The sequence below is a fragment of the Paenibacillus sp. GCM10027626 genome (assembly GCF_042676285.1).
Taxonomy (GTDB): domain Bacteria; phylum Bacillota; class Bacilli; order Paenibacillales; family Paenibacillaceae; genus Paenibacillus_Z.
Genome location: NZ_JBHTHC010000022.1, coordinates 93,636 through 140,753, shown reverse-complemented (window position 1 = coordinate 140,753; position 47,118 = coordinate 93,636). Strand labels below are relative to the sequence as shown.

Sequence of the window (47,118 nt, the reverse complement as noted above, 5' to 3'; positions counted from 1 at the left end):
AGCCGTTGTGCAGGGCTAGATACCTTGCATAAGGCACCTGACTGTGCTGAATACCTAACCGAGAAGTTCTATCCGTCACACCAAAGACGTTCAACATGGACGGAACTGAACCCCGGAGTTTGTTCGGATACAGAAGCGAGCGTACGAGCCTATTCTGTGATCATGAAACAAATTCCTAAGGTAACGGTAACTGAACCTGCTTCACGCTAATGAGGCGAATAAGGGGAATCCCCCGCCTCTAAGCAAAGTGTAGGCGGGGGAGGATGTCAAGGGTTGGGAATTTTGATGGCAAGTCTTTGGATCAGGGAAATAGCAGCGGGGTGCTGGAAGACATTAAAGGAACCGTCAAAATTGCAGTAGATGAAGGTGATAAGCGTCAACAGCCGGAAGGGCAAACGTCCAAAGCCTTGAAAGCGCCAGTGGAAGCAGGCCGCATTACAACCAAGGATGGCCAAAACTTATCCATTACGTTACGAGGAAAAGGATACAACAATTTTGCACAGCTGTCGTTCCAAAAAGGCGAGACGTTCACCCTTGCGGTGACCAGCAAAGAAGAAGGAGAACTCGAGATAGGACTCCTCTCGATCTCAACGGAACAAGAGTACGGCGAATTTGTCAAGACAGGAACAGGTAAAGTGAGTATCACGATTCCCGAAGACGGGGAATACCGTATCTATGTTCGTAATCATGCTACGGATACCGCTGATTTTCAACTTCGGCTCAGCAAGGCGATCGAGGGGCCTATCGCATAGTGCGGTAACAGGCAAAGAATTAAATTCCGATGTTGATGATGAAATAGGTGAGGGGGACATGTGGAACCGGTTGGGATTTAAAAAACGATCATCGTGTTTATACTTTCAAACTGAATGATGCTCTTCCCTTTGAATGGATTTTTTCATTTTATCTATAGTCTCATTTGTAGACCATGAAGCACTTGCAATCATTCGAAAATTTATCTTTGCGGCTTTATCCCCATCCAAGTCGTTCGTTTTTGCAGAAGCTGTGGCATCGTGAACAACTGCCACTTCAAATCCTTGTTCTATTAGTTCACGCATATGAGATTCAACGCACAGGTTCCCAGACATACCTGCAAGAATGACGCGGGAAATTCCCTGTTTTCTCAACTGCAAAGCCAAGTCATTGGCTTCGGGTCCGAAGATTTTATGCGGACTTGTGATGACGGTTTGACCATCCTCAATATATGGCTTAAATCTATCCAGAAAGTCGGCACCAGAACCTTTAAAGCCTTCAAGCGACAATGGACTTTTTCGTTGATACATCTTGAGATCGTGCATCACATGCTCTAAAACTCCCCCAAACATCCATTTCTGGTCATAGGGATAATACCAATGTGGGGACACAAACACTTTAAACGTATTTTCCTTTGCGGTTTTTAATAATAATTCTAAGTTCTCAATCGTATGATTTTCAGCAACGCTTTCTTTAACTAAATTCCATGCTACACCTGTTGGGCTTAAAAAGTCATTTTGCGGATCTGTGATGACTAAAGCGGTATTGTTTCGATCCACCTTCATTCCCGGAGCAGGAAGTGGTGTGGTTTGTGCTGCTAATACATTTCGATGAAAATCATTGTAAAATTGAGGTGCCATTTGTTGCTCCGGGTTTATGTGGTGAGATGTTCCTACGTAATGTGTGTAGGGTTGTCGAGGGGTAATCGGATAAAATGTTAAAGGTTGGCGAAATAAGCAAGGATTAAAAAAAGGACTTCCATAACCTCCGTGCCCAAAACCTCCGAAATTTCCGTGAAAGCACATATTTGTTATCCTCCGTCTATGATGATATACACTGATCATGTAGTGTATGGGCATCGGTCATAAAAAGTTCTAGGTGGGGATGTTTTGCACCCCACTATTTTTTTTAACTTCTATTTAGATCCATGAAAAAAGTTTCCTGTTAAATCCGCAACACATTCAAAATCTAAGAAAACATGAGCATTTGAGGGAGTTTAGCGAGTGGTACAACGCATCCTTCTTGTGATCGGAATTATTCTACTAAATATGCTTCAGGAGCGCCTTATTCATGCGTGGCAGCAGTATGAGGGTTATATCTTCATCAAGTTAATTTCAATTAAACGTTTCTTGCCGAGAATGAGCATCTGATCCATGATTTCCCCGATTTCTTCATATTCACCGTCGATTAGATGATCCAATATAGTCCGGCTGATCTTGCTCGCGGAGAAATGCGGAATATGCGGCGTCTTCTTATAGGCAACAATTGAGAATCGCAGCATCTTGTCCTGCAGGGTATCAAACATCTGAAGCACAACAGAATTGTGCGAAGCGGCAATCAGGCAACGATTAAACTGATGAAAATGCTGAAGATAGCTGAGATAATCGCCCCGTTCCTTTGCCTCGATTTGTCCTTCCAGATGCGCCTGCATCGCGGCGAGATCCGGCTTCTCCCCCATCTCGATGATTGCCCTCAGCCCCATCCGCTGAAAAGCATGCTGAACCTCCATCATATCGAGTATTTCCTTTAAAGATACTTCTTTTACAAAGATCCCCCGATTCTGAATCGCGCTCACATAACCCTGTGACTCCAACTGCGACATCGCGGACCGCACCGGCGTTCGGCTCATACCTAGCTGTTCGGCGAGTTCTACTTCAGAGAGCATCGTGCCAGGCATGAATTCTCCCTGCAAAATCTGTTCTCTTATATAGGTATATGCCTTCTGAATAAGTGACATGGGAAGCATCCTTTCCTGTTCTGTCCCTATTTTAGACTACTTATTTGGCGTCTACAATACCTCAACAATTTTTTAACACAATAATGGACAATCGCTAACGATCCGATAATAAAACTCACGTATTATACAACCTGTATACAGGTTATTGTCCATTATAGGGAGGAAAGAGAAAAATGAAAAAAGCTTTACTAATCATGACCTTGTTTGTAGTTGCACTCACGATGCTAGCCGGTTGTTCAAGCAACAAAGAAGGCGCGCCGAAAAAATTCGTCATCGCGTACCTGCCAGGTGAAAACAGTGACACGGCGATTAAGCTGAACAAAGACTTTGAAACAAAATTGTCCGAGAAGCTTGGCATTCGCGTTGAATCGTATAAAGCTACAAGCTACAACGCTGCAATCGAAGCGATGAAAAATGGTAAAGCCGATTATGCTCTCTTTGGTCCATTCTCTTATATCGTAGCGGTTGACCGCGCGAACGTTGAGCCAGTTGCAGAGATTTCCATTCCTGCGATGGCGAACCAACCAGCTTCTGTCATTCTTGTAAAAAAAGATTCCCCAATTCAGACGCTGGCTGAATTGAAAGGTAAAACATTCGGCTTCGTTGATCCGGTATCAACAACAGGCCATCTACTGCCGAAATCTATCCTTGCTGACGAGCTGGGCCTTACTCCTGAGGAACTTGAAAAAGGATTCTTCAAAGATGTCCAATTCGCAGGCGGACACGACAAAGCGGTTCTCGGCTTGCTTCGCGGACAATATGACGCAATTGGCACATCAGCCATGATGCCAGCTATGTTGGAAGTAAAAGGCATTATCGAGAAAGATTCCTACCGTATTATCGGACAATCGCAGGCGCTTCCAGGCACAGCGATCGGTATCCGTAAAGACCTTCCGGAAGATTTTAAAGCATCGGTGAAAGAGTTCTTACTCTCTTATGACAACCCGGAATACCTCGAGGGTATCGTAGGTTCGAAAGACGCGAAGTTCATTGAAGCCAAAGACAGCGACTTCGACGGTCTGCGTGATATTGCAAAAAAATTGAACCTTAGCCCTGATGATCTGTTGAAATAATCCCGCACAGTATTAATGAAGGAGGCTTGTCTTCGTGCAAACTGCAGCTGCGGTAAAGCAAAAAAAGCTTAAGAGAAATGTTTCGCTTGCTTTTTTTGCAGCCGCTGTCGTTTTCTCACTCTGGTATATCAATTTCAGTATCACGGAGTTTATTGGCGGTATTCCGATTTTCCTACACTTCTTGTTTACCGACTTCCTGCCGCCTAAAGGATCGGACTTACCGACATACTTTGGACCTGTTCTGGATACACTCGCTTACGGTGTAGTGGCAACCGTGCTGGCATCGGTCATCGGACTGGTGTTTGGCTTCCTGATGGCTCGTCAAACTACCCCTCATCCTGTTATTCGAACGATTATACGCGGCTTCATCTCCTTGCTCCGCAATATTCCGTTCCTTTTATGGGCATCGATTCTCGTCGTTATTTTCGGAGTCGGCAGCATGCCGGGCATCTTCTCCCTGATCCTGTTCGGCAGCGGCTTCCTTGCCCGTGTCTATGCGGAAGCGATTGAGGAGATCGACAGCCATGCGACCGAAGCTCTTGATGCAATGGGGGCAGGCTACCTGCAAAAAATCAAGCATGCCATTATTCCGCAATTTGTTCCCGGGTACATCTCCTGGACGCTGTTTATGTTTGAGCTCAGCATCCGGGCCTCCGCGATCCTCGGCCTTGTTGGTGCCGGAGGCATCGGTTCCCAGATCAAATTGACGATGGATTTGTTCCAATACAACCGGACCTCAACCGTGATTTGTATTCTGATCGTCATGATTCTGGTCATTGAGTTTATGACGAAACGGATAAGGGAGCGATTAATTTGAGTAAAATCCGGATTGGCCATAAATCGACACAACGCCAGCAGCGCTGGTTCATCGGCATCATGGCGCTACTCTTCATACCTTGCTTCTTCTATTTAAAGTTTGACCTGAATCAATTCACAGAAGGACTTCATCAGATTCCGCATATTGCGGATATGATGATGCAAATGTCCTTTACGCAATTCCCGGAGTTAATGGATGGCTTGCTTACTTCACTCATTATTGCTTTCTTAACCGTAGTCATTAGTGTCGTCATTTCGTTCTTCCTTGCTTTTGTGATTGCAACTAACACAGCGCCTGTTCCGATCCTTGCCAAACTCATTCGTGCACTCATCGTTATTATCCGGACGATTCCTGTTACGATCTGGGTATTGCTGGCGGTAGCGAGCATTGGCTTCGGTTCAATGGCCGGCGTGCTTGGACTGATATTCCCGACCGTTGCTTATTTGACCCGCGTCTTCTCGGACCAGATCGACGAAGCCGGCAAAGACATCATCGAAGCAGTCAAGGCTGTCGGCGGCGGCTGGTGGAACCTCATGTTCAATGGCGTAACACCCCAGCTCATGACCGCATTCCTTGCTAGTGTTGCTTTCAACTTTGAAATTACCGTTGCTGAAACGGTCATACTCGGGATCGTCGGTGCGGGCGGAATTGGCGTTTTGCTGCAGGAATACATCAGCTTCTATGACTTCAAGCCACTGTCGCTTGGTATTCTCATCGTCTTCTTTACGCTATTCCTGCTAGAGATGACAACCAATATCATTCGCTTGCGCCTGTCTGGACGCAATCACAAATAAATCAAGGGAGGCCTTTTCATATGAAACCTATGCTTCAAATTCGTGGCCTGAAGAAACAATACGGCACTAGCACAGTGGCCTTGAACGGTATTGATCTTGAGGTTCACCCGAATGAATTCATCGCCGTCATTGGACCAAGCGGCGCGGGCAAATCAACACTGCTACGTTGTATCAACCGCCTGATTGATCCAACTGAAGGCTCTATTGCATTCCTTAATCAAGAGATTGTAGGAGCGAACAAAAAACAGCTTCGTCAAATCCGATCGCAGATCGGCATGATCTTCCAGCATTACAATCTGGTAGACCGGTTAAGTGTACTTGAAAATGTGCTGCATGGACGTCTCGGCCAAATGAGCGCCTTTAATGGCGTGTTCAGCCGCTACTCAGAAAGCGACAAGCTGCAAGCCATTGCGCTCTTGCAAAAGCTTGGCCTTGAGGAGCAGGTATACAAACGGGCCGATGAGCTGTCCGGCGGGCAAAAGCAGCGGGTCGGCATCTGCCGCGCGCTTGCTCAGAAGCCTTCGCTTATTCTCGCAGATGAGCCGATCGCTTCCCTTGACCCGAACTCCTCGAAAATCGTTATGGAATCCCTTTATGCCAACTGCAAGGAACAGGGTATTGCCTGTCTCGTGAACCTGCACCAGGTTGATGTTGCGAAGCAGTATGCTACCCGCATTGTCGGTATTAAGAGCGGCAGGGTGGTTTTCGACGGCAAGGCGGAAGAGCTGACCGACCGTATGACACAGCACATCTATGAAGGCAAAGAACATCAAATGTTCCAAAGTGGCTCAGCCATTGAGCAAGCTGTTTAATCTAATCCTAATTTGAAAGGTGAGACAATTAAATGACAACTCAACAATTCCAACGTATTATCCCTATGGAGAACGTCTTGAACTTCCGCGATATGGGCGGCTACAAAACAGCAGACGGACGTGTAGTAAAGCCAGGTCTGATCTACCGTTCTGCAGATCTGTCGACAATGACAGAGAAGGATATTGCGTTAGTACAAGAGCTGAAGATTACGGTGATCTTCGATTACCGCGATGATCATGAAGCGATGAAGCAGCCTGACCCGGTTATCCCTTCGGTTCAGAACATCCGTGTACCGGCGATCAACGAGCCTGGTTTGACGAATGTCGACTACGAGAAGGACCTCATGAAACATATGACGCTGGATGCGATGATGGGAATGTATGGCAAAATGCCAATTAACAATCCTTCGTTCAAACGTCTGATGCAGCTGTTCCAAGAGCAGGAAGGCGCGGCATTCCTGCACCATTGCATGGGCGGCCGCGACCGTACGGGTGTAGGCGGTGCTTTGATTCTGCTGACGCTTGGCGTAGAGCGCGAGACGATTATCGAAGATTACCTGATCTCGAACGAAACGCTCACTCCGATGTATGATCAAATGAGGGATCGCCTTAAAGCCTATATCCCGGAAGACCAAATGGATACGTACATGAATATGCTTCAGTTGCGCAGAGAGTTCCTCGAAGCGGTATTCGGGGCTATCGAATCAACATACGGCACAATCGACGCCTACCTCGAGCAGGAATTCGGCCTCGACGCCGAAAGCCGCACGAAAGTACAGAACTATTACCTCGTTTAAAACATAAGAAAGGTGTCTGCTTCTGGCAGGCGCCTTCTTCCTTACTCCTCAACTAGCCCCGCCTCACGGAACTCTTTTAGGTAGTCGCAGAGCCATTCCTCGCCGAAGTCGAGTACCCCGAATTGGGTCTTATCAGTGTGGAACGTTCAAGGAAAGAGGTGTAAAACGTAACTAAGAAATAAGTATTAAACCATTTACTTTATAAAGAAAATGATGTAATATTGGGTCAACAAATAAACTTAAGTCACACCACGAAATCAAAACGAAGCTCACAAGCAAGACCGGTAATCAGGAAGGAGGGGAATGGAACAAGCTGTATGCCTAACGATATTTTTTCCGCATTGGCAGATCCAACGCGCCGCCGCATTCTGGAGATGCTTGCCGACAATGAAGAGTTCTCCGCATCTCAGATCCACAATCAATTCGAAGTCAGCCCGCAAGCGATCTCCCAGCATTTGAAGATTTTACTTGAGGCGAAATTGATCCTTGTGGAAAAAAGGGCGCAGCAACGCATTTATCGGATCAACACGGTTACAATGGTCGAATTCGAGGATTGGTCCAGGAACATGAGACGTCGATGGAGCCAACGCTTGGATACATTCGAGGCCGTAATGAAATCAGAAATTGCGAACGCTGCCAAAACCCCAAACGATTCGGAGGAATCCCGATGAACCAAAAATCGAACACGCAAGAACTCGTGATCATTCGAATATTAGACATCCCTATCGCGTGGGTCTGGAAAGGATGGACGGATCCTAAGCTGGTAGCACTCTGGTGGGGTCCTGCTCACTACACCTCACCGCGATGCGAAATTGATCTTCGTGTTGGCGGCAAGTATTTATTCTGCATGCAGGCGCCGTTAGATCAAGGAGGCCAAGTTTACTACAACACTGGCATTTATACGAAAATTGTGCCCGAGGAACGTCTTGATTTTACGCAGAGCCTGTCCGACGAGGATGGTAACCCGATCGACCCGGCAGACGTGGGTATGCCATCTGATTTTCCGAAAGAGGTTAAATTCATCATGGAATTTAAAGCCCTAAGCGACACCAAGACGGAACTGACGATCACCGAATACAACTGGACGATGGGCCAAATGTCCAAATACGCCGTCATGGGCATGAACCAGTCGCTCGACAAGTTCGCCTCAGTCATCGGGCCGCTTCAGCGTTAAAAAACGAAAGAAATTAAAAAGTCTAACTAACGTTAGATAATTGAGGAGAGGAAATGTTCATGCAAAACAAAATTACTCCCTTCTTGTGGTTCAATGATAACGCGGAGGAAGCCATCAATTTCTATAGCTCGGTGTTCAAAAATGGAAGAACGTTGAATGTCACCCGTTATGGAGATGGAGCGCCGTTTCCAAAAGGGACGTTGATGTCGGCAACTTTCGAGCTGGAGGGACAACGGTTCATGGCGTTAAACGCCGGTCCACACTTCAAATTCAACGAGGCTGTTTCGTTCTTCGTGAACTGCACGACTCAGGAGGAAGTCGATGAGCTGTGGGATAAGCTCACCGTTGATGGAGGAGAACCCGGCCGGTGCGGATGGCTGAAGGACAAATTTGGCTTATCGTGGCAGATCGTTCCCACGATCCTCAGCGAGTTGCTGGCAGACAAGGATGCCCGAAAAGCAAAAAACGTCACGGAAGCCATGATGCAAATGGATAAAATCGATATCCGGGCATTGAAGCAAGCTTACGAGAAATAAGCGGGCGGCTCGACCGTTGGGCGAATCGCAGCAAGCTACAGAGTAAAATCATCTATCTATTCACATTGAGAAGGTCGTCCAGCCCAAGTCAATTTTGCCCCCACAGACCGCAATTTGGAACGGAGGAAAGTTATGCTTTGGAATTTTTGGAACGCTTGGAAAATAAGGAAAGGCATCAAAAAGCCAATTATTTTCATCGAGAATGCTGGTGGATGCATATGCACAAAAAGCATTTTCAATGGAAAAACTCCAATTAAATGGTGTTTTAGAGTGGAATCTGTAGCCCCTGAGGATAATGGTTGGCGCTTCATCGGTAAATCTGATAGCGAATCATATATAAATATAGCCGAGAATAATGTTTTTTTAGATTTCAATACGCTTGCTAACATCGATCCCTCTATTCTTATGTTATATAATATGCCAGTTGGAACGGATTTATATGTTGTAAAGGATAAAGGAAAGATACGTTTTTTCAAAACGGGAACAAAAGAGGAGATAGAAATTGATTACAGTAGTTTGTAAACATGGTTTCTACAAGTAGGGGGCGAACAGTTTTATTTACGGGATACGTTCTCACGGATACAATCGTTCAACCCCGGCTACCGATACATACACCACTAAAAGAAAAGTGGTCAGCCAGTAAAAATGGCTGACCTCATAATACGACGGGTACAATAGCTCAATAAATACATGACGGCAGCCGGCCAGACTGATCCGCTGCTGTTTCTCAACCGAGGGACGGGCAGGATAGTTCGAATCAATTCGCAAATACTTTGGATATGAGATATTTGCGAATTTCGCAAATAAGAAGTTATACGCAATTCTCGAAAGGCGGAAAGATATGAAGAAAGATGAAATAACCTTAAAGTCGATAGTCCATCAAACATTTGTTGGGGAATTCTATCCTTACAATGTTGAACAGAAAAATGATGAAGAGATCGACTCATATATCAATAATATAGTAGGTAGTTTAAGTTCAATAAACAATTTGGAAGTCGAAGCAGACTTTAATCACTATGGAAGTGGTTATGCGTCATATGTACCTATCTTCTGCTACAAAAAAGATGGTTCAACAACAGAAATTGTTAAAGGGAACAAGACAATCAATGGTATTTTGCTGTATGTGTGTAGACACGCACCTGTCGCTGCATATGGAAGAAGTCAAGTTACACGAGATTCACATGGAGGAAGTCGTGAGTTTTTAACATCCAAGTTAATAGGAACAGTACCTTCTGGAGATTGGATGGAAATAGAGAACAGGATAAAGGAATATTTGAATAATTATCATTTTGAGATTCTAAGTAAAGATTTTCTTGAAGAACCTCTCGATTTTAATATTTTAATTCCTACAAATTTTAATGAAAACGAAAGTTATACGATATTTGATTGTTTCTTTTTCTGGGAGGATTAATCAATTGAATGCTAAACAAGAAGTCGAGAACTGCGTATAATTCACGCATGGGGAAATATCAGTAAAGTTTGTGCCAGTGGACTTACGCTAACGGGACACGATAGTTGAATTACTGACAATCAGGCTGCCGATTACTTCGGTGGCCTTCTGTGCATGTTATGAAGGCTTGGTCATAGCCTTGAATCGGGTAAAAGGTTGGCTGTTATGCCCCGCGGCGGCCTGTTACGCTAACGGGCAGTTTATCGCAACATTTCAAGGGATTTCACAGAGGCTAGTGAAAGGAGCTTGCCTCTTTATCTATATTGGAGTATTTGCGTGATGTAAAGTATGCTTGACATCAAATGAAAAGTAAAGTATCCTTTACGTAAAGTTAGTTTTACATAGAGGTGGGGTTGGATGGAACATCGCATTAAAGATTTAAGAGCAGCTTTAGGGCTAACACAGGAACAGTTGTCCGAACGAGTTGGTGTTTCGAGACAGACGATCATATCCATTGAGAATGGTCGATATAATCCATCCTTAGAATTGGCATATAAAATTGCGAAAGTGTTTGATCGTTACATTGAAGATGTATTTATTTTTGACAAGGGGAGTGAATAATCATGAGTTTGGATCAGGTTGGAGTCTTACTGATAATACTGCTCTGCGTTTTTGGGGGATTGCTCGGGTTATGGTGGGGTCGTAAGCAAGCAGCGCGTCAGAGGGGACTTGATGAAAGATTTCATATCATTTCAAGTAAATCTCAAGCAGCTGCATGGAAAATTACGCTGGTAGCAATCTATATCCTATTCATCATGATGGTACGCGGTGTGAAATTGTCTGCAGCTCCTGTCCTGGGGATTGTATTGCTCGTTCATATGGCAGGATGGGCGTTCTCGAGCGTGTATTACAATATTAAGCTATAGGGAACATTGGCATGTTAGATTGACAATCGCTAAAATATAGGTGGTTTTGTCTTAAAATCGAAGAGGTTATGAAAGGCAGGGGTATGGTGTAGATTTTACAGGTAAAGTGATCGTTGTAACGGGTGCAGCAAAGGGAATTGGAGAAGTAGCCGCGGCTGCATATGCGACAAGGGGAGTGAGGGTGACTGAGATGATAAGCTATTGCAAGGAGAAAGGACTACAAACATATGTAATGGATTCCTACATTTAGACTTTGCAGACAATACCTCTGATGCTGTATATCTGGGAAGAAACGAGACAGTTCAGCAGCATGCCTAGGTGATTTAGAGATGGTGTAGGCAATTAAACAATGAGCTATGTATAACAAGTCGTTGAAAGCAACGATTCCGAGGATGGCCGTAAAACTTGCAATTTGATTACATGATAGGAAAATATCAAGCAGTTCCAGCGATTTCGGATCAGATTCATCATCAGGGCTACGAATATTACTTAATTCATCACGATGGCTCATCCGCATGAGGAATGCGCGGCAATCGGTAAGCCTCCCAGTAACGGGGGGCTTTTTTTTTCGAGAAATGTTAGTTAGCCCACTGAAAAATGAGTGCTTATTTACATGAAGATGATGTGAACTGAAGTTTAAAATATGCAAAAATTAGGTTGATTACCCGCATTTTTTTTCTTCATGTTATACCCTATAATGAGTGACAGATGGAATGGGATATTGCAAATTTCATCTAGCATTTGAACTTTATTTATTGCACAAGGGGGAGAACAGAGAAGAATGACGGTTATCAATGTAAACGCTTCAAGAATAAACAACGAGGAGCAAACAAAAGATGAACTCAAAAAACAAAAAGCTTAATGCCTTTCGATTCCTTATTGCGGTCATGCTTATATCATTGCTAGCCGGATGCGGCGGAGGGAATGCGGAGGAGGCCGGCGGAACCGTTCCGAATAGCGAGTCGGAAAAACCGCAGCAATCGTCGGGTTCCGCTCCTAGGACGCTGAAAGTGGCTTATTTCATAGGCGGGTACGGGGACGCCTGGTTCCTGGAATTAAAGAAAGAATTCGAGAAGGCGCATAAAGACGTAACCGTTGAACTGGAAGGTGATTCGGGCATCATGGACAAGTTGGACCCGCGCTTCGAATCGGGCAGTAATTTACCAGACGTGGCCTTCCTCATTCACTCGGACAAATGGCAGATTTGGGCGGGCAAAGGTTTGTTGGCCGATTTGTCCGACATCTACAACGGGGACAGTCTTGACGGGGGCAAGTTTAAGGATACGATGAACGAAGAAGCTCGAAAATTCGCGGCGGGCAAAGATAAAATATACGGGCTTCCTTGGTCGGACGGCCTTCTTGGCATGGTGTACAACGCGGGAATGTTCGAGGAGAACGGCTGGGAGGTACCGAAGACGTGGATGGATTTCGCCCAACTTGCGGACAAAATGAAGGCAAAAGGCATCGCGCCGATCGTTTATCCTGGTAAAATTCCCGGAGGGTATATGGACTTCTTGGTGAAGCCGATGATTGTGCAGGCTGGGGGCTTTGATTACTTGAACGAGCTTCTGAAGATGGAGTCGCCTGAGCCACTTAACAATCCGGCGAAGAAGCAGGCGCTAGAGCAATACGAAGCATTGTTCAAAAACGGTTGGGTGCTGAAAGGCTCCGAGGCGGTCAATCATACGGAAGCACAAATGCTGTTCCTGTCCGGCAAGGCAGCCATGATTCCGAATGGCCATTGGCTGGAGAACGAAATGAAATCGTCGATTCCAAGCGGCTTCCGAATGAAAATGATGCCTGTTCCGCTTGTCGACAACGCCAAAGAAACGAATATTGCTTTCAGTATGGTAGGCGGCGATATTACGGTCATTCCGACTAAAGCGAAGGAAATGGAACTCGCTAAAGAATTTATCCGGTTTGCCGCGACGAAGCAAATGAACAAGAAATTTACAGAGTCTACCGGTGCCCTTCGTCCGTTCAAGTACGACATGGACGGAGTGAAGGTAAGCGAGTTCACCCAAAGTGTCGTGGACATCATGCAAAGCTCGACGCCGTTTACGTTCAACTCCGATAGCCCGATGTACATGAAATTTGGGGGGATTTACCCTTCAGGCGAATTCAACGGAAACATTTCGACCGGAACAAAAACCGCGGAACAGCAGTTCAATGATGATTATGCATTCGCCAAAGAAAAGTGGAACGAATACACCGAAGAGTTGGGATTGAAATGAGCATAAACGGGCATAGCAAACGCTGCCTCCAGTTCCGAAGCAGGAACTGGATGTAGCCTTATTTGGAGGATCGATTGCATGAAGCGGAAACAGAAGCTGTTCATCTTTACGATGCTGGCCTATCCGGTATTGCACTTCCTTGTCTTTACCGTGTACGTCAATTATCAAACGATCGTATATTCCTTCCAACGCTGGAACGTCTATACAGGGAAAATCGACTGGGTAAATTACGCCAATTACGAAAAAATATTCAACCTGATCGGTGAGGATCCGGTTTACCGATACGCGGTGCAAAATACACTGCTGTGGATTCCGCTGAACGTCCTAGTCCTGTTGCCGCTTTCCGTCGCGGTCGGTTACGTATTGTCGCAAAAAATACGATTCCATTCGTTTTACCGCGCCGTGTTCTTCTTGCCAACGATTATCTCGATCGTCATCATGACCATGGTGTTTTCGTTCGCGACGAGTCCCTTCATCGGAATCGTCAATCCGCTGCTCGGATGGATTGGATTGGAGGACTGGCAGCGCTCCTGGTTAGGGGAGCCGGGGACGGCGCTTCCGACCGTATTTTTCTTCTGCGTATGGGCAGGAATCGGGTTTTACGCCACGATGATCATGGGAGCGATTGCGCGGATTCCGCAAGATATTTTCGAGGTGGGAAAACTGGAGGGGCTCTCGAAGAAAAAGGAGCTCGTTCAAGTGATCGTTCCGATGATATGGCCGAACATATCAGCGCTTATCTTGATCGGCACAAGCTCGGCTTTTACGATCTTCCTGCAATCGAAGCTGTTGACCGGCGGGGGACCGAATTCGACGACCAATACGGTAGCGCTGCAAATTACGGTATTGATTCAGAAGGGCGATTACGGGCTTGCCTCAGCCCTTGGCATCATGTTAATCCTCGTCGGCTTCGGGATTACCTATGCAGTCAAATATGCGCTTGATCGCAAAACAGTCGTCGAATATTGACACAGGAGGTGATCATCATGAAAACGTTCCCGCAAAAAGGCAGCGCTCTGCTGCTTCAAATTGGACTTTTCGCCTACGCCGCGACCATTCTGTATCCGTTTTTGTGGATGGCGATCAACGCCTTCAAATCTAACCCGGAGTTTTACGCGAATGTATGGTCCTGGCCGGAAAAGCTGCTCTGGTCCAATTACGCCAAGGCGTGGCAGGAAAGCGGTCTCGGCACCTATTTTTTCAACAGTTTGTACATTACGGCCGGCGGCACGTTTTTGGCCGTCTTGTTCTCGGCGATGTCCTCCTACACGGTGGCCAAATACAAGTTTGCCGGAAAAGGAGTCATTTTCTTCTTCGCCGTCAGCTCGTTTCTCATCCCGCAGGTCGGATCGCTCGCCGCGCTTTATAAGCTGATGATCGACCTGCATCTGTTCAACAGCCATATTGGGCTGCTGATCTTGTATTCGGGCGGCCTGAGCATGAACTTCATTATTTTATACGGTTTTTATAGAGGTATTTCTTGGGAATACGCGGAAGCGGCGTTCATCGACGGAGCGAGCCATTGGCAAATTTTCTTTCGCATCATGCTGCCGCTTAGCGGGCCCAGCATTGCCGCCGTCAGCCTGGTGACGATGGTTTCCATCTGGAACGATTATTTTCTTCCGTTCATGTTCTTGCAAGACGATAAGCTGTATACGATTTCCGTCGGCTTGTACGACATGATGCTGAAGCAGCAGTATGCGGCGGATTGGACAACGCTGTTCGCGGCACTGACGCTTTCCGTCATCCCTATTCTGCTCGTTTTCGTTTTATTTCAAAATAAGCTCGTTTCCGGCTTTACGACCGGCGGCTTGAAAGGATAAAGCTGCAACGGTAGATGAGCGCACATACGAAAAAGGAGATGATTCCTTTGAAAAAGTTCAAGATTGCTGCAATGTCGATTGGCTGTACGCTAGCCCTAATAACCTTCTCGCTTGGTTTCAGTATGAAAACAACTTCGGCTGGTACCACAACGGTCTCGCCGTTTCCGATCGGCATCTTTTACCCTCCGGAACCGGCAGAAACTAGCGATGCCGCTTACGCTGACATCGCAAACATGAACGCGACATTCGTCGTCGGCACCAACAACGTCGTTTCGCATGCCTCGAACGAGCGGGCGTTACAGTATGCTGCGGCCCACGGGCTGAAGCTTCTCGTTCACGACTTTGGCTTGGAGTTGAAGAGCGAGCTAGCGGTGCAAACTACCGTCGGTGACGGGTGGAAGGCACGATCGGATCGCAGCATCGGGCAGACGTTCGCGTCGCCCGCGTCGGGAACAGGGTGGTATATCGACCACGTCGCGCTCAAGGTGGATAAATCGACGTTGTCGAGCAACGTTAAACTGAAGCTTTGCGTATACGATAGTCCGAGCAAAGTGAATACGGTCGGCTGCGACGCGGTAACGGGACCGGTCGACAACGACCTCGTGGAATTCCAGATCGCGCCGAACTTGAATCCGACTTATGCGTCGTATACCAATATTGACGCGAATAAAACGTATTATATGGAGCTGCAAACGAACAGTTCAAAAGAAGGCGCTTTCATTTCCGTCAGTCCGAACGATTCGTATCCGGGCGGTCAGGCTTATTTGAACGGAGTACCGCAGGCTAAAGACCTTTATTTCGAAATTCGTTTTTCCCAATTGGCCTCTGCATACGTCCAGGGGGGCAGAACGTCCGACGCTTACCTTGATACGCTTGTCGGTTTTTATAAATCTCACCCCGCGTTGCTCGGCTACAACCTGAAGGACGAACCGACGGTCGATATGATGGTGCGCTTGCAGGAGGCCCAGGAACGGTTTAAAGCGAACGATCCCACGCATATGGTTTTTGCGAACTTGTTACCGAGCTCCGCAGAAGGCCTTTTCGGTTTTCGACCGATGTCCGGCGAATATGTCACGCCTCTAAAGCCGCTCGGTCAAACTTTCCGTACCGGACCGAATATGTCTTCCATTAACACGATTCAAATGTATTTTGACAGATCTCAAATGACAAACGGCGAAGCGCTTACGTTGACCTTATGGGATTCTCCGGCCAAAACGGCCAAGATCGCCGAATCCACGATTTCTTCAGCCTCGACAAGTTGGCCGCAGTTTTCATTGAGCGCAGCGGTTAACCCGAATACATCTTATTATATGGAGTTGACGCATAACGGTGGAGGCGATCAATCCGTAGGATGGGTCGTTCGCACCAATACAGGAGAGAAGTGGGAGAAGGACGGGACCGCTTATGTCGGGGGCACGTCGATCGATGCGGACTTCTGGTTCACGATTAACCAGAATATTATACCGCAATCTTACGAGGATTACGTATACAGATGGGTAAGCAAGCATCCGGATGTGCTCGTGTACGATCATTATCCATTTCTTGAATCAGGGGCGACCCGGAACGACTATTATGAAAATCTTGAAATCATCCGTCGGCAATCGTTGCTTGGCAAGATCGACTTCTGGTCGTATATTCAATCGGTCGGCATTACAGGCACATATCGTGTACCAAGCAAGGAAGAAATGCGCTATCAGATTTATACCAACCTTGCCTATGGCGCCAAAGGTTATATTTATTTTACGTATTGGACGCCGCAGAACGCCGTATGGAACGAACCCTTCCACGATGGTATCATTCTGCCGGACGGCACGAAGAACATCTCATACACATGGGCTCGGGAAATCAATGGCGAGGTACTGAAGCTAGGACCTGCATTAACTTCGTTGACTTCGCAGGCGGTTTACCATACGGGGACGATTCCGAATGGATCTACAGCGCTTCCTGCGAGCTTTTTCTGGCAACCGATGGACAATACGCAGCCGGCTGTAATCGGTTATTTTGTGAGCGGAAGCGGGCGCAAGTACGTCATGGTCGTGAACAGGGACACGGTGAATTCGCGTACATTGACGTTCGCCTTGACGCCAAAGCCATTAGCCGTAACCGAAATATCCAAGACAACGGGGGGAGAAGACGCAACCGACTACGACAGCGCGACCGGGCAGTTGTCCGCCTCCTTTGCGCCCGGGGAAGGAAAGCTGTTCACTCTGCCCGAAGGGTATTGACGGCGATATAAGACGATGAAGATCAGGGAAGAGGATAAAACATGGTCTGCCCAATGGATATGGGCGCAGAAGAAAGAAGTAAGCGATTCGACTGCGAGCCGTATCGTATATTTCCGGCGTGAGTTCCATCTCCCGCCTACCCGAACGTGCCGATTGGTTGTCAATGTTTCCGCGAACAGCCGTTATCGTCTTTACATCAATGGGGAATCGGTTGCCTTCGGTCCTTGCCGGGGAGACCGGTGGACACAATATTACGAGACGGTTGACCTCTCGTCCAAGTTGAAGGAGGGCCGGAACGTACTGGCGGCCAAAGTGCTTCATTACGGGGAAGACGACACGAAGCCGTTCGCTGTTATCAGCGCTCCGGCGGGGGCGTTCCTGCTTCAAGGGAACCTTTACGTGGAAGATAATTTGCTGGAGGAGCTATCGACGGACGTCTCATGGCGATGCCTGCGGGATGAGTCTGTTGTATTACAGCCGCAAACGCTCACGGTTACGGGAGGATTGGAGCGGGTGGACGGCGGACTTCTTCCGCATGGGTGGGAACGAGCCGACTATGACGATACGCGCTGGTCTCCGGCGGAGGCGATCGGGGAATCACCTAATCCGGGTGCATACGGCATCGTCGGCGCCTGGCCCCTCACTCCGCGGCCGATTCCGCTCATGTTCGAGCGTTCTCGAAGCTTTACTCGTATGGTACGCAGTGAGGGAATACAGGAGGACCGGCATTTGCGGGATTTCGCAAGCAGCGGAGCCCGGCTTGTGTTGCCCGCCCGAAGTAAAGTTTCGCTCGAGTTGGATGCGGGAGAGTTGATTAACGGCTTTTTGAGAATAGCAACGGAAGGAGGAAGGGGAAGCGAGATTCGCTTTCTCTGCTCGGAAAGCTATGTAGACAGTGAAGGCCGGAAAGGCAACCGTGACGATCATGTAGGGAAAATGCTGCGCGGGGGAACCGAATCGTACCGAGTTGGCGGAGCGGATACGTTCGGGAGCGAGGAATACGAGACATTCCAGTTCCGTACGTTCCGGTTCGTACGTCTGGACATAGAGGTCGCGGAGGTGCCTTTGACGCTGCGCAGTTTCGATTACCGCGAAACCGGATACCCGCTGGAAACTAAGGCTTCCTTTACCTGTTCCGACGAGACGTTCGATCACATGTGGGATATCAGCATTCGAACGCTTCAGCGGTGCATGTACGAAACTTATATCGACTGCCCGTATTACGAGCAGCTTCAATATATTATGGATACACGATTGCAGGCATTGTTCACCTATTGTGTCGGCGGGGACGATCGTTTAGCGCGCAAAGCGATTGACGATTTCCACAAGTCTATGCTGCCGAACGGCATACTGCAAAGTCGCTTTCCTTCGAACGAGACACAGATCATCCCGGGGTTCGCGCTGCACTGGGTCATGATGGTTCACGATCATTACGCTTTCTGGGGCGACACTTTGCTTGTACGGCAATACCGCCCGACCATCGACGCGGTACTGGATTGGTTCGAACGCTTGGTGACGGACGACGGGCTCGTAGGTCCTGCCCCGAATCGCTACTGGTCTTACGTCGATTGGGTCCACGAATGGGAAGGTTCGCACGGCGTTCCTGCACCGGGCAAGCCATTGCCGCTGACCGTATATAATTTCATGTATGCAGATGCGCTGCATCAAGCTGCCATTCTGAACGAAAAAACCGGACGAATTGATACGGGCACGGAATACCGGAAGCGGGCGAGTCGTACGATCGATGCGGTCAAACGCCATAGTTGGTCGGAGGAGAGAGCACTGTTTCAAGACGCGCCTGCGTTGGAGCAATACAGCCAGCATGCCCAGCTATGGGCGATACTCGCAAATGCCGTCGAAGGCGAGGAGGCTATAAGTTTAGCGGAGAGTATGCTGGCGGACGATTCGTTAGCGAAAGTGTCCTATGCCATGGCCTTTTTCCTATTTAGGGCGGTGTCCGCCGCAGGGATATACGACCGTACTTTCGGCGTGTGGGAATTATGGCGTGAGCAGATCAGACTTGGTCTAACAACTTGGTTGGAGGACCCGGTTATGCAGCGTAGCGATTGCCATGGTTGGGGGGCAGCGCCCTTATACGAATGCACCAGCGAATGGCTTGGCGTGAAGCCGGGAGCGCCCGGCTATGCCCGAATCGTGATCCAACCGCGAATCGGACCTTTAACTTGGGCGAAGGGAGGTGCTTCGACTCCCCATGGAGTCGTGAACGTAGCGTGGGATCTCGACGCGCGAACCGGAAAATTCCGGTTGCTTGCGAGCGGACTGCGCGGAATTCCGACGGAACTCAGGTTGCCTGACGGGACAACGCGACTGTTCGAGGGGACGGAAGAAATTAATGTCGTCGTGGAGCTTAAAGGGAGAGGATAGAGGGTAAGGCTGAAAAAAACTCCCATGAGGTCCGGTTTTTTCAGCCCTTCTTCTTAAACTTTTTACGGAATTGCAAGGGCGAAATCCCTTCTTTGTTTGAGAAACAACGGGAAAAATAGGCGGTTTGCTGAAAACCGACTTCTTCGGCGATCTGCATGATGGATAGCTCCGTCTTCATCAACAGTAGCTTCGCCTGTTCCAAGCGATATTGCATCAAATATTCGACCGGGGTGAAGCCGAGCACTTTCCGCATGCTGCGCGCAATGTAATTGGGGTGAAAGTTCAGTGCCTCTCCAAGCATGGCATTCGTTATCGGATGTTTATAGTTCTGCTTCAGAAACGCTTCCGCTTGTTCTGCCAGACGGACGGCCTGAGTATCGTTCACGGACTTCTGATCGCGGTGCAAATCCCTGATTAACTCGTCTAAAATGGATTGATGCTTCCACAATACCAGGGATGGGGGCTCCAGTTCCGATTGAATAAGGTGCTTGAGAGCATCGAACGTTTTTCCCGGAGAAGGGATCATGCCATATTTAGGCACCGCGATGCTATACACTCGATGAAGGGGAAACTTCGTTCGAGCCGATTGTAGTTGGACGAGCATATCTTTATCGGGCGGCCGCTGATCGTCCGGAATTTCCCACCATTCGCCGGCAGGCATGAAGTGCAGCCAATAGTGGTGGGTTTCCTCTCCGCAAGGTCCAGCGGAGTAATGGTGCAGATCCGGGCGAAGGATAAGCATTTGTCCGGGACCAACCCGCCAGCTTCGTCGCTCTTCCGCGATCCGGAGTTCGCCTTTCATCACGAGCAGCATATCGAAAACGCCGATTGCATAGCGATCGGGGTGCTCGTCTCCCGGATAATACTTATTTACTCCGCCTATCACGTAAAATGGCATAGGAGGAGCAATCATGTACAGCATCGACCCACGCTCCATAAATACTCTCCTTATAGAGGGTTGAATAATACAAAAATATGGATAATATTTAACTATGTTTTATGCAATTTTAGCAGATATGATAAGAGATTGGTAGGGTGAAATATTACAAATACCCAATCATCCAAGTCGCGGCAGGTACGATGTAGGACGCCAAATCCTGACTTCCTGATCAAGCGCGACGCACAGCTCGAACGTTGCTTCCAGTGCGACCGTAAGCTCGGCAGGAGTCGTCAAAGCGGTGGGTGAGTGTCACTGTAACTGCGATGACTACACCACTGAATCATAGGACGATGCTGGTAGACGCCACTTCCGAGCATGTGGATGTAGCGTATCCGACCGATCTAAATTGGTGGCTAAATAAAGCGCGAGGGCTCGCCTATCAGATGGAATGGGTGGGAGTGGGAGATTACGGAGCAGTGGGGCAAAGGGACAAAGTTTGCTTTAGTCGTTACTTCCGCGCTGCGCAATTTGATCGGGCCGCATCATTTGGAGGACGACGAATCGGTGCATTTTTTGACGCCAAGCCACTTTTTCGACCATTCGCGCTGGACCGACCGCTATGTGCTGAAGCCGCTGGCGATCGGCCAGCCGGAGCTGGTTTACAGGAGAGAGAGAACGAATGATGAAGGATCACACTAACAGGATGACGATTGAGCATGAAGGCATGCATATAGGCTTTGCGCATACGGAAAAAGGATGGATGCAGGTAACCTTAAACTCTTCCAAGGAGCTGCGGGAGCGGGTTCCCGGTATTCCTTTTCCGAATTTCGAGTTGGCCGTCGCAGGCCGTCCGTACGGTAACAATCCGGCGCTGATCAGCGGACTGACCGCCCTGCCTTCGGAGATGAGACTGGTGTCCCATTCCGCCGATGCCGAAGGGCTGCAGCTTCTGTACCGGCACGAACAGCTGCGGCTGAAGGTGCAGGTCAATATGCGGTTCATTCCGGGGGCGGCCGCGATCGGCCAGACAACGGTCGTCACCAATGAAGGGGATTCGCCGGTCGTGCTGACCCATCTATCCTCGATGTGCATGCAAGGCGTCGCCACGGACGGGCTTTTGCCCTGGTATGACAAACGCAAAATCCGCGTTCATTACTGCCGTCAGACTTGGAATGGGGAGGGCCAATGGCGCTCCGGAGATCTGGAGGAGCTGGGCTTGTACCCGACATCGGTCCACCCGAGCACGTCGGCTGTCCACTTCTCTTCCGTCGGCAGTTGGAGCACGGGCAAGCTGCTGCCGTTGATCGTACTGGAAGACTTTGAGACGGGCAAAGTATGGTATTGTCAGCTGGACACGTCCGCAAACTGGCATCTCGAGATCGGCTACCGCGGCTCTTGGAGCGACGACAGCGGCGGCTTGTTCATTCATGCGGATGGAGCCGACGAGCGGTTCGGCAGTTGGAGCAAGCAACTGCTGCCAGGCGAAAGCTACGAATCGATTCCGGCGGCTTTCGGCTGCTGCGACGGTGACTTCGCCGACGCGGTTAGGGAGCTGACGGCGTACCGCCGTTACTTGACGAAGGGACTGTACGGGGACTTGCCTGCCACGTCCGTCATCTACAACGATTATATGAACACGTTGTGGGGTGATCCGTCGAAAGAGAAGCTGATGCCGCTTGTCGATGCGGCCGCGGCTGCGGGCTGCGAATATTTCTGCATCGACGCCGGGTGGTTCGGCGAGATCGACTCGTCATGGGGCAGCGGTCTCGGCGATTGGCAGCCGAGCCGCAACCGGTTCGGTGAGGAAGGACTGGAGTCTTTCCTCGCATATATCGCGGACAAAGGCATGAAGCCCGGCCTGTGGCTGGAGATGGAAGTGTGCGGAGACGACGCGGCTCTAGCCGCGAAGCCGGACGACTGGTTCATCCGCCGTTACGGCATCCGCGTAGGCGGGGGGCTTCGATCTTTTCTCCATTTCGGCCATCCGGACGTGCGATCTTACATGCATGGCGTGATCGACCGCCTCGTGGGAATGGGCGTCCGTTACTTCAAGAACGATTACAATCTGTGCATCGGGCCGGGCGACGACACCGGAGGCAAAGCGGCCGCGGAGGGCCTGCGACAGGCGCTGTCGGATTTCTACCGATTTATCGACGAGGTGAGGGCGCACCACCCGCAGGTGATGCTGGAAAATTGCGGCTCCGGCGGCATGAGGGCGGACTACGAGGCGTTGGCTCATTTTCATCTGCAAAGCTCCAGCGACCAGGAGGATTACCGCAAATATCCGTCTATCATTGGAGGCAGTCTGGCGGCGGTTCTGCCGGAGCAGCTCGGCATTTGGGCTTATCCGTATCCGCTGCTCTTTACGGACCTGCCGAATCCGGAGGGCATCAAGGAAACGGTCCGACTGACGGCGATGGCCGATGGGGAGCAGACGATCTTTAATATGGTGAACGGCATGTGCGGCAATCTGTATCTGTCCGGCCACCTCCATCTTGCCGATGAGACGAACCGCGTGCTGATCGCGGAGGCAGTCGAACTGTACAAGCGGGAGCGCTCGTTCATCTCGCAAGCCTATCCCTTCTGGCCGCTCGGCTTTACGAGGATCAAAGACGTGCTGAATTGGGCTGCCGTCGGGCTGGCGTCACGCGACCATTCGCGGCTGCTGCTGTCCGTCTGGAGACTCGGGGACGGCGACGAATATCGGACGATTCCGCTGGCAGGCTCGAGCGGCCGGGGCGGAATAGGCGTACTTCAGGCGGAGATCGTGCAGCTGTATCCTCGCGAAGGTTATTCGGTCGATTACCATTACAGCCCGAACACGGGACAGCTGACCATTCGAATGCCCAAGGCTTATCAGGCGCGTCTTTTCGAGATTCGCTTCGCAGCGAATACCACGGATGCCGATACGGACCGACTGCAGCGGGGGAACACGGAATGAACGGTCCATATGAATGATCATTTATAGGACTCCTAATAGGCAGTTATCGGCAACATGCAACAAGTCAATACAAAATAGAGAGAGATCTGTTGCAAAAAACTTAATAAGTTGAACGAAACAAGGAGTAGTTCGCCGCGGCGGCTGGTCCTTATTTTGTTATTAAGCTAACGGGCAGTTTTTCTTCAACACTTCATGCTAAGATATGGATTAAAGGATGATAGTTGTACAAACCATGTGGATGAGGTGATTCGATTTGAAAATTGCAGATGCGATGAATACTTATAATCTCGCATTAAAAATAATATTAGACGCAGGATTCTCTATTAAAATCAATGATAATGATGACGATTCGTTTGACTGGGAAGCAATAAGAGGGAATGATACTTTTATCGCCTCGGATCCATTAAGGTTATTGGGATTAATTTTTATCGGGAAAGAATACGGTGAAAAATGGAATGAACAGACAACACCTAATCATTATGATTTGATTTTGGATTATCATTACAAAGATTGATCGGTTTGCGGACGGCACCTCGGTCTAATACTATTCCGGTGGTATACCAAAATATGGTACAACGTAATGGGACTATATTTGAAGGTCGTGAGTTTAGAATGATAGATTTTCTAAAGAAAAAGGGAATAGAGGCATTTCAAGAAATATTGGAGATAGCGGAACATCCAAATTTAGTATTCTCTAACGATAAGGAACAATACTATGCTGAGGCTCGTTATAACCTTTACACCATCTAAAAGCTGAACAAACTGATTAAAAAGAACAGTATCTCGTTGAACGAATTACAGCAAGTTTTTGGCTTTATTAAAACCTCTTGGTCTAGATATTTGTGCAAGCATTATCAAGGGAAGTCGTTTGTCTTTTATTTTTGGGGTGATTATCAAATTCCTGCAATCAGAGTTTCCATAGTGTCTCATTACGAGGGGATAGAACTACCTTTCGGATGTGTATTGAACAAGGTTAATGACATGAGCGAGGTTCTTTCTCTATATTTACCTAAAGCCGAGTTTGACGAATAACAATCATTAAGTCAGATGGAGCAGATGTAGTCAGTAATTCAGAGTCAGACAACGTTTTTACGCTTACAGTTTACTCCAAGAAGGTATTCTGTTGAAATGGAAGGTTTAGGGAAACTGATACATGAAGGATAAAGACAAGTGAAAAATATCCCATTTGTACTATGCTGTATTAAGATTTGGAGGGGGACGTACATGAGAACTGAAAAAGAAATGTTTGAATTAATACTAGGGGTTGCTCAAAAGGATGAACGAATCCGAGCGGTTTATATGAACGGCTCGCGTACCAACCCCAATGCTCCCAAGGATATTTTTCAGGATTATGATATTGTTTACGTAGTTACCGAAACTTCTTCTTTTATAAAAGATGAGACATGGATCAATGTATTTGGTGATTTGCTTATGATGCAAGAGCCTGATAAAAACAACCAATCCATGGGTATAGATATGGATTTTACTCGGTCTTACGGATATTTAATGTTATTTACAGATGGAAATCGGATAGACCTTCACATCGAAACTAAAGAATCTATGCTTGAAGGATATGTTAGCGATAAGTTGACAGTTTCTCTATTAGATAAGGATAACTGCCTGCCAATCATTCCTGCTCCCACAGATATCGACTATCATGTTAAACAGCCTACAGAGCAATCATATTTAGGTTGTTGCAATAATTTTTGGTGGTGCCTGCAAAATGTTGCTAAAGGGATTTGGCGTGATGAATTACCGTATGCGAAACAAATGTTTGAACACGTCATCAGACCTCAATTGGATGAGATGATTTCATGGTGGGTGGGCACCAAAAATGATTTTCAAGTTTCTACAGGGAAAATGGGGAAGTATATGAAGAAGTATCTTCCCGAATCCTTTTGGGAAATGTATAAGGAAACTTATGCGGATAGCGACTATGATAACATGTGGAACTCCATATTCGCAGCTTGCGAAATGTTTAGGGTTCTTGCCAAGGATGTCGCCGAGTATTTTAAGTATAATTACAATGCCAAAGATGATGCCAATATGACTGAGTATCTGAAGCATGTTAGGGAATTGCCTGCAAATGCAGAAGGGATTTATTGAATGTTATTGAGCAAATGGTATTCCTTCAAAGGCCTGGTTATTTTATGAGGTGTTGACTATTATGCTCTACAGGGCTAGACAGGCTTCTAATTAGCCCACCCTATCCAGTGTCGAATGAATCACTTTTTGTTGCCGCGGCGAAGTTTACTAATCTTTGGCCAGGCTTGCGAGGGCCCTCCACTGGCCGAAAGGAAGATGGAGGGCAATTGTTTGGAGGGAGGTTATTTAGACATCTCGCGCAGCCAGACGAGCATCTCACCGCCTTCGCGGTTGTCCCAATAGGCATAAGGTATGGCGCGGACCAGCGCAGGCTCGGCTGCCGGACGGGAATCGCCGGAGCCGTACAAGCGGCCGTCCCAGCCATCCTCGGCAAGCCGCATTGCTGTACCGTCGAGGACGACGATGCCGCCGAGCAGTTCGGGCTCGAAACGGGCCTCGAGCACGGCGTCTGCGGGCAGGGCGAGCTGCTGCAGCCGGGGGCCGTTGTCCGCGTGCTCGAGGCAGTACACGAGCGGTCCACGCTGCAGCGCCACACGGCCGATATTGGCCGTGACGCGTGGGTGGCTATATATGCGCTCGACCGGCATCGACAGGGCGAGCTCCACCACGTCGCCCGGATGCCATACGCGATCGATTGCGAGATAGCCGCGGTGAATCGATAATCCGGGCGGTATCGAGTCGGTATCGCCACCAACACCATCGCCGCCGATTGCCCTGATCCGGTCCTCCCGGCCGTCCGCGCCTGTCACTTGGGCGGTCGCTGCGCCGTTGATGCTGAGCGACGCCATCTTGCACCATTCGGGAATGCGCAGCTTAAGGGCGAAAGCGGCGGGCTGGTCCGGACGAATCGTGAGGGCAATCCGTCCGGACCATGGATATTCGTGCTCTTGCTCGATTGTTACCTTGCGCTCAGCCAGCCGAATGTCGGCATGTCCTTGTGCATACAGATGTACAGCGATCCCTTCATCGCCGGAGGAGTACACATAAGTGCCGAACGAGGCGAGCAGACGAGCGATATTCGGGGGACAGCAGGCACAGCCGAACCACGGTTTGCGGTGATGGGCGCCGGTGCTGGCCAGCGGGTTCTCATAGAAGAAGCGCTCGCCATCGAGCGATACTCCGCTTATGACGCCGTTGTAGAGCGCGCGCTCCATCATGTCGGCGTATTTACCGTCGCAATTCAACTGCAGCATACGGTGGTTCCACATGACGAAGCCGATCGCCGCGCACGTTTCCGCGTAAGCGGTCTCGTTCGGCAAATCGTAGTCGGTCGTGAAGCCTTCGTTATGCCGCGAAGAGCCTATCCCGCCGGTCAAATACAGTTGCTTCGCGCACAAATTGTTCCATATCGCGTCACATGCGCGGAGCAGCGATTCGTCCCCGATCTCGCCGGCCAAATCGGTCATAGCGCAGTATAAATACATCGCCCGCACGGCGTGGCCGACGACTTCCGATTGTTCCCGTACAGGGATGTGGGCCTGGGCATAAGCGTAACTGTCGGCGAATAACGGATGAGGCGCTTCGCCCCTTGCCAGACGCTCCTCCTCGAAGTAGTTCGGCTCCTGTCCCCGCTCGTCGACAAAATATTGCGCAAGTCTCAAGTACCGCTCCTCATTCGTCGCTCGATACAGCTTCACGAGCGCTAACTCGATCTCCTCGTGCCCGCAGTACCCGCGCCGCTGCCCAACGCCTCGTCCGAACACTTCGCCGATATAATCGGCGTACCGGCACATCGCGTCGAGCAGCTTGCGCTTGCCGGTCGATTCATAATGGGCGACCGCCGCCTCGAACAGATGTCCCGCGCTGTACAACTCGTGGTTCATGCCAAGATTGCGCCATCTGTTCTGCGGTTCCACGACCGTGAAATAAGTATTCAAGTAGCCGTCCGGCTGCTGCGCGGAAACGATCAGATCGATCACGGTTTCAAGCAGGTTCTCCAGCTCCTGATCAGGATGTTGAGACAAGCTGTAGCTTGCTGCTTCCACCCACTTGGCTACGTCGGAATCCCAAAACTCATGCGGTCTCGGTTCTTTGCCGGGCGTCCAGTCCAGCCGAAAGGCATCGATGCGTCCCGTATCTTTGCATTGCTCGTACTCGAATGGCAGTGTGCGTTCCCGGTTTGTACGGATGCGAGGCAACCAGAACACGTCTTCGATCACCACGTCCGTTAAAGGGACGGGACACCATTTTCGCTTAACCGTTTCAGCCATTTTGTCCATTGAACACACTCCTTGGTTGATCTAAAATAAATGCAACAATATAAACTGAGACCGATCTTCTCATTATTACTATACTTTTGTTTTCAAAGAGAAAAAATATGGCATATCAACTTGATATACCACATTTTAAACCTTTAGGAGGGTTTTAAATGACGGTTTTTCAGATGAGCGCGCCCCCACTTCCGTATTTTCTTGCCTGCGGGGAGGCTGTGTATGAAATAGGCGGGATGCATCCGGCGCGCCGCGCCATTGGCGTGTTTGATTTGCTGCTTGTGACTGAAGGTTGTCTTTTTATGGGGGAAGAAGGGACGACTTGGGAAGTTGGGTCAGGGCAAGCGCTGCTGCTTCGTCCGGACGCCTATCATTATTCTGCGGCAGGCTGTTCGACGCGCACACATTTTTATTGGCTGCATTTCGTCGCGGACGGGCCATGGGGCGAGTGGGAGAACGAGCAAACCGGGATGAACGTGGCAGGCCGATGCGGCCCGACTGCATACGATCCGTTCGCGATTGTTATTCCGCGTCACGCGCAGCTGTATCGGCCGGCGAAGACATATGAAGAGATGCGAAAGCTGCTGGCGCTGAACCATCAGTCCGGATCGCGGGCGCGGTGGCGGCAGCAGACGATTGTGCAGGACGTCATGCAGTCGCTTGAGCCGATACAAGCATCGGAGAAAGGCAGGCACGTTTCACTTGTTGCGGACAAGGCGGCGACCTTCCTGCGAAAGCACTATAAGGAAAATATAGACAGTAAACGGTTGGCTGAAGTTTTGAACTATCATTACGTCTACATCTCGAGATGTATGAAACAAAAGTATGGAGGTCCCCCTCTCGACTATTTGACCCGGTACCGCGTTGAACAGGCTAAATTGCTGCTCGTCAATTCGGACCTGTCCATCGCAAGAGTGGCGGAGGAAGTCGGTTTCCAGAACGTATCGTACTTCTGCAAACGGTTCATGGAAACCGAAGGCGTGACGCCCCGTGTTTACCGCCAGAGGTTTCATGTGTTGGAGTGACGGAGCGGAGGGACTATCCCCTTTTTTATAAGACCTCCTTACTTTCCAAGCGATACCGTGTCGGGTAAGCTCCAGTTATCTTCTTGAACAGTGCATTGAAATAGCTTTGGTTAACGTAGCCGACTTGCGTGGCAATTTCATTCAAGCCGAGAGAAGTATGGCGTAATAACTCCTTGGCAGCTTCAATCCGCTTCATATTGAGCAAATTAGAGAAGGTTTCGTTTTTTTCCTTGATGATCAGTTGCCCAAGGTACGCGGCATTGACATGGAAGGAAGCTGCAATCGTTTTGAGCGATATATTATCCGAATAGTTCGATTCCAAATAATCGAGCACTCGTTTGACCAACGGGTTCATACTGTCCTCTTCCGAACAGATTTTTTCAATCGCTTTCAGGGCGATCGATTTGAGCCAATCGCGCATTTCGTCGAGATGTTTGACTTTGAGCAGATGGATGAACATATTATCCTGACCGTCCAGAAGCGTGGCTGTCTCGATTCTCAATTGGTTCAGGGCGCTCAATATCCGGTACAGCATCTCGATGGACAGATTTTGAACGTACAGAGGAGGAATCCCTTTCATTTGGCCGACCATACGGAACGTGTCGTCAATAAAAGCGGCAGCCTGCTCTTTATCTTTCAAGGATAGGCTCGTTTGAAACGCATCAAATTCGATTTTAGTCTTTTCGTTTTTCACATTCGGCTCCCCAGTAATCTGATCGTAGCAAACGATCGAATTCGGAGGGATGATCAAACTGTATTCCATCAATTGTCTGGCATTGGAATAGCTTTGGTGTACGTGTTCGCTGTCAGATTCATGGCTGCCGACGGTTACGAACACATCGCGTTTCAGAAACTTGCCCGCTGCTGAAATGCACTCCTGCAGCATGTCATGTACGGATTGATCGGTGCAGCACGCGTCGTCCCCATAAAATATAACAACGATCAGGCCGTTCGGATCATTCAACGTAATGACGTTGGTGCGGGCGGTTAGTAGTTCGTTGCAAATATTTTCACAAGCAAAATTCATTAAATTTTTATATACCGGTTCATGATCTTCCTCGAATATCAACTTGATCAAGCCAACGACATAGTGTTGGCTGTTCAAGTCGATTTGTAGCAGATCGGCCCGCTCCTTCAGTTGGACATGACTGATATTGCCCATCAGCCACCGGTATAAAATGTTATTTTTTAGAATGAGAGACGCGTTTCTGAGATGGATTTGCTGATTCGTCTCATGTTCAATTTTTTCAATAATGTTGAGTAAGGTAGACGATAATTCATCCCTGACGATGGGCTTGAGCAAGTAGTTTTCAATTCCAAGCAAGGCCGCTTCCTTGACGTAGGTAAAATCGCTATAACCGCTTAAAATGATCGTTCTGACCGAAAGTCCTCTCCGTTTGAGTTGCCGGATCAATTCCAGCCCGTCCATTTCCGGCATATGAATATCGGTAATCAATATCGATATTCTGGAGCCTTCGATCATACGAAGCGCTTCGGCCCCATTGCCGGCTTGACCGGCAATTTCAATACCGTAATCCTCCCACTGGATGATGTTGTGCAACCCTTTTAATATCCTCGGTTCATCATCGACGATGAGTGCTTTGTACATATTCGGCCATTTCCCCTTTCGACCTGGCGGGCAATCGGATCACGATCCTGGTTCCCTCGTTCTCGCTGCTGACAATATCGATGCCATACGGCAGGCCGAAAGCGAGCCGTATGCGTTGATGTACATTGGCAATGCCGATACTGCGGTGATTGCTGTTGAATTGCAAAACATTGAGCTCGTTTTTGATTTTCTCCAACTCGATCGGATTCATCCCGTTTCCGTTGTCGATGACCTCGATGAAAATATCGTCCGCATGATGGATCCCGGTTTTTGATAGGTACCCGTGCAGCATGATTCGGTTGTCTTCCCCGTTGTGACGAAATCCGTGGATGACGCAGTTCTCCACGATCGGTTGCAGAAGATACTTTGGAATACCGAATTCGTATATGTCCGGATCGATCCGGAACCCGATCGTCAAGTTGTCCTCATACCGGATGTTGTACAGGTCCAAATACAAGCTGCAATAGTGAAGCTCTTCCCGAATCGTAATGAACATCCCCTCTTTAATGCTGCTGCGGAACAACTGCGCCAAAATTTCGATCATCTGGCTGACCTGTTCATTGCCGGCTGCGAGCGCTTCCATATGAATCGCTTCAAGGGTGTTGTACAGGAAATGCGGATCAATTTGCGATTGCAGGGCGTATAATTCGGCCTCCTTCTGCTTCAGCTCAGAAATGTACACTTTATTGATGTAATCGACAATCTGATTGCACATCTCATTGAAGTTGACAGCAATCATACCGATTTCGTCATTCGTCCTGCCGACCGAAACGCGCGAGGTGAAATCGCCCGTCTGCACGTTCTGGATCGCTTTGTTGATGAGGCGGATTCTGGACGAGAAGAACCGGATGCTGACAAAACCGAGAACGATCGCAACAAGTGCGCTGCCGGCCGCGAGCGCGATGACCGTATTTTTGGTCGACCGGGTTTTCGAGGAAATATCGGAATGGGGCAATATGCCAACCACATAAAAGCCGAGGCTGTCGCTGGCGGAAGTCGTCACCATGCTGCTGCGGTCCAAATTCGCTTTCTGGTTCGTGGCCTTGACCTGGTCGAAGAATGGATAGGGCTTGCCGTAATACATGTTCCGCGTGTCGCATATCACTTGCCCGTCCCGGGTCAGCACCAGGATATCGATGTTATAGTTGCGGTCGATCTGATCCTGGAATAGTCTTATCATTCGGTCGGTGTTGAAATTGACGGATAGAACGGCAATGCTTTTGTCGAAAATATTGTTTTTCATATCGCCTCTCAAATTAGCGGCTATGGTGAAAATGGCCTTCCGGTTGTTCGTGTTGTAGGTTTGGGAATACGCGGCAGTCAAGGCAAGGCCGTGGAACTGATCATCCATGGCGTTAAATAATCCGATGTTCGTATTCAAATATTCGTCGTTGTTCAAAGTGAAGTCGCTGGATCGGACGTACAGGCTGCCGTTTACTTTTTTGTAAATCACAGCGTCCATAATGTCTCTGTCCTGGTAGACGGCTGCACTCAAGTAATATTTGATCATATCCGCTTTAGACAAATCGTCGCTGTTGTAGGAAACGGTGTCCTGCGACAAAAACTCCATCATGTCGCGACTTTGGTACGGGTTCAGATACAGTTGCTGGACAAGCAGCTTCACCGTATTTTCTTTCTGGTCGAAGTAGCTGCGAATTCGTTGCACCGCCTGATTGGCGCTGTCGACCGCATCCCGCTCGGCGGAACGGTCTACGCTGCGGATAATGGTTGAACTTAGAAAGCCGATTGTCACCAGAAGTATGAGCGTATAGGAGAGTAGAAGACGGTTGAAAAATTTTTGCTTCAAGAACCGGTTGTACAAGACCGATAACATGACATTCTCCTCACTTCAGCATCGGAAAACTATAATAATTATAAAAATCTAAAGTTTTGAGAATCGATTTGAGAACGCTGTCATTATAATATTGATTCAGTAAGGGTCGTAAGGTACCCCAATCATAAACTGGAGGAGTTTAAATTGTCAAACTTGGGAATGTGGCTCGCCGCCAACCGAACCGCTGCCTATCCTGCAAAGCGGCGCCTGTCTTCCGGGCAAAAAACGTTGATCGCAATGGCGGTTCCCTGCGTGATCGCTCTTGTCTTGTTTTCCTACTTGCCGCTGCTTGGCTGGTCGATTGCCTTCTTCCATTACAAGCCCGGATTGCGATTGTTCGAGACTGGATTTGCAGGCTTCAAATACTTCAGAATGGCTTTCAACGATCCCGAAATATTGCCAGTACTGCGAAATACGCTGATGATGAGCTTTATGGGGTTGCTCGTTTCGCCTTTGGCGGTCATATTCGCGATATTCCTGCAGGAATTGAGAAGCAAGAAGCTGCAGAAATTCATCCAAACGACGACGACATTGCCCAATTTTATCAGTTGGGTGCTTGTCTACGCGATCTGTTATTTCATGCTTTCGTCCGGTGACGGGTTGGTCAATAAGCTCCTTCTCCAGCTGCATATCATCGAAAGACCTTTGAACCCGCTCGCTAACCCGGATATCGTATGGATCTTTCAAACGGCAATTTCGGTTTGGAAAGGCCTCGGTTTTGCAGCGATTGTATATATTGCCGCGATCGTCGGAATCGATCAGGATCAATATGATGCGGCGGCTGTGGACGGTGCGGGACGGTTCGGGAAAATTCGGCACATTACGGTGCCGGGGTTAATACCAACATTTATTACGCTCCTGCTGCTCAATATCGGTTCGCTACTGAATAACGGGTTTGAACAGTACTACTTGTTCAACAACGGACTTGTGCAAAGCAATATCCAAGTGCTCGATCTGTACGTATACCGCATCGGCATTACGCAGAACAATTTCCCGATGTCGACGGCGATCGGCATGACCAAAACGCTGGTAAGCATCGCACTGCTGATGACAGCGAACACGTTGTCCAGAAAATTGCGCGACCAGTCGATTTTCTAACATAGGAGACCTCGAATGAGAATGAACGTTAAAAAAGATTTGCTGTTTCAATCCGTCTGCGCGGTATTGTTTCTCGCCTTTGCCGCAGTGTGCATCTATCCTTTTTATTATATCGTGCTTGTTTCGATCAGCAGCGCCGACGCCGTATCGAGAGGGGAAGTGATCGTCTTCCCGATCGGACTTCATTGGGATAATTTCGTTCAGGTATTTCGGTTGAATGGGATATTGACCGCATTCGGCATTTCGGTGGCGAGGACCGTCGCCGGAACGGCGCTGATGCTCTTCTTCTCTACGATGCTGGCCTACATCTGTACGAAACAAGAGTTGATCGGGAGAAAATGGATTTACCGTGCAACGGTGTTCACGATGTTTTTTCAAGCCGGGCTCATTCCATGGTTTGTCACCATGAAGATGTTGGGGCTGCAAAATAATTTCCTGCTCTATATACTGCCCGGCATACTCTCTCCCTTTGCCATCATTCTGATCAAAACCTACATCGAATCGATTTCCCCATCCTTGGAGGAATCGGCTATTGTGGATGGTGCGGGTTATTTCACGGTATTAATGAAGATAGTGGCTCCCGTTTCGGTTCCGATTATCGCTGCTGTAGCGGTGTTTAACGCCGTCGGCCAATGGAACTCGTGGCAGGACAACTTCTTTCTCGTGAACGACCCCCGGCTTCAAACGCTGCAGTTGATACTCAAAAACTTTCTGAGTCAGGCCGAAATGCTGGCGAATTCATTGAAAGGCGGCAAAACGGACCTGGATACGGCAAGCAGGAGCCAGCAATTGGATCCATTCGCCGTGAAAACGACGATTACCGTCGTGACGGTGATTCCGATCCTTCTCGTATATCCGTTCCTGCAAAAGTATTTCGTAAAAGGCATTATGCTTGGAGCCGTCAAAGGCTGACCGCTGTTTATTAGCTTGCCGGTCCCAACCGGCAGGATATAATAAAACAACATAAGGTGAGGAGAAAATTCAATGAAGATGAGATTGAAAAGGACGATGGCCATTGTGCTCATGGCCGGCATTGCGGTTGGCCTGGCTGCATGCTCGGACGGAACGAAGCCAAGTGAGCAAACGCCCGTGTCCGGAACGAAGGAAGGTACGAGTACGGAGCCGGCCGACAAAAAGCCGGTAACGCTGACCTTCTGGAGTGCGACCATGGGGTACAATGTTCCGGGAGGCATTCAGGATGACCCTGTAGCGAAACAGATCGAGAAAGAATTGGGGATCAAGATCGACATGGAGACGAAACCGTCGGACGAAAAGCTGGCCGCGCTGCTTGCGACGAATGACTTGAAGGATATTATGGTCGTCGAGAAAAAATTCGCTCCGCAAATGAAAGATCTGGTTCTCGATTTGGAACCGCTTATTGAACAATACGGACCGGACATCAAGGAGAACATGCCGCCTGAAGTGCTGGAGGCCGATAAAAAGCTGGCGGACGGCGAGCAGAAATTTATCAGCGGTTTGATCATGGAGGAGGCGGCATCGCCGGAACCGCTTTGGGCCGGGGTTTACTTGCGGTGGGATTACTACAAGGAGCTCGGGTATCCGGCGATCAATACACCTGACGACTATCTGCAAGTCGTAGCGGACATGCTCAAGAAGCATCCCGTGAATGAGGATGGCAAAAAATATTATGGTTTCTCCACCTGGCTTGACTGGGGTTATTCCAACATCACCCACATATGGGGGCCGTTCAGACAAGGCGGGACGAATCTGTACGGCGGTTCTGCGAATGTGATGCAAATGGATGTGAAGTCGTTCGAAACTACAAATATTTACACGAATGAAAATTCTGGTTTTTGGGAGGATGTCGCATTCTGGAACAAAGCGAACCGGATGGGATTGCTCGATCCGGACAGCTTCACGCAAAAGTATGATCAGGCGACCCAGAAATACAATACCGGACAAGTGCTGGCGACGTACACCGGCTGGATGATCTGGGGCGGCAACACCTATTTGCAGCAGAGCAAAGACATCTATGACCAGGGTTGGTTCGGTCCGCTTCCGATGCCGTCCAAAGGCTATAATTATTTCAACAAAAAGTATGGTCAAAACAATCAGGTTTTTGCGATATCGAAAAACGCCAAGCATCCCGAGCGGGCGATGGAATTGATCAACTGGCTGTATTCCGTCCACGGATCGATGACCGTTGCCAATGGAGTCGAAGGCGTCGATTGGGTGAACGAAGACGGCCGATACAAGTATACGGAGGCGCATGAAAAAAACAAGCTGGATCCCGAAGCGGTTAATAAATACGGCTACTACAAATATTTGAATAATCTGGGTTTGAGTAAGGACGCCTTGATCCCGGGCACCCAAGTACCGATTGACATTTCCAAGGGAAGGGAATATATGAAAGCTCAAATGGAAAAGCCGGAAAACGCGATCGTCAAGGAGGTTCTGAACCATTACGGGGCCGAGTTGCCGGAAGATATTTTACCGCCAGGCCAAACGTACACGCATTCCGAAGCGTTCGAATTGGCCGGCTTTATTCCGGCAAGCGAACCTGACGAAATCAAGCTGATCGCCGACAAGCTGAACAATTATTTGAATCAGGCGGTTCCGAAAATCATATTGAGCGAGGACGATGCGAGTTTTGCTGCGGAGAAGGCTAAGATGATCCAGGAGATAAAAAACCTGGGCGAGGAAAAGGTGTTCGCGTTCTGGGACGCGGCAGTGGCCAAAGGCATAGCCGATTGGAAGGCGACGGCGACCAAGGGGAAATAGCTTCTGTAAAGCTTCGTATCGCTCCGAAAAGTTAAACATTGAGGAGGAGAAGTCAATGGACGGCAAACACGGAAATCCGGAAGGCGGTCACCTCGTAAGCCGCAGGAAAGTCATTGCAGCCCTGGGTGCGATGGGAGTTACGGCTGTTGCCGGAGGATTGGGGTTGAACGGATGGGGAGGGTCTGCTGTTGCTGCTGCTGCCGGAGAAGAAGGGGATTGTGAATTGTGCGCTCTTGCCGTAGCCTATGGGGTCGATCGGGCGCAGCTTCAATACTGGGCGGCAAGTCTCCCGGCGGCAAACGGCGATTATTTCGCTTATAACAACAACGGCGTACTGGAAATGTGGCGTGCACAAGGATCGACGACGCTTGGGGGAAGTCCGAATGTGACCGCGAATATGGAACGCGTCGTTCAAGTCTCGGTGGGCATCAGCAGCACGGAAGCGGGAATCGTTGCCTCTCTGGTACAGAACAGAGCAGCTAAAGTGGCCAGTCAAATCGTGCAGATCCAGAATCCGATTAAACTGCCCAGTTTATCAACTTTATCCGGAGAGTCGGCTGGTATCGCTTTTATCGGTACAAAATCCAATGTCAAGCATGCGATTAAGAAAACGACCAATAATGCGGTTACTATTACAAACTATGAAACAGGAGAAACCGCGACTATCGATTGTTTGTTGTATATCGATCCTTTTTGGATTGACGGGATTGTTTTTCCTGAAGGACACTTTCCCCAGAAAGTAATATTGGAGAAGCTGGCTCTGCAGGGTGCCGGACCAACAGTAGGTCAATACGGGTTATATATTGAACAAGGCGGCGTAGTTTCGGTCAGAGATGTGGATATTATCGGTTTCGAGCATGCGGTTTACACGAAAGATGGCTGGCTGTCTGTCTACGAACGTGTCCATGCCTTTGGGAAATTTACCATTCGCAACGGCACCTCACATACCTTCAACAATTGTTGGACCGGCGGCAACGGCGGATTTGATTTTAACGGCGTCAAATATTCTGTCATGAATGGCTGCGCCTCCGATCATTCGACCAATACGGCCTATCGCTTTGCCTACTCCTATTTCACTCTCAATGGTTGCGGTTGTGAAGGATCATCGACGAGCGTGAGTGACAGCGGGACCGCACTGGCTTTTGACGGCAACAACATCATTACGCTTAACAATTTCAATATTGTCTCCTTCAGCACAGATGTGATTCCTTTAATTTCCGTGGGAGCAAACGATACGATCACATTTAATGGCGGTAAATTCGATTTTACGCAGACTAATGCGCCTGATCTGTTCGTTCACGGAAGCGGCAGTACGGTTGTCTTTAATGATACCGTATTTCAGAACGGAACCCGGCACCAACCGTTGATCCAATTCAAGCCAGGCGTGCAAAATTCCAAAGTAATCGTGCGTTTCGGGGATAATGAGAGGATATATTCGCCTGCGTCAAGCGGAACGGCACCGTTAGTCGATGCTATGAAGGATAATGGGACATTCATGCCGGGTTTGGAATTCGGAGGACAACAAACCGGCATTACTTATTCGTCGCGTTCCGGTTACTGGTATAAGCTGGGGAATACAATTCATATGTATGGTACGATCGAGCTCAGTTCTCTGGGCACCGCAACGGGACCAGCCTTGATCAGCGGATTCCCGGTTATACCCAAGCATAAGGCGGCTCTCAATTTCCTTTACAGCTCGCAGGCGCCAGGTCAGCTTATCGGCATATTCGATCAAGTGGAATATGCTAGATTATATGTCCGGGGAACGCCTTCGGATGTGTTGGCGACCCATTCTGATTTTAGCTCGACATCCATACTACATTTCGAAGCCTCGTTTGTACTGCTTTAAACATGAAGACGACGAAAAATGTGAATGATGGAGAGCTTTTTGATGGCGGGAATCGGAGTAACCGGGATGATATTGATCGTATTGGTGGCGTTAATTTTATTCGGCCCCAGCAAGCAGCCGGAGCTCGGGCGGGCATTTGGCACATCCATCCCGGAACTTCGGCTGCGAAGGCAATCCAGATACTGGAGAAATACGGCTACAGGCAAGTGACGAATGGAATATTCGGAAAAGGGGAGATTTCCGTTTTGCTTGATCAAGATAGTGACGGCAGAGTGATGCTTATAGACATATGGTGGGTAGACCGAAAGTAAAAAAATTCAGTTTTTTAAGATGATGGCATTTGTGGGAACAAATTGGGGACGAAATCTAGCAAAAAGCTGCATAACGCTGCCGCGGCGACCCTAAACAGCATAAAATGTAGTAACAGCAAGTAAGTACGGATTTAAACATGAAGTATTCATTTTACATGTTCTGTTGAATTTTTCAAAGAGGATGAAAAAGAAAATGCCACTTTAGTTGTGACGGAAAAGAAAAAACGGCTTCTTCAAGAATCTGACTTGATCTAAATTCGGATCAAACTGTGAAGGTTACCAGTAAAAGCTCATTTTGGGCTATTCACAAGGTAACCTTCTTTTGTTTTTAGGCGCCAGGCTTATTTGCCGGATATCTTCTTCGGCGGCGCAACGGATTGACGAACGGTCAATTTCGGCTGGATCAAAATTTTATTGCAGGGAGCTTCCTTGTTGTCCAGTCGCCACAGCAGGAGCTCCACCGCCCTCAAGGCAACATGCTCCCTGGGGTAGTTGACCGACGTGAGCGGCGGAGATTGCCACTCGCAAGCTTCGATGTTGTCGAAACCGATAATGGACACTGCGTCAGGGGTGCGGATACCCCGAGCGTTCAGATGGTTGTTCAACACGATGGCAATCGGATCGTTGGCGCAAAAAAAGGCCGTTGGCAGCCGGTCGTAATCCAATTTGTCGAGAAACGCATTAAATTGAATCTCGCCAAACGAGTCCACCAAACGTGCGTCGTAAATATATTCAGGGCGATTCTCCAGTCCCCAATGTTCCAGGGCGTCGCAGAAGCCATGATAGCGGGTGCGAAAGGTGGAAGACATGCGATTGTCGCCGATAAAGCCGATTTTCGTATGTCCGGCCTGAACGAAATGCCGAACGGCAAGAAATGTGCCGTAGTAGTCGTTCGGAAGCACCGAATCGACGGGAAAGTAGGGATAGTCGTTATCGAGCGTAATGATCGGCGTGCCGTTTCCTCTAAACTCTTCGGCCATCTTCTCCGAGAATCTCCCGAATAGAACGATCGCCGCGGGATTGTCGTCTCTGATTTTTGCGACGGTTCTGTCGTACGGTTCGGAAATCTGGATGCCGCTTAGGATCACTTCCAGCCCGTGGGACTTTAAGACCGTGTCCATCGTAAAGCAAGCGCTTATCGTGTAGGGATCGGCCTGTACGCGTTGATCGACGATAATATAAACCTTTCCCTTATAGGTCTTTTCTTCAAGTGCGTTTATCGGCTGGCCTTTGTAATCCAGTTTCTTCGCCGTTTCCAAAACGAGCCTTTTCGTTTCTGCGCTGATGCTCTTATGTCCGCGCAGCGCCTTGGAGACCGCCGTGACGGATATGCCCAGCACTTGGGAAATGTCTTGCAATGTCGTTTTTTTCTTCATAGAAACTCCCTTGCCTTCATATGTCAGATAGACCGGCCCTTGCAAGCTGGCCTACAGTAGTATTTTAACTAGCATAACCGAAAATATTTGTTTTTTCAAGGTTAAAATTAAACTTAAAAAAGTTGATTTTTAAACTATATAAAACTAAAATGAAGCAGAAACTACTGTTTGACTACAAATACAGGAGGAATGGCAATGGAGGAGCAGCAGTGGATTGAAGCCGAGGCGGATGCGATGCGGCAAGCAGCGGATGGACGTTTGATCGATGTCAGGCATTACGGGGCGAAGGGGGATGGAGTGCAGGACGATACGGAAGCCGTGCAAACGATTCTGGACGGGCTTGATGAAGGCTCGACGGTGTTTTTTCCGCCCGGGCGATACAAGGTTGCCGGCTTGCGGCTATTCGGCAAGAAACATGTCGTGCTGTGCGGGAACGCGCATATTGTCGGCGACGGGACATCCGGGGCGGGTGCGGTATGGCGCATCGAACGATGCGGGAATGTCACGGTAGAGGGGCTGACCGTCAGCGGCATCCCAACAGGCTCCGAGGATCGGGGATTCTGGGTGGGGAACAGCTACAACGTTACGATCAGAAAAAACCGGATCGCCGACTTTGCCGGGGAGGCGATCGTCATTTGGGGGTCCGACGATCCGGTCGAGTCGACCAACCATATTTACGATAATTACCTGTTGGGTAACGGCTGCGCCATCCGAACGCAAGCGAACGGCGAATATATTCATATTTCAAGAAACAAAATCGTGAACAACAGATGGGGCATCGTCGGAGGATTGGGAAACTGCCGAATCGACAACAATCAGATTATTCTGAACGATTACGGCGTACACCTGAACAGCGCGCTGTCTTCGAATCCGGATCATAGCTCGATCACCGGCAATCAAATCAATCATAACCGGTGCGTCGGGTTGTTCGTGGAAAATCTGGTGAGCGGGGAGCAAATCGCCGATAATCAGATTTTGTCCACGATCGGCGGCTTCTGGCCGGTTACCGGCAAGCCGCATTCCCTCGTCATGAGGAACGTTTCGGACGTAGCCTTCATCGGCAATCGCGTCGATGCTGACAGCACGTCGGACAGTTGGATTCATATCGACGGGCACAGGGAATGCCGGTATATCGGCAATACATTCCATAGCGGGCCATTCCGGGAAATAAGCGGAGGGAGCGGCAATTACTTTATCGGCAACCGGTATCTCGCACCTTCCGAATTGCGTGTGCATCCAGATTCGACCGATACGATCCGGTACTGCGAACAGGAACGCGGCGTTTTTCTCGGCGACGCTGCAAGCGTCATCAACAAGATGCCGTTCGGAGAGCTTTCGAACGGCTGGCTGGATGCGCCCGGTTATGGGCGGCTGAGCTATTGGAAGGACGGGGAAGGAACGATTCACTTGCAAGGAGCGGTCCAAGGAGGCGCGAAAGGGACCGCGATCGGCATTCTTCCCCAGCATTATCGTCCCCGGCATACGATCGATTTGCCGGTTTCAGGCGGGGAAGGCGAATATGGGGCGATCCGGATCCAACCTTCGGGGGAAGTGTGTCATCTGGCCGGCGGAAACGCGCAAATTAGCATATCGGTTAAATTTAAACCGTAAATTGATTTAAAATAAATCAAAATGCAGTTGAAATTAGTTAAAATATAAATTATGATGATGGGGAAGAACGAATAACAGGGAGGCTGACACATGAAGAAATCAATGGCAAGAGAAGGCCGCACCATGAAGAGGAGGCGCGGAAACGGCAAGTTTACAGCAATGCCTTTGCTTACGGCTATTCTGCTTACGATCGCGTTATTGGCATCGGCTTGTTCGAACAACGCCAACGTTCCTCGAGCAGATAACAAGCCGCCGGCGGAATCGCCGGATAACACGGCGGAGACGGCGCCGGAGCAGCAGGAGGAAAACCGGGATCCCGTCACGATCAAGCTCATTGCGAGCGATGCCGGCAGTCCGGTTTTGAAAGCGCGTACGGATGCGTTCACGAAAAAGTATCCGTGGATCACGGTTGAATTGATCGAGCCGGAATGGTCGCCTGAAGGGGTCGATAAGCCGATTCTGGAGAAAGTGGCGGCATTGCAAGCCGCAGGAACGCCGGCGGACATCGTGCGGCTGGAGGACATGACCTCTGCGGTCAGCGGTGGCGTCATAGAAGATCTTGCGCCGTATATGAAGAGCGACCCGGAGTTAGGGGCCGTGAAGTACCGGGAAGGCATCATAGACAACTTCATCCACGAGGGCAAGCAATATGCCGTTCCGATCGAAATGGCAACTTTCTTGGTTTACATCAACAAAGATTTGATGGAAAAGCACGGGATGGAAATGCCGGCGAACGACTGGACCTATGATACGTTTTGGGACATGATGCGAAAGGCGACACACCCGAACGACAGCGAATACGGATTGAATACGAACATGCACTCCAATTTTGTCGGACTGATCTATTCCTACGCTAACGGCAGTTCTCCCAATCTGTTCTATTTGGATCAAGACAAGAAGCAATCCGTATTAAGTACGCCGGAAGTGCAGAGCGATCTGAAAATGGTGCAGGAGACGGTTATGAAGGATGATTTGCTGCCGAGCGAGGAGGAGGGGAGCAAGAAGGGGATCGACCATATTAACCTTGCTTTCACGCAAGGCAAAGCTTTGTTCTCGGTTGAAGGGATTTGGGTTTTTCAAGACATGCAGAAAAACTTGACGTTCAATTGGGATATTCTCCCCCTTCCGAAAGGCAAAGAAAAGCAGGCGACGATCCATATGCTTCCTGCATACTCGCTTCTTAGCGGATCGAAAAACAAGGAGGCGGCGGTCAAATTTCTTGCTTTCACCGGCAGCGAGGAGTATGCGAAGCTCAATATCGATATGGGCGGGCTGCCGTTTATCGAGAAAGATGGGCTGGACGACTACCTCATGAATCATCAAAATTTCGAGGGCAAGAACAAGGAAGCGGTGAAGGTTATCGGCTCGATGTGCTGCAAGGTGTCGGGGGCGCTGATTCCAGGCTTCGGCATCGATTACTTGCAGCCGATCTACGATTTTCAATATGCAATCATGAGAAAAGGCGGAGACATTTCCACGTTAAGCGCGCAGGTTGCGGATAAATTCAACAAGCGGACGATTGAATTGCGCAAGCAGTTCGAGGGGCAATGAAAAAGCGGATTGTAACCGCATTCATTAGCGGCGCGGATAGAGGCGCGGAGAAAGCCCCGCATGGCAGAAGACCGGAAAGGAGGAACATACGCTTGGGTAACGTTGAGTTTCGCCAGGTTGAGAAGTTTTACAAAGGAGAACGAGAGCCGTCGGTGAAAGATTTCAACTTGTTTGTCGAGGATGGGGAATTTGTCGTTCTCGTCGGTCCGTCGGGCTGCGGCAAATCGACTACACTTCGCATGCTGGCCGGCCTCGAAGAAGTATCGGGAGGGGAAATCTACATCGCGGACCGGTTCGTCAACTATATTTCTTCGAAAAACCGCGACATCGCCATGGTGTTTCAAAACTATGCGCTGTACCCGAATCTGTCCGTCTACGAGAACATGGCGCTTGGGCTAAAGCTGCGCAAGACGGCCAAGTATGAAGTCGAGCGGCGCGTGAATCGGGCGGCAAAAATATTGGAAATCTCCCACCTGCTGGAGAAGAAGCCAAACCAGCTGTCGGGCGGCCAAAAGCAGCGGGTCGCGCTGGGCAGGGCCATTGTACGGGAGCCGCAAGTGTTTTTGATGGATGAACCGCTCTCCAATCTGGATGCGAAACTGCGCGTGAACATGCGCTCGGAGATCAGCCGTTTGCAACGCGAGCTGCAGACGACGACCCTGTACGTGACGCATGATCAGACGGAAGCGATGACCATGGGATCGCGCATCGTCATTATGCAGGGCGGCCGCATTCAGCAGGTAGCCGCCCCGCAGCAAATGTACGACGAGCCCGCCAATTTGTTCGTGGCCGGATTTATCGGTTCCCCGCCGATGAATTTCCTGGAGGGGAGCATAACCGAAGATGAGGGGGCGCTCTATTTCGAGACGAAATCCATGAAGCTCGCCATCCCGGACAAACATGGATACGCGTTGAGAAGGCATCCGGCAGCGATGCTCCGGCAAACGGTGCTGGGGATCAGGCCCGAGCATATCGGCCTGGCCGGCGATTCGTCTCCCGAAGACCGGATCGTCCACGTAGATGTCGAGCTGAAGGAATTGATGGGGTCGGATACGTTTATTTACGGCAAAACGGGGGATCACCGGCTCCTGTTCCGAACCGAGGCGCATACCTTCATCGAGGCAGGCGAACGCAGGAGGGTAGCTTTGTTCATGGATCGCGCGCATTTCTTCGACAAGGCGAGCGGCGACTCCCTTCTGAGCGGCGAAGCCGGGGGAGAAGCCGGATGAGGAGCAAGACGCTGCGACGGTTGACCGGGGGAACTGCGGCCGTGTTCATCCTTGTCCTCGCATGGTCTGCCTGGCGTGCGGCATCCGGCGGAGAATCCTCCGATTATCCCGTAATGGCCGCCGGTCAGATCGATTTGCATGCACAAGTCCAAACGGCGGAACCGCTGCCTTACCTTGCGGTCGGTCAAGGCGCACCCGCTGCCGGCGCTGCCGTCCGTTCACGGCCGCTTACAGTGTCGGTCAGGGCTGCCGATTACCGGAACGCATCGGAAGAGGCTCTTGTGAATGTATTCCGCGACGCGGAAAAAGCGGACGATGCCTTGCGCTGGGCGGGCGACGAAGGCTGGGTGGAATGGCAGGTGGACGTGCCGCAAGAGGGCGTCTATCACATCGAAGTCGACTATGACTTGCCGCAAACCGGGTACGTCTCGGCGATTCGGGGAATCGAAATCGATGGAGAGACACCGTTCCGGGAAGCGGAGCGGCTGGCATTCGACCGGCAATGGAGGGATGCCAAGTTTCCTTACGACCGCAACGCGATTGGGCAGGAAATCCGTCCGCCGCAGGAAGAGATCAAGGGGTGGAAAACGGCGGCCCTCGCCGATTACGGCGTTTCTTCGCAGCCGCTGACCTGGCATTTTACGAGAGGAAGCCATACGATCCGGATGAAAGGGGTGCGCGAGGCGATGGACCTGTACGAGCTGAGGCTGGTGGCGGCCGCCGAACCGCCGGCCTATCGCGAATATAGGGCGAGCAGGCCGTCATTAAGCACGAACCCGGACTGGTTTCAGGTGATCGAAGCCGAGCGGTTCACGCGTAAATCGCAAACCTCCATCCAGACCCAGTCTGTCGCCGAGCCGCATATCTCGCCGGATCCCAAGGGCAGGCTCACCTATAACACCATCGGCGGGGAACGGTGGAAGAACCCGGGCGAATGGGTGGAATGGTCTTTTGAAGTGCCTGCGGACGGGGAATACGTGATCGAATGGAAAGCGCTGCAAGGTTACCGGGGAAATGCCAGCGTCTACCGAACGGTCATGATCGACGGGTCCGTTCCGTTTCGCGAACTGCTGCATGAACGGATTCCGTATCTCCCCCGTTTCGCCTTGCATGCCCTTCAGGATGATGCCGGCGAGCCGTACCGGTTTTACTTGACCAAGGGGGAGCACACCATCCGCCTGATTGCGGATGCCTCGCCGGTCGCGCCGGCCGTCGTCGCGCTTCGCAATTGGATGAACGAGCTCTACGGCATCGAGGCGAAATTGCGGGTTATTACCGGCAATTACGGGGTAGGCGCCAATGCGAACGCCGACATGAACCGGACATGGGAAATTCGCGAATATTATCCGGAAGCGGAATCCGAGCTGCGGGCGGTCGCCGACAATTTGCGAAAACTCGCTGACTATCTGAACGGATTAAACCAGCATGAGACGCAAGCGTCCTCGACACTTGACGCCGCCGTGGATACGCTGACGCGAATGTTGGGGCGGATCGAGGAGCTGCCGAACCGGATGGACGGCTTCGTCACGGTGCACGGCAACTTGAGCGCATTGGCTGCGCAGCTTTCCGATCAGCCGCTCTTGCTGGACTATATCGTCGTCCGCACGCCGGATGCAGATACGGAGTTGAAGATCGCGACGGCGCTTGACCAGGTTTCGTACACGGTTCAAAACTTCTTCCGTACCTTCTATTTAAAATACGACATGAAATCGCTTAATGAAGATGATGCCCTTACGGTTTGGGTTGGACGGGGCAGAGATTACGCCGACTTGCTGCAGGAGATGATCGAGCGGGAATTTACGCCGCGTACGGGTATTCGGGTGAACGTCAACCTGATGCCCAATGCGAATCAATTGTTGCTGGGCAATGCGGCGGGAGATCAGCCTGATGTGGCCATCGGGGTATCCGGCGAAACGCCGGTCGATTATGCGATGCGGGGGGCGGCCGAAGATTTGTCCGCGTTCGACGGCTTCGCACAGGCTTCCGGACGGTTCCATCCCGGCCTGATGCGCATGCTCGGGTATGACGGGGGCACCTACGGTCTGCCGGAAACGCAGTCGTTCAATATGCTGTTTTACCGCAGCGACATCTTGCAGGAGCTTGGTTTGGAGCCGCCCGATACATGGGAGGACGTATACCGGATGCTTCCGCCGCTTCAGGAAAACGGGCTGACGTTCTTTTATCCGAAAGACTTGCTTCCGCTGTTGTTTCAGCACGGCGGCGACGTCTACACAGCCGACGGACTGAACGTGAAGCTTGGCGACGATTCGGCCATACAAGCGTTCCGCCAATTTACGGATTTGTATAAAAAGTACGGTTTGCCGAAGGATGTGCCTTCCTTCTTCAATCATTTCAAGCTAGGGGACATTCCGATCGGTTTGGCCGATTACAATATGTATCTGATGCTGTCGGTCGCAGCGCCGGAAGTGGCCGGACATTGGCAAATGGCGCCGATTCCCGGGATCAGGCAGCAGGACGGCACGGTGGCGCGCTGGTCGAGCCAATCTATGAGCGCGGCGATCATGATGAAGAAAAGCGACAAGAAAGCGGAAGCGTGGTCCTTTCTCGACTGGTGGACGTCGACGGATGTTCAGACCCGCTACGCGCTCGACATGGAATCGTTTTATGGGTTGGAATACCGCTGGAATACGGCCAATCTGTCCGCATTCCTCCAGCTCCCGTGGTCCAGGGAAGAAGTGCGGGCGCTGAAGGAGCAGCTGCGGTGGACGAAGAACAATCCGGTCGTTCCCGGCTACTATTTCGTGGGGCGTGAGCTGGAATTCGCCTGGAACGATACCGTGCTGCGAAACCTGCCGGCCAGGGAAGCGCTCGAAAAAGCCGATTCGGCCATTCAGCGGGAGCTGGAGCGCAAACAGCGGGATTTCGGCTTGACACCGCAAGACGACCTGCAGATCCGGCCGCAGGAACATCCGTACGAATGGGAGGCGCCTTAGAATATGAACCGGCTTGGTTTGTTTTTCGCAGACATGTGGCGAAGCCGCGCCGCCTATCTGTTCCTGGCTCCGTTTCTGCTATCGTTTCTGTACTTTATT

General features: G+C 49.8%; 41 protein-coding genes (1 of these 41 cut by a window edge). 34 read left to right on the top strand and 7 right to left on the bottom strand.

What is annotated here, in order from left to right:
* Nucleotides 1-263 precede the first annotated feature (263 nt).
* Nucleotides 264-752, top strand: coding sequence for a hypothetical protein (locus ACFQ0N_RS30720; protein ID WP_379333696.1), 489 nt, complete (start codon nt 264-266; stop codon nt 750-752).
* Nucleotides 753-857: 105 nt separating this feature from the next.
* Here ACFQ0N_RS30720 and ACFQ0N_RS30715 read toward each other — a convergent pair whose 3' ends face one another.
* Nucleotides 858-1,610 carry a cysteine hydrolase family protein gene (locus ACFQ0N_RS30715; RefSeq protein WP_379333694.1) on the bottom strand — a complete coding sequence of 251 codons (753 nt, stop codon included), beginning with the start codon at nt 1,608-1,610 and terminating at the stop codon, nt 858-860.
* 452 nt (nt 1,611-2,062) lie between these two features.
* On the bottom strand, nt 2,063-2,707 hold the full coding sequence (locus ACFQ0N_RS30710) for a GntR family transcriptional regulator (protein WP_379333692.1): 645 nt from the start codon (nt 2,705-2,707) through the stop codon (nt 2,063-2,065).
* A gap of 173 nt (nt 2,708-2,880) precedes the next feature.
* On the opposite strand from ACFQ0N_RS30710, the gene ACFQ0N_RS30705 reads away from it, so the two are divergent.
* The 17 genes from ACFQ0N_RS30705 (at nt 2,881) to ACFQ0N_RS30625 (ending at nt 19,693) form a co-directional block, all read left to right on the top strand.
* Nucleotides 2,881-3,780: a phosphate/phosphite/phosphonate ABC transporter substrate-binding protein gene (locus ACFQ0N_RS30705; RefSeq protein WP_379333690.1), complete on the top strand. Its 900-nt coding sequence runs from the start codon at nt 2,881-2,883 to the stop codon at nt 3,778-3,780.
* Between the two features lie 34 nt (nt 3,781-3,814).
* On the top strand, nt 3,815-4,597 hold the full coding sequence (gene phnE, locus ACFQ0N_RS30700; RefSeq protein WP_379333688.1) for a phosphonate ABC transporter, permease protein PhnE: 783 nt from the start codon (nt 3,815-3,817) through the stop codon (nt 4,595-4,597).
* On the top strand, nt 4,594-5,391 hold the full coding sequence (locus tag ACFQ0N_RS30695; protein ID WP_379333686.1) for a PhnE/PtxC family ABC transporter permease: 798 nt from the start codon (nt 4,594-4,596) through the stop codon (nt 5,389-5,391). Before phnE ends, ACFQ0N_RS30695 begins: the two co-directional genes overlap by 4 nt.
* Before the next feature lie 20 nt (nt 5,392-5,411).
* Nucleotides 5,412-6,203 (top strand): phosphonate ABC transporter ATP-binding protein, encoded by a 792-nt coding sequence (gene phnC, locus ACFQ0N_RS30690; protein WP_379333684.1) that lies wholly within the window; start codon nt 5,412-5,414, stop codon nt 6,201-6,203.
* Between the two features lie 32 nt (nt 6,204-6,235).
* The gene (locus ACFQ0N_RS30685) at nt 6,236-7,000 is read left to right on the top strand and encodes a tyrosine-protein phosphatase (protein WP_379333682.1); all 765 of its coding nucleotides are present in this window, start codon (nt 6,236-6,238) and stop codon (nt 6,998-7,000) included.
* 317 nt (nt 7,001-7,317) lie between these two features.
* Entirely contained in the window at nt 7,318-7,671 is a 354-nt protein-coding gene (locus tag ACFQ0N_RS30680) for an ArsR/SmtB family transcription factor (RefSeq protein WP_379333680.1), read from the top strand.
* Nucleotides 7,668-8,174, top strand: coding sequence for an SRPBCC family protein (locus ACFQ0N_RS30675; protein WP_379333678.1), 507 nt, complete (start codon nt 7,668-7,670; stop codon nt 8,172-8,174). Before ACFQ0N_RS30680 ends, ACFQ0N_RS30675 begins: the two co-directional genes overlap by 4 nt.
* 59 nt (nt 8,175-8,233) lie before the next feature.
* A complete protein-coding gene (locus tag ACFQ0N_RS30670; RefSeq protein ID WP_379333676.1) occupies nt 8,234-8,710 on the top strand; it encodes a VOC family protein in 477 nt (158 codons plus the stop codon).
* Nucleotides 8,711-8,842: 132 nt separating this feature from the next.
* Entirely contained in the window at nt 8,843-9,232 is a 390-nt protein-coding gene (locus tag ACFQ0N_RS30665) for an immunity protein Imm33 domain-containing protein (protein ID WP_379333674.1), read from the top strand.
* Nucleotides 9,233-9,551: 319 nt separating this feature from the next.
* On the top strand, nt 9,552-10,121 hold the full coding sequence (locus tag ACFQ0N_RS30660; protein ID WP_379333672.1) for a hypothetical protein: 570 nt from the start codon (nt 9,552-9,554) through the stop codon (nt 10,119-10,121).
* 396 nt (nt 10,122-10,517) lie between these two features.
* Nucleotides 10,518-10,721 (top strand): helix-turn-helix transcriptional regulator, encoded by a 204-nt coding sequence (locus ACFQ0N_RS30655; protein WP_379324364.1) that lies wholly within the window; start codon nt 10,518-10,520, stop codon nt 10,719-10,721.
* 2 nt (nt 10,722-10,723) lie between these two features.
* Nucleotides 10,724-11,026, top strand: a complete 303-nt coding sequence (locus ACFQ0N_RS30650) for a hypothetical protein (protein ID WP_379333670.1) — start codon at nt 10,724-10,726, stop codon at nt 11,024-11,026.
* Nucleotides 11,027-11,862: 836 nt separating this feature from the next.
* The gene (locus ACFQ0N_RS30645; RefSeq protein ID WP_379333668.1) at nt 11,863-13,260 is read left to right on the top strand and encodes an extracellular solute-binding protein; all 1,398 of its coding nucleotides are present in this window, start codon (nt 11,863-11,865) and stop codon (nt 13,258-13,260) included.
* 78 nt (nt 13,261-13,338) lie between these two features.
* Nucleotides 13,339-14,229, top strand: a complete 891-nt coding sequence (locus ACFQ0N_RS30640) for a carbohydrate ABC transporter permease (protein WP_379333666.1) — start codon at nt 13,339-13,341, stop codon at nt 14,227-14,229.
* Between the two features lie 17 nt (nt 14,230-14,246).
* The gene (locus ACFQ0N_RS30635) at nt 14,247-15,083 is read left to right on the top strand and encodes a carbohydrate ABC transporter permease (RefSeq protein ID WP_379333664.1); all 837 of its coding nucleotides are present in this window, start codon (nt 14,247-14,249) and stop codon (nt 15,081-15,083) included.
* A 47-nt stretch (nt 15,084-15,130) separates the two neighbouring features.
* The gene (locus tag ACFQ0N_RS30630) at nt 15,131-17,308 is read left to right on the top strand and encodes a beta-galactosidase (protein ID WP_379333662.1); all 2,178 of its coding nucleotides are present in this window, start codon (nt 15,131-15,133) and stop codon (nt 17,306-17,308) included.
* 15 nt (nt 17,309-17,323) lie between these two features.
* Nucleotides 17,324-19,693 carry an alpha-L-rhamnosidase-related protein gene (locus tag ACFQ0N_RS30625; protein ID WP_379333660.1) on the top strand — a complete coding sequence of 790 codons (2,370 nt, stop codon included), beginning with the start codon at nt 17,324-17,326 and terminating at the stop codon, nt 19,691-19,693.
* Nucleotides 19,694-19,733: 40 nt separating this feature from the next.
* Here the strand turns inward: ACFQ0N_RS30625 and ACFQ0N_RS30620 are convergent, their stop codons facing one another.
* Nucleotides 19,734-20,630 carry a helix-turn-helix transcriptional regulator gene (locus ACFQ0N_RS30620; RefSeq protein WP_379333658.1) on the bottom strand — a complete coding sequence of 299 codons (897 nt, stop codon included), beginning with the start codon at nt 20,628-20,630 and terminating at the stop codon, nt 19,734-19,736.
* Between the two features lie 507 nt (nt 20,631-21,137).
* Between ACFQ0N_RS30620 and ACFQ0N_RS30615 the strand changes: the two genes are divergently transcribed.
* From ACFQ0N_RS30615 to ACFQ0N_RS30595, 5 genes are all read left to right on the top strand, one after another.
* Nucleotides 21,138-21,272 carry a hypothetical protein gene (locus ACFQ0N_RS30615; RefSeq protein WP_379333656.1) on the top strand — a complete coding sequence of 45 codons (135 nt, stop codon included), beginning with the start codon at nt 21,138-21,140 and terminating at the stop codon, nt 21,270-21,272.
* Nucleotides 21,253-23,514: a glycoside hydrolase family 36 protein gene (locus tag ACFQ0N_RS30610; protein WP_379333654.1), complete on the top strand. Its 2,262-nt coding sequence runs from the start codon at nt 21,253-21,255 to the stop codon at nt 23,512-23,514. Before ACFQ0N_RS30615 ends, ACFQ0N_RS30610 begins: the two co-directional genes overlap by 20 nt.
* Nucleotides 23,515-23,767: 253 nt before the next feature.
* Complete coding sequence (locus ACFQ0N_RS30605) at nt 23,768-24,028, top strand: hypothetical protein (protein ID WP_379333652.1); 261 nt, start codon at nt 23,768-23,770, stop codon at nt 24,026-24,028.
* Nucleotides 24,029-24,081: 53 nt separating this feature from the next.
* On the top strand, nt 24,082-24,264 hold the full coding sequence (locus tag ACFQ0N_RS30600; protein WP_379333650.1) for a hypothetical protein: 183 nt from the start codon (nt 24,082-24,084) through the stop codon (nt 24,262-24,264).
* A gap of 474 nt (nt 24,265-24,738) precedes the next feature.
* The gene (locus tag ACFQ0N_RS30595) at nt 24,739-25,620 is read left to right on the top strand and encodes an aminoglycoside 6-adenylyltransferase (RefSeq protein WP_379333648.1); all 882 of its coding nucleotides are present in this window, start codon (nt 24,739-24,741) and stop codon (nt 25,618-25,620) included.
* 221 nt (nt 25,621-25,841) lie between these two features.
* Here the strand turns inward: ACFQ0N_RS30595 and ACFQ0N_RS30590 are convergent, their stop codons facing one another.
* Nucleotides 25,842-27,839 carry a glycoside hydrolase family 127 protein gene (locus tag ACFQ0N_RS30590; RefSeq protein WP_379333646.1) on the bottom strand — a complete coding sequence of 666 codons (1,998 nt, stop codon included), beginning with the start codon at nt 27,837-27,839 and terminating at the stop codon, nt 25,842-25,844.
* Between the two features lie 149 nt (nt 27,840-27,988).
* Here ACFQ0N_RS30590 and ACFQ0N_RS30585 point away from each other — a divergent pair, with 149 nt between their 5' ends.
* Nucleotides 27,989-28,855, top strand: a complete 867-nt coding sequence (locus ACFQ0N_RS30585; protein ID WP_379333644.1) for a helix-turn-helix transcriptional regulator — start codon at nt 27,989-27,991, stop codon at nt 28,853-28,855.
* Nucleotides 28,856-28,880: 25 nt separating this feature from the next.
* Here the strand turns inward: ACFQ0N_RS30585 and ACFQ0N_RS30580 are convergent, their stop codons facing one another.
* On the bottom strand, nt 28,881-30,464 hold the full coding sequence (locus tag ACFQ0N_RS30580) for a response regulator (RefSeq protein WP_379333642.1): 1,584 nt from the start codon (nt 30,462-30,464) through the stop codon (nt 28,881-28,883).
* Complete coding sequence (locus ACFQ0N_RS30575) at nt 30,439-32,298, bottom strand: sensor histidine kinase (RefSeq protein WP_379333640.1); 1,860 nt, start codon at nt 32,296-32,298, stop codon at nt 30,439-30,441. Before ACFQ0N_RS30575 ends, ACFQ0N_RS30580 begins: the two co-directional genes overlap by 26 nt.
* Nucleotides 32,299-32,442: 144 nt before the next feature.
* Between ACFQ0N_RS30575 and ACFQ0N_RS30570 the strand changes: the two genes are divergently transcribed.
* The 5 genes from ACFQ0N_RS30570 (at nt 32,443) to ACFQ0N_RS30550 (ending at nt 38,197) form a co-directional block, all read left to right on the top strand.
* On the top strand, nt 32,443-33,396 hold the full coding sequence (locus ACFQ0N_RS30570) for an ABC transporter permease (protein ID WP_379333637.1): 954 nt from the start codon (nt 32,443-32,445) through the stop codon (nt 33,394-33,396).
* A gap of 15 nt (nt 33,397-33,411) precedes the next feature.
* Nucleotides 33,412-34,308, top strand: coding sequence for a carbohydrate ABC transporter permease (locus tag ACFQ0N_RS30565; protein ID WP_379333635.1), 897 nt, complete (start codon nt 33,412-33,414; stop codon nt 34,306-34,308).
* Between the two features lie 72 nt (nt 34,309-34,380).
* Nucleotides 34,381-36,138 carry a type 2 periplasmic-binding domain-containing protein gene (locus ACFQ0N_RS30560; protein ID WP_379333633.1) on the top strand — a complete coding sequence of 586 codons (1,758 nt, stop codon included), beginning with the start codon at nt 34,381-34,383 and terminating at the stop codon, nt 36,136-36,138.
* 55 nt (nt 36,139-36,193) lie between these two features.
* Nucleotides 36,194-37,987 carry a hypothetical protein gene (locus ACFQ0N_RS30555; protein ID WP_379333631.1) on the top strand — a complete coding sequence of 598 codons (1,794 nt, stop codon included), beginning with the start codon at nt 36,194-36,196 and terminating at the stop codon, nt 37,985-37,987.
* Nucleotides 37,988-38,029: 42 nt separating this feature from the next.
* Nucleotides 38,030-38,197 (top strand): twin-arginine translocase TatA/TatE family subunit, encoded by a 168-nt coding sequence (locus ACFQ0N_RS30550; RefSeq protein WP_379333629.1) that lies wholly within the window; start codon nt 38,030-38,032, stop codon nt 38,195-38,197.
* A 442-nt stretch (nt 38,198-38,639) separates the two neighbouring features.
* Here the strand turns inward: ACFQ0N_RS30550 and ACFQ0N_RS30545 are convergent, their stop codons facing one another.
* Nucleotides 38,640-39,674 carry a LacI family DNA-binding transcriptional regulator gene (locus ACFQ0N_RS30545; protein ID WP_379333627.1) on the bottom strand — a complete coding sequence of 345 codons (1,035 nt, stop codon included), beginning with the start codon at nt 39,672-39,674 and terminating at the stop codon, nt 38,640-38,642.
* Between the two features lie 195 nt (nt 39,675-39,869).
* On the opposite strand from ACFQ0N_RS30545, the gene ACFQ0N_RS30540 reads away from it, so the two are divergent.
* From ACFQ0N_RS30540 to ACFQ0N_RS30520, 5 genes are all read left to right on the top strand, one after another.
* A complete protein-coding gene (locus tag ACFQ0N_RS30540) occupies nt 39,870-41,285 on the top strand; it encodes a glycosyl hydrolase family 28-related protein (RefSeq protein WP_379333625.1) in 1,416 nt (471 codons plus the stop codon).
* Nucleotides 41,286-41,375: 90 nt separating this feature from the next.
* Nucleotides 41,376-42,836, top strand: coding sequence for an extracellular solute-binding protein (locus ACFQ0N_RS30535; protein ID WP_379333623.1), 1,461 nt, complete (start codon nt 41,376-41,378; stop codon nt 42,834-42,836).
* 92 nt (nt 42,837-42,928) lie between these two features.
* Complete coding sequence (locus ACFQ0N_RS30530) at nt 42,929-44,065, top strand: ABC transporter ATP-binding protein (RefSeq protein ID WP_379333621.1); 1,137 nt, start codon at nt 42,929-42,931, stop codon at nt 44,063-44,065.
* A complete protein-coding gene (locus ACFQ0N_RS30525) occupies nt 44,062-47,019 on the top strand; it encodes an extracellular solute-binding protein (RefSeq protein ID WP_379333619.1) in 2,958 nt (985 codons plus the stop codon). Before ACFQ0N_RS30530 ends, ACFQ0N_RS30525 begins: the two co-directional genes overlap by 4 nt.
* 3 nt (nt 47,020-47,022) lie before the next feature.
* Nucleotides 47,023-47,118 carry the 5' portion of a carbohydrate ABC transporter permease gene (locus ACFQ0N_RS30520; RefSeq protein ID WP_379333617.1) on the top strand. 819 nt of this gene lie beyond the right edge of the window, so the window shows 96 of its 915 coding nt (coding positions 1-96); it begins with the start codon at nt 47,023-47,025; its stop codon lies off the right edge, out of view.

What these genes read in the sequence shown, in the direction of transcription:
- ACFQ0N_RS30565 (WP_379333635.1), top strand. Translation starts at nt 33,412, where the DNA reads ATGAGAATGAACGTTAAAAAAGATTTGCTGTTTCAATCCGTCTGCGCG.
- ACFQ0N_RS30550 (WP_379333629.1), top strand. Translation starts at nt 38,030, where the DNA reads ATGGCGGGAATCGGAGTAACCGGGATGATATTGATCGTATTGGTGGCG.
- ACFQ0N_RS30540 (WP_379333625.1), top strand. Translation starts at nt 39,870, where the DNA reads ATGGAGGAGCAGCAGTGGATTGAAGCCGAGGCGGATGCGATGCGGCAA.
- ACFQ0N_RS30625 (WP_379333660.1), top strand. Translation starts at nt 17,324, where the DNA reads ATGAAGATCAGGGAAGAGGATAAAACATGGTCTGCCCAATGGATATGG.
- ACFQ0N_RS30585 (WP_379333644.1), top strand. Translation starts at nt 27,989, where the DNA reads ATGACGGTTTTTCAGATGAGCGCGCCCCCACTTCCGTATTTTCTTGCC.
- ACFQ0N_RS30670 (WP_379333676.1), top strand. Translation starts at nt 8,234, where the DNA reads ATGCAAAACAAAATTACTCCCTTCTTGTGGTTCAATGATAACGCGGAG.
- ACFQ0N_RS30580 (WP_379333642.1), bottom strand. Translation starts at nt 30,464, where the DNA reads ATGTACAAAGCACTCATCGTCGATGATGAACCGAGGATATTAAAAGGG.
- ACFQ0N_RS30665 (WP_379333674.1), top strand. Translation starts at nt 8,843, where the DNA reads ATGCTTTGGAATTTTTGGAACGCTTGGAAAATAAGGAAAGGCATCAAA.
- ACFQ0N_RS30590 (WP_379333646.1), bottom strand. Translation starts at nt 27,839, where the DNA reads ATGGACAAAATGGCTGAAACGGTTAAGCGAAAATGGTGTCCCGTCCCT.
- ACFQ0N_RS30685 (WP_379333682.1), top strand. Translation starts at nt 6,236, where the DNA reads ATGACAACTCAACAATTCCAACGTATTATCCCTATGGAGAACGTCTTG.
- ACFQ0N_RS30535 (WP_379333623.1), top strand. Translation starts at nt 41,376, where the DNA reads ATGAAGAAATCAATGGCAAGAGAAGGCCGCACCATGAAGAGGAGGCGC.
- ACFQ0N_RS30620 (WP_379333658.1), bottom strand. Translation starts at nt 20,630, where the DNA reads ATGGAGCGTGGGTCGATGCTGTACATGATTGCTCCTCCTATGCCATTT.
- ACFQ0N_RS30715 (WP_379333694.1), bottom strand. Translation starts at nt 1,610, where the DNA reads ATGGCACCTCAATTTTACAATGATTTTCATCGAAATGTATTAGCAGCA.
- ACFQ0N_RS30655 (WP_379324364.1), top strand. Translation starts at nt 10,518, where the DNA reads ATGGAACATCGCATTAAAGATTTAAGAGCAGCTTTAGGGCTAACACAG.
- ACFQ0N_RS30660 (WP_379333672.1), top strand. Translation starts at nt 9,552, where the DNA reads ATGAAGAAAGATGAAATAACCTTAAAGTCGATAGTCCATCAAACATTT.
- ACFQ0N_RS30705 (WP_379333690.1), top strand. Translation starts at nt 2,881, where the DNA reads ATGAAAAAAGCTTTACTAATCATGACCTTGTTTGTAGTTGCACTCACG.
- ACFQ0N_RS30680 (WP_379333680.1), top strand. Translation starts at nt 7,318, where the DNA reads ATGCCTAACGATATTTTTTCCGCATTGGCAGATCCAACGCGCCGCCGC.
- ACFQ0N_RS30595 (WP_379333648.1), top strand. Translation starts at nt 24,739, where the DNA reads ATGAGAACTGAAAAAGAAATGTTTGAATTAATACTAGGGGTTGCTCAA.
- ACFQ0N_RS30545 (WP_379333627.1), bottom strand. Translation starts at nt 39,674, where the DNA reads ATGAAGAAAAAAACGACATTGCAAGACATTTCCCAAGTGCTGGGCATA.
- ACFQ0N_RS30720 (WP_379333696.1), top strand. Translation starts at nt 264, where the DNA reads ATGTCAAGGGTTGGGAATTTTGATGGCAAGTCTTTGGATCAGGGAAAT.
- ACFQ0N_RS30610 (WP_379333654.1), top strand. Translation starts at nt 21,253, where the DNA reads ATGATGAAGGATCACACTAACAGGATGACGATTGAGCATGAAGGCATG.
- ACFQ0N_RS30650 (WP_379333670.1), top strand. Translation starts at nt 10,724, where the DNA reads ATGAGTTTGGATCAGGTTGGAGTCTTACTGATAATACTGCTCTGCGTT.
- ACFQ0N_RS30645 (WP_379333668.1), top strand. Translation starts at nt 11,863, where the DNA reads ATGAACTCAAAAAACAAAAAGCTTAATGCCTTTCGATTCCTTATTGCG.
- ACFQ0N_RS30635 (WP_379333664.1), top strand. Translation starts at nt 14,247, where the DNA reads ATGAAAACGTTCCCGCAAAAAGGCAGCGCTCTGCTGCTTCAAATTGGA.
- ACFQ0N_RS30600 (WP_379333650.1), top strand. Translation starts at nt 24,082, where the DNA reads ATGGTACAACGTAATGGGACTATATTTGAAGGTCGTGAGTTTAGAATG.
- ACFQ0N_RS30575 (WP_379333640.1), bottom strand. Translation starts at nt 32,298, where the DNA reads ATGTTATCGGTCTTGTACAACCGGTTCTTGAAGCAAAAATTTTTCAAC.
- phnC (WP_379333684.1), top strand. Translation starts at nt 5,412, where the DNA reads ATGAAACCTATGCTTCAAATTCGTGGCCTGAAGAAACAATACGGCACT.
- ACFQ0N_RS30640 (WP_379333666.1), top strand. Translation starts at nt 13,339, where the DNA reads ATGAAGCGGAAACAGAAGCTGTTCATCTTTACGATGCTGGCCTATCCG.
- ACFQ0N_RS30525 (WP_379333619.1), top strand. Translation starts at nt 44,062, where the DNA reads ATGAGGAGCAAGACGCTGCGACGGTTGACCGGGGGAACTGCGGCCGTG.
- ACFQ0N_RS30555 (WP_379333631.1), top strand. Translation starts at nt 36,194, where the DNA reads ATGGACGGCAAACACGGAAATCCGGAAGGCGGTCACCTCGTAAGCCGC.
- ACFQ0N_RS30675 (WP_379333678.1), top strand. Translation starts at nt 7,668, where the DNA reads ATGAACCAAAAATCGAACACGCAAGAACTCGTGATCATTCGAATATTA.
- ACFQ0N_RS30710 (WP_379333692.1), bottom strand. Translation starts at nt 2,707, where the DNA reads ATGTCACTTATTCAGAAGGCATATACCTATATAAGAGAACAGATTTTG.
- ACFQ0N_RS30560 (WP_379333633.1), top strand. Translation starts at nt 34,381, where the DNA reads ATGAAGATGAGATTGAAAAGGACGATGGCCATTGTGCTCATGGCCGGC.